58 protein-coding genes, 1 other RNA gene and 1 pseudogene (2 of these 60 cut by a window edge) are annotated in these 57,671 nt (G+C 32.4%); 31 read left to right on the top strand and 29 right to left on the bottom strand.

Annotated elements, in window-relative coordinates; all coding sequences use genetic code 11:
* Together Q0663_RS06730 and Q0663_RS06725 are read right to left on the bottom strand one after the other, a co-directional pair.
* A protein-coding gene (locus tag Q0663_RS06730) for a DUF2200 domain-containing protein (RefSeq protein WP_299008474.1) crosses the window boundary here: on the bottom strand, nucleotides 1-334 show its 5' portion. It extends 29 nt beyond the left edge of the window; only the first 334 of its 363 coding nucleotides appear in the window; it begins with the start codon at nucleotides 332-334; the stop codon falls past the left edge of the window.
* Nucleotides 335-343: 9 nt separating this feature from the next.
* A pseudogene (locus Q0663_RS06725) lies at nucleotides 344-565 on the bottom strand (multidrug efflux SMR transporter); the annotation flags it as partial.
* A gap of 514 nt (nucleotides 566-1,079) precedes the next feature.
* Here Q0663_RS06725 and Q0663_RS06720 point away from each other — a divergent pair.
* A complete protein-coding gene (locus Q0663_RS06720; protein ID WP_367171445.1) occupies nucleotides 1,080-1,742 on the top strand; it encodes a serine protease in 663 nt (220 codons plus the stop codon).
* A 48-nt stretch (nucleotides 1,743-1,790) separates the two neighbouring features.
* Here the strand turns inward: Q0663_RS06720 and Q0663_RS06715 are convergent, their stop codons facing one another.
* The gene (locus Q0663_RS06715) at nucleotides 1,791-3,488 is read right to left on the bottom strand and encodes a M23 family metallopeptidase (RefSeq protein WP_299008471.1); all 1,698 of its coding nucleotides are present in this window, start codon (nucleotides 3,486-3,488) and stop codon (nucleotides 1,791-1,793) included.
* 148 nt (nucleotides 3,489-3,636) lie between these two features.
* Between Q0663_RS06715 and Q0663_RS06710 the strand changes: the two genes are divergently transcribed.
* The 4 genes from Q0663_RS06710 to rny all read left to right on the top strand — a co-directional run bounded on the left by Q0663_RS06710 (nucleotide 3,637) and on the right by rny (nucleotide 6,011).
* A complete protein-coding gene (locus tag Q0663_RS06710; RefSeq protein WP_047789618.1) occupies nucleotides 3,637-3,927 on the top strand; it encodes a hypothetical protein in 291 nt (96 codons plus the stop codon).
* A 14-nt stretch (nucleotides 3,928-3,941) separates the two neighbouring features.
* Entirely contained in the window at nucleotides 3,942-4,232 is a 291-nt protein-coding gene (locus Q0663_RS06705) for a cell division protein ZapA (protein WP_047789619.1), read from the top strand.
* Between the two features lie 56 nt (nucleotides 4,233-4,288).
* Nucleotides 4,289-4,397, top strand: a non-coding RNA gene (gene ssrS / locus Q0663_RS06700) — 6S RNA.
* Between the two features lie 48 nt (nucleotides 4,398-4,445).
* Nucleotides 4,446-6,011 carry a ribonuclease Y gene (rny, locus tag Q0663_RS06695; protein WP_299008454.1) on the top strand — a complete coding sequence of 522 codons (1,566 nt, stop codon included), beginning with the start codon at nucleotides 4,446-4,448 and terminating at the stop codon, nucleotides 6,009-6,011.
* Between the two features lie 56 nt (nucleotides 6,012-6,067).
* Here rny and Q0663_RS06690 read toward each other — a convergent pair whose 3' ends face one another.
* Complete coding sequence (locus tag Q0663_RS06690) at nucleotides 6,068-6,787, bottom strand: hypothetical protein (protein WP_299008451.1); 720 nt, start codon at nucleotides 6,785-6,787, stop codon at nucleotides 6,068-6,070.
* 240 nt (nucleotides 6,788-7,027) lie between these two features.
* On the opposite strand from Q0663_RS06690, the gene Q0663_RS06685 reads away from it, so the two are divergent.
* Nucleotides 7,028-7,522: a DinB family protein gene (locus Q0663_RS06685; protein ID WP_299008445.1), complete on the top strand. Its 495-nt coding sequence runs from the start codon at nucleotides 7,028-7,030 to the stop codon at nucleotides 7,520-7,522.
* Nucleotides 7,523-7,525: 3 nt separating this feature from the next.
* Here the strand turns inward: Q0663_RS06685 and Q0663_RS06680 are convergent, their stop codons facing one another.
* The 14 genes from Q0663_RS06680 to Q0663_RS06620 all read right to left on the bottom strand — a co-directional run bounded on the left by Q0663_RS06680 (nucleotide 7,526) and on the right by Q0663_RS06620 (nucleotide 22,283).
* Nucleotides 7,526-8,692, bottom strand: a complete 1,167-nt coding sequence (locus tag Q0663_RS06680; protein ID WP_299008442.1) for a gliding motility-associated C-terminal domain-containing protein — start codon at nucleotides 8,690-8,692, stop codon at nucleotides 7,526-7,528.
* Nucleotides 8,693-8,694: 2 nt separating this feature from the next.
* Nucleotides 8,695-9,345, bottom strand: coding sequence for a hypothetical protein (locus tag Q0663_RS06675; protein ID WP_299008440.1), 651 nt, complete (start codon nucleotides 9,343-9,345; stop codon nucleotides 8,695-8,697).
* 9 nt (nucleotides 9,346-9,354) lie between these two features.
* Nucleotides 9,355-10,116: a hypothetical protein gene (locus Q0663_RS06670; RefSeq protein ID WP_299008438.1), complete on the bottom strand. Its 762-nt coding sequence runs from the start codon at nucleotides 10,114-10,116 to the stop codon at nucleotides 9,355-9,357.
* Between the two features lie 47 nt (nucleotides 10,117-10,163).
* The gene (locus Q0663_RS06665; protein ID WP_299008436.1) at nucleotides 10,164-11,111 is read right to left on the bottom strand and encodes a hypothetical protein; all 948 of its coding nucleotides are present in this window, start codon (nucleotides 11,109-11,111) and stop codon (nucleotides 10,164-10,166) included.
* A gap of 91 nt (nucleotides 11,112-11,202) precedes the next feature.
* Nucleotides 11,203-12,255 carry a D-alanine--D-alanine ligase gene (locus Q0663_RS06660; RefSeq protein ID WP_299008433.1) on the bottom strand — a complete coding sequence of 351 codons (1,053 nt, stop codon included), beginning with the start codon at nucleotides 12,253-12,255 and terminating at the stop codon, nucleotides 11,203-11,205.
* A complete protein-coding gene (locus Q0663_RS12670; protein WP_367171436.1) occupies nucleotides 12,242-12,484 on the bottom strand; it encodes a DUF6095 family protein in 243 nt (80 codons plus the stop codon). Before Q0663_RS12670 ends, Q0663_RS06660 begins: the two co-directional genes overlap by 14 nt.
* Nucleotides 12,477-13,292: an N-acetylmuramic acid 6-phosphate etherase gene (gene murQ, locus Q0663_RS06655; RefSeq protein WP_299008428.1), complete on the bottom strand. Its 816-nt coding sequence runs from the start codon at nucleotides 13,290-13,292 to the stop codon at nucleotides 12,477-12,479. Before murQ ends, Q0663_RS12670 begins: the two co-directional genes overlap by 8 nt.
* Nucleotides 13,293-13,504: 212 nt before the next feature.
* Nucleotides 13,505-15,730 (bottom strand): NADP-dependent isocitrate dehydrogenase, encoded by a 2,226-nt coding sequence (locus Q0663_RS06650; RefSeq protein WP_299008425.1) that lies wholly within the window; start codon nucleotides 15,728-15,730, stop codon nucleotides 13,505-13,507.
* A 714-nt stretch (nucleotides 15,731-16,444) separates the two neighbouring features.
* The gene (gene rplS / locus Q0663_RS06645; RefSeq protein ID WP_299008422.1) at nucleotides 16,445-16,792 is read right to left on the bottom strand and encodes a 50S ribosomal protein L19; all 348 of its coding nucleotides are present in this window, start codon (nucleotides 16,790-16,792) and stop codon (nucleotides 16,445-16,447) included.
* A gap of 126 nt (nucleotides 16,793-16,918) precedes the next feature.
* Nucleotides 16,919-17,593, bottom strand: coding sequence for a tRNA (guanosine(37)-N1)-methyltransferase TrmD (trmD, locus tag Q0663_RS06640; protein ID WP_299008420.1), 675 nt, complete (start codon nucleotides 17,591-17,593; stop codon nucleotides 16,919-16,921).
* 28 nt (nucleotides 17,594-17,621) lie between these two features.
* The gene (locus Q0663_RS06635; RefSeq protein ID WP_299008417.1) at nucleotides 17,622-18,482 is read right to left on the bottom strand and encodes an RluA family pseudouridine synthase; all 861 of its coding nucleotides are present in this window, start codon (nucleotides 18,480-18,482) and stop codon (nucleotides 17,622-17,624) included.
* Nucleotides 18,482-20,161, bottom strand: coding sequence for a gamma-glutamyltransferase (gene ggt / locus Q0663_RS06630; RefSeq protein WP_299008412.1), 1,680 nt, complete (start codon nucleotides 20,159-20,161; stop codon nucleotides 18,482-18,484). Before ggt ends, Q0663_RS06635 begins: the two co-directional genes overlap by 1 nt.
* Nucleotides 20,162-20,167: 6 nt before the next feature.
* Nucleotides 20,168-20,755 (bottom strand): ACP phosphodiesterase, encoded by a 588-nt coding sequence (locus Q0663_RS06625; RefSeq protein WP_299008407.1) that lies wholly within the window; start codon nucleotides 20,753-20,755, stop codon nucleotides 20,168-20,170.
* A gap of 64 nt (nucleotides 20,756-20,819) precedes the next feature.
* Nucleotides 20,820-22,283, bottom strand: a complete 1,464-nt coding sequence (locus tag Q0663_RS06620) for an aminoacyl-histidine dipeptidase (protein ID WP_299008404.1) — start codon at nucleotides 22,281-22,283, stop codon at nucleotides 20,820-20,822.
* 70 nt (nucleotides 22,284-22,353) lie between these two features.
* Here Q0663_RS06620 and recR point away from each other — a divergent pair, with 70 nt between their 5' ends.
* Entirely contained in the window at nucleotides 22,354-22,971 is a 618-nt protein-coding gene (gene recR / locus Q0663_RS06615; RefSeq protein ID WP_299008401.1) for a recombination mediator RecR, read from the top strand.
* A gap of 30 nt (nucleotides 22,972-23,001) precedes the next feature.
* On the opposite strand, the gene Q0663_RS06610 is transcribed toward recR, so the two are convergent.
* The 4 genes from Q0663_RS06610 to Q0663_RS06595 are packed head-to-tail and all read right to left on the bottom strand — an operon-like array spanning nucleotide 23,002 to nucleotide 26,050.
* A complete protein-coding gene (locus Q0663_RS06610; RefSeq protein WP_299008399.1) occupies nucleotides 23,002-23,592 on the bottom strand; it encodes a CopD family protein in 591 nt (196 codons plus the stop codon).
* A 2-nt stretch (nucleotides 23,593-23,594) separates the two neighbouring features.
* Nucleotides 23,595-24,623: a ferrochelatase gene (hemH, locus tag Q0663_RS06605; RefSeq protein ID WP_299008397.1), complete on the bottom strand. Its 1,029-nt coding sequence runs from the start codon at nucleotides 24,621-24,623 to the stop codon at nucleotides 23,595-23,597.
* 12 nt (nucleotides 24,624-24,635) lie between these two features.
* Nucleotides 24,636-25,151 carry a TrmH family RNA methyltransferase gene (locus Q0663_RS06600; RefSeq protein WP_299008394.1) on the bottom strand — a complete coding sequence of 172 codons (516 nt, stop codon included), beginning with the start codon at nucleotides 25,149-25,151 and terminating at the stop codon, nucleotides 24,636-24,638.
* Between the two features lie 14 nt (nucleotides 25,152-25,165).
* A complete protein-coding gene (locus tag Q0663_RS06595) occupies nucleotides 25,166-26,050 on the bottom strand; it encodes a helix-turn-helix transcriptional regulator (protein ID WP_299008391.1) in 885 nt (294 codons plus the stop codon).
* Nucleotides 26,051-26,261: 211 nt separating this feature from the next.
* Here Q0663_RS06595 and hemA point away from each other — a divergent pair, with 211 nt between their 5' ends.
* The 8 genes from hemA to hemF all read left to right on the top strand — a co-directional run bounded on the left by hemA (nucleotide 26,262) and on the right by hemF (nucleotide 34,918).
* On the top strand, nucleotides 26,262-27,533 hold the full coding sequence (gene hemA, locus Q0663_RS06590; RefSeq protein ID WP_299009617.1) for a glutamyl-tRNA reductase: 1,272 nt from the start codon (nucleotides 26,262-26,264) through the stop codon (nucleotides 27,531-27,533).
* Nucleotides 27,517-29,103, top strand: coding sequence for a hydroxymethylbilane synthase (gene hemC, locus Q0663_RS06585; protein WP_299008387.1), 1,587 nt, complete (start codon nucleotides 27,517-27,519; stop codon nucleotides 29,101-29,103). Before hemA ends, hemC begins: the two co-directional genes overlap by 17 nt.
* Nucleotides 29,104-29,106: 3 nt before the next feature.
* Nucleotides 29,107-30,072 (top strand): porphobilinogen synthase, encoded by a 966-nt coding sequence (hemB, locus tag Q0663_RS06580; protein ID WP_299008384.1) that lies wholly within the window; start codon nucleotides 29,107-29,109, stop codon nucleotides 30,070-30,072.
* A 79-nt stretch (nucleotides 30,073-30,151) separates the two neighbouring features.
* Nucleotides 30,152-31,444 (top strand): glutamate-1-semialdehyde 2,1-aminomutase, encoded by a 1,293-nt coding sequence (hemL, locus tag Q0663_RS06575; RefSeq protein ID WP_299009613.1) that lies wholly within the window; start codon nucleotides 30,152-30,154, stop codon nucleotides 31,442-31,444.
* Between the two features lie 70 nt (nucleotides 31,445-31,514).
* Nucleotides 31,515-32,546 (top strand): uroporphyrinogen decarboxylase, encoded by a 1,032-nt coding sequence (gene hemE / locus Q0663_RS06570; RefSeq protein ID WP_299008381.1) that lies wholly within the window; start codon nucleotides 31,515-31,517, stop codon nucleotides 32,544-32,546.
* Nucleotides 32,547-32,566: 20 nt separating this feature from the next.
* Complete coding sequence (locus tag Q0663_RS06565; protein WP_299008378.1) at nucleotides 32,567-33,169, top strand: thioredoxin family protein; 603 nt, start codon at nucleotides 32,567-32,569, stop codon at nucleotides 33,167-33,169.
* Between the two features lie 71 nt (nucleotides 33,170-33,240).
* A complete protein-coding gene (locus tag Q0663_RS06560; RefSeq protein WP_299008375.1) occupies nucleotides 33,241-33,987 on the top strand; it encodes an EI24 domain-containing protein in 747 nt (248 codons plus the stop codon).
* A gap of 28 nt (nucleotides 33,988-34,015) precedes the next feature.
* The gene (gene hemF / locus Q0663_RS06555) at nucleotides 34,016-34,918 is read left to right on the top strand and encodes an oxygen-dependent coproporphyrinogen oxidase (protein ID WP_299008372.1); all 903 of its coding nucleotides are present in this window, start codon (nucleotides 34,016-34,018) and stop codon (nucleotides 34,916-34,918) included.
* Between the two features lie 8 nt (nucleotides 34,919-34,926).
* Here hemF and Q0663_RS06550 read toward each other — a convergent pair whose 3' ends face one another.
* Nucleotides 34,927-37,563 carry a DEAD/DEAH box helicase family protein gene (locus tag Q0663_RS06550; RefSeq protein ID WP_299008370.1) on the bottom strand — a complete coding sequence of 879 codons (2,637 nt, stop codon included), beginning with the start codon at nucleotides 37,561-37,563 and terminating at the stop codon, nucleotides 34,927-34,929.
* 250 nt (nucleotides 37,564-37,813) lie between these two features.
* Here Q0663_RS06550 and Q0663_RS06545 point away from each other — a divergent pair, with 250 nt between their 5' ends.
* The gene (locus tag Q0663_RS06545; RefSeq protein WP_299008367.1) at nucleotides 37,814-39,124 is read left to right on the top strand and encodes a dihydrolipoamide acetyltransferase family protein; all 1,311 of its coding nucleotides are present in this window, start codon (nucleotides 37,814-37,816) and stop codon (nucleotides 39,122-39,124) included.
* A 64-nt stretch (nucleotides 39,125-39,188) separates the two neighbouring features.
* Here Q0663_RS06545 and Q0663_RS06540 read toward each other — a convergent pair whose 3' ends face one another.
* From Q0663_RS06540 to dapF, 4 genes are all read right to left on the bottom strand, one after another.
* Nucleotides 39,189-39,779, bottom strand: a complete 591-nt coding sequence (locus tag Q0663_RS06540; protein WP_299009607.1) for a peptidoglycan-binding protein LysM — start codon at nucleotides 39,777-39,779, stop codon at nucleotides 39,189-39,191.
* 195 nt (nucleotides 39,780-39,974) lie between these two features.
* Nucleotides 39,975-41,003, bottom strand: coding sequence for an endolytic transglycosylase MltG (gene mltG, locus Q0663_RS06535; protein WP_299008365.1), 1,029 nt, complete (start codon nucleotides 41,001-41,003; stop codon nucleotides 39,975-39,977).
* Complete coding sequence (locus Q0663_RS06530; protein WP_299008361.1) at nucleotides 40,996-41,520, bottom strand: GNAT family N-acetyltransferase; 525 nt, start codon at nucleotides 41,518-41,520, stop codon at nucleotides 40,996-40,998. Before Q0663_RS06530 ends, mltG begins: the two co-directional genes overlap by 8 nt.
* Nucleotides 41,520-42,296: a diaminopimelate epimerase gene (dapF, locus tag Q0663_RS06525; protein ID WP_299008359.1), complete on the bottom strand. Its 777-nt coding sequence runs from the start codon at nucleotides 42,294-42,296 to the stop codon at nucleotides 41,520-41,522. Before dapF ends, Q0663_RS06530 begins: the two co-directional genes overlap by 1 nt.
* Before the next feature lie 137 nt (nucleotides 42,297-42,433).
* Here dapF and Q0663_RS06520 point away from each other — a divergent pair, with 137 nt between their 5' ends.
* The 6 genes from Q0663_RS06520 (at nucleotide 42,434) to Q0663_RS06495 (ending at nucleotide 49,325) form a co-directional block, all read left to right on the top strand.
* A complete protein-coding gene (locus tag Q0663_RS06520; protein WP_299008357.1) occupies nucleotides 42,434-43,801 on the top strand; it encodes a trypsin-like peptidase domain-containing protein in 1,368 nt (455 codons plus the stop codon).
* 111 nt (nucleotides 43,802-43,912) lie between these two features.
* Complete coding sequence (locus Q0663_RS06515; RefSeq protein WP_299008354.1) at nucleotides 43,913-45,355, top strand: glyceraldehyde-3-phosphate dehydrogenase; 1,443 nt, start codon at nucleotides 43,913-43,915, stop codon at nucleotides 45,353-45,355.
* Nucleotides 45,356-45,451: 96 nt separating this feature from the next.
* A complete protein-coding gene (locus Q0663_RS06510) occupies nucleotides 45,452-45,823 on the top strand; it encodes a lipocalin family protein (RefSeq protein WP_299008352.1) in 372 nt (123 codons plus the stop codon).
* 124 nt (nucleotides 45,824-45,947) lie between these two features.
* The gene (locus tag Q0663_RS06505; RefSeq protein ID WP_299008350.1) at nucleotides 45,948-46,511 is read left to right on the top strand and encodes a hypothetical protein; all 564 of its coding nucleotides are present in this window, start codon (nucleotides 45,948-45,950) and stop codon (nucleotides 46,509-46,511) included.
* Nucleotides 46,512-46,515: 4 nt separating this feature from the next.
* A complete protein-coding gene (gene ligA / locus Q0663_RS06500) occupies nucleotides 46,516-48,513 on the top strand; it encodes an NAD-dependent DNA ligase LigA (protein WP_299008347.1) in 1,998 nt (665 codons plus the stop codon).
* A gap of 155 nt (nucleotides 48,514-48,668) precedes the next feature.
* Nucleotides 48,669-49,325, top strand: coding sequence for a lysoplasmalogenase (locus tag Q0663_RS06495; RefSeq protein ID WP_299008344.1), 657 nt, complete (start codon nucleotides 48,669-48,671; stop codon nucleotides 49,323-49,325).
* A 9-nt stretch (nucleotides 49,326-49,334) separates the two neighbouring features.
* Here Q0663_RS06495 and Q0663_RS06490 read toward each other — a convergent pair whose 3' ends face one another.
* Together Q0663_RS06490 and Q0663_RS06485 are read right to left on the bottom strand one after the other, a co-directional pair.
* The gene (locus tag Q0663_RS06490; RefSeq protein ID WP_299008341.1) at nucleotides 49,335-49,478 is read right to left on the bottom strand and encodes a hypothetical protein; all 144 of its coding nucleotides are present in this window, start codon (nucleotides 49,476-49,478) and stop codon (nucleotides 49,335-49,337) included.
* Between the two features lie 37 nt (nucleotides 49,479-49,515).
* The gene (locus Q0663_RS06485; protein ID WP_299008338.1) at nucleotides 49,516-49,668 is read right to left on the bottom strand and encodes a hypothetical protein; all 153 of its coding nucleotides are present in this window, start codon (nucleotides 49,666-49,668) and stop codon (nucleotides 49,516-49,518) included.
* 76 nt (nucleotides 49,669-49,744) lie between these two features.
* On the opposite strand from Q0663_RS06485, the gene Q0663_RS06480 reads away from it, so the two are divergent.
* From Q0663_RS06480 to recN, 9 genes are all read left to right on the top strand, one after another.
* On the top strand, nucleotides 49,745-50,818 hold the full coding sequence (locus Q0663_RS06480) for an esterase-like activity of phytase family protein (protein WP_299008336.1): 1,074 nt from the start codon (nucleotides 49,745-49,747) through the stop codon (nucleotides 50,816-50,818).
* A gap of 28 nt (nucleotides 50,819-50,846) precedes the next feature.
* Complete coding sequence (locus Q0663_RS06475) at nucleotides 50,847-51,359, top strand: hypothetical protein (RefSeq protein ID WP_299008333.1); 513 nt, start codon at nucleotides 50,847-50,849, stop codon at nucleotides 51,357-51,359.
* Nucleotides 51,359-52,234 (top strand): 4-hydroxy-tetrahydrodipicolinate synthase, encoded by an 876-nt coding sequence (dapA, locus tag Q0663_RS06470; protein ID WP_299008330.1) that lies wholly within the window; start codon nucleotides 51,359-51,361, stop codon nucleotides 52,232-52,234. Before Q0663_RS06475 ends, dapA begins: the two co-directional genes overlap by 1 nt.
* A gap of 106 nt (nucleotides 52,235-52,340) precedes the next feature.
* Nucleotides 52,341-52,856, top strand: a complete 516-nt coding sequence (locus Q0663_RS06465) for a ferritin (RefSeq protein ID WP_299008327.1) — start codon at nucleotides 52,341-52,343, stop codon at nucleotides 52,854-52,856.
* Between the two features lie 133 nt (nucleotides 52,857-52,989).
* Nucleotides 52,990-53,802, top strand: a complete 813-nt coding sequence (locus tag Q0663_RS06460; protein WP_299008324.1) for an outer membrane protein assembly factor BamD — start codon at nucleotides 52,990-52,992, stop codon at nucleotides 53,800-53,802.
* 3 nt (nucleotides 53,803-53,805) lie between these two features.
* Nucleotides 53,806-54,126: a DNA-directed RNA polymerase subunit omega gene (locus tag Q0663_RS06455; RefSeq protein WP_028892653.1), complete on the top strand. Its 321-nt coding sequence runs from the start codon at nucleotides 53,806-53,808 to the stop codon at nucleotides 54,124-54,126.
* A 1-nt stretch (nucleotide 54,127) separates the two neighbouring features.
* Complete coding sequence (gene coaBC / locus Q0663_RS06450) at nucleotides 54,128-55,339, top strand: bifunctional phosphopantothenoylcysteine decarboxylase/phosphopantothenate--cysteine ligase CoaBC (RefSeq protein ID WP_299008312.1); 1,212 nt, start codon at nucleotides 54,128-54,130, stop codon at nucleotides 55,337-55,339.
* Nucleotides 55,332-56,222: a DUF4835 family protein gene (locus tag Q0663_RS06445; protein ID WP_299008309.1), complete on the top strand. Its 891-nt coding sequence runs from the start codon at nucleotides 55,332-55,334 to the stop codon at nucleotides 56,220-56,222. The genes coaBC and Q0663_RS06445 overlap by 8 nt, the downstream gene beginning before the upstream one ends.
* A 247-nt stretch (nucleotides 56,223-56,469) precedes the next feature.
* On the top strand, nucleotides 56,470-57,671 hold the 5' portion of the coding sequence (gene recN, locus Q0663_RS06440; protein WP_299008305.1) for a DNA repair protein RecN. The gene runs 451 nt beyond the window's last position; 1,202 of the gene's 1,653 nt are visible here — the first part of the coding sequence; it begins with the start codon at nucleotides 56,470-56,472; its stop codon lies beyond the right edge, outside the window.

Raw genomic sequence — 57,671 nt, 5'->3', positions numbered from 1 at the left:
GTCCTTTAGCTAATTCATCTACTAGTTTATCTAAATAACGAATTTGTTTGGTTAGCGGAGTTTCAATTTCTTCAATTCTGTAACCACAAATAACACCAGTGATTAAATTAGAATTAGGGTTGAGAGTCGCTTTTTCAAAGAAAGTTTTAAAAGTAACTTTTCTATCAATCAGCTCGTTTACTTTTTCAATATTAAAACCAGTTAACCATTCAATTACTTGATGTAACTCTTCTAAAGTTCTATCTTTTTTCTCAACTTTTGTAACATAGTGTGGATAAACAGAAGCAAAAGTCATTTTTGCAATTCTTTCATCATGTTTTGGTGTTGTTTTCATGTTTTATAGTTAGTGAGAAACTACTTTCAGTCCTACAATTGAAATAATTAAGGTAGTGATAAAAAAGAGTCGCCAAAATGTAGCAGGTTCTTTAAAAATCAGAATCCCAATTAAAACTGTTCCTACAGCTCCTATACCTGTCCAAACTGCATAAGCAGTTCCAATAGGTAGCTCTTGTGTTACTTTTATAAGAAGTAACATACTGATGGATAAACAAACTAAAAAGCCCAGCTGTAATTAATAAAATCAAATTCATTTTTGTTCAGAAAGAAAATAAATTCAGTATTCACTATACGAAAATAACTAATTAACAGAAACAAAGTAGGGTAAGTTTATAAACTTCTATAAGATCAGTATATTTTGAATTTAAAAAGTTTAACAATAAAGAATCAATTAGTTTAATTTAAGAGAGATTCTCTTGGTTTTGGCATTAATAATGTACCTTGCATCCTTTTAAACACAACATTTTATAGATACATTATTTCCCAATAATTATGAGACACTTTTTAAAGATATTTTTTTAAAATATCATTAGTTTTTTCTACCGTAACAGTTAACAGTCAAAATTTTAAAAATAATATTAGACAGTACAAAGTAAAATTGGCAGGAAGCTCTGCTAAATTAATAGATTCAGGCGATGTGGTTTCAGCAGATTCACTTGCTTTGTTATTTAAACCTGTGGGGTACGAACCTGTGACTTTGGACCTAAAACGGATGAAAAAGGAGAAACTTAGCCCCCAAAAAAATATATAATCGTGTATCAGAAGCTAGAGTTATTGTATCTTCTGCTGGTAGATGTGGAGAGGTTAATGCAAAAGGAGTAGAGTGTAAGCGTTTTCATACCTATCCAGCATCTGGATATATTATTAATTCAGAAGGTATAAAAGTAACAAATTACCATGTAGTAAACGGGTATGTTACTAAGCATAATAATACTTCGAGAGTAGCTTTGGTTGTGATGTTAAAAGATGGAACAACTTTTTCTGTAAAAGAAGTGTTGATAGCGGATAAAGTTAACGATTTAGCGGTTATTAAAATAGAGCCTAAAGAAGTAAAACTTTCTGCACTACCAGTAGCGACAAAAGATGCTGAAATTGGAGATCCAGTATATATAGTAAGTCATCCTAAGAAATATTTTTATGCATTTTCTTCTGGTATGGTTACCGATAAATTTAGTGAGCCTAAAATAGGAGGATACAGAAATACAATGGCTATTTCAGCTGATTATGCTGCTGGATCTAGTGGTGCTGCTATTATTGACCAATACGGAAATGTGATTGGTACGGTTTCATACACAAAAACTTTACAGCATTCAGATGATGCAAATAAAACTCAAATGGTTTTAAAAGCAAAGATTCCTTCTTCTAGTTTTTTAAAACTGATTAACGAAGGAAACATGAAAAAGTAAAAAAGTGTAGCGAAAGCTACACTTTTTTTATTTTTTTAAAAAAAGGTTTTAGTTTACTTTTTTAAAGAAAGTAGCAGATACAGTTTCAGTATTTCCAACATTGTCAGAAACTACAATTTTAAAGAGGTGTTTACTTCCTTCTAATTTTTTATCGCTAAAATTATAGGTTAAAATCCCTTTTTTATGATTCAACTCCATTAAAATCCATTTACCATTAATGGTAGCACGGTAATTTTTTATGCCTGTTTCGTAATCTTTAATTTTAACCTTAAGAGTTTTGTTTTTAGAAATCCATTGTTTGTCGCTAAAGTTATAAAGCTTAACTATGGGTTTTTTTGTGTCAAAACGTAAAGCAAAACTACCTAAGAGTTTAGTGGTAGTATATACTTTGTCAATTTTTTTTCTTGTAGATGTGTATCTTGGATATTTAGGATTTGTAACATTAGCGATATATACATGTTGTTTTTGGTCTTCGGTTAAAAAAGAAGTTTCAAAAGTAAGTGTATATCGTTTGTCTAACGGAATAGTTGGTTCATGAATTTTAGCAGTACCATTTTCTACTTTGAAATCGATAAAACAATCAGTATAAAAAGTGTTTTTAGGAAAGGCTACAGTAACATTTTTTTGATGAAATTTGTTGAACTCAGCAGCAGTAATTTTGTAATCAGTAGTGTCTTTTTCTTTAAAAACTAAATTGCTTTTTACTCCCTGTACCGGAATTCTTATTTTAGAAGTATTGTTTTCAAAATCTTTAGCTATAATTTCAATGTTATAATTAGCTTCTTCGTCAATATGAATTTTACCATTATTTATAAGATCTTCATATAAGCTAAGCCTATTAGCGTCTACCTTGTGGGTTTTTTGAAGCCTGTTTTTATATTTTTTGTAATGTTTATAGTCTATTAATAAATTAATGTACTTACTTTCAGCAAAAGAAAAGGTTTCTACATCGTGGTAATACACCCTTTTACCATTTACGTTCATTTCTAAACTATAAATTCCGTTTTTATTTAAAGCTCCATTAAGTCGGTCAAAAACACTAATTCCAAAACCAATAGTTCCACTAGCTGTTATCTTTTGAGCAACATAATTACCGTTACCATTATTTCTAAAAGAAATAACGGACTCTAAAGAAGAGTTATTAATTCGAGCATCATCACTTAATGGGTAAGCCATTAATTTTTGAATGGTAGGAGTTTTATCGTCTTCAGCTGTTAAACCAAAATGCATTGGGTTAATAATATGTTCTGTTTTAGTATCTCGAATTTCATAATGTAAGTGCGGACCTCCAGAACTACCAGTATCACCAGTATAACCAATAAGTTGCCCTTTTTTTACAGGGAATTTATCTGATTTAAGAAAAAGGTTTCCAGTACTATAACTTTCTTTCTTATACTGAATGTTTTTCACATATTTTTGAATTTTAGGTTCAAAATACTTTAAGTGAGCATATACCGTAGTATAGCCATTAGGGTGGGTAAGGTATAGTGCTTTTCCAAAACCATACTGTTGTACTTTAATTCGAGAAACATAACCATCTGCAGGGGCATAAATAGGAATTCCTTCTCTACCTTGTGTTTTAATATCTATTCCAGAATGAAAGTGGTTACTTCGTAATTCTCCAAAAGTACCAGACAATACAATAGGAATTTTTAAAGGGTTTGAAAAATAGTTTCGCGGATACTTATTTTGAGCTTGTCCGCTAATAAAAAAGAAAAATAGAATAAAAGAAAAATAAAATTTCAAAATGCAACAGTTTTAAAGCAAAACTAATAAAATTCTATTAAAGCTGTTAAAGATTTAAAATCAGTAATTTAGTAAAAAACACTAAAAGAGTTGCTAATTATAAGTTATATTAATAACTTTGTGAATATAGTTTTATTCTCTAAAATAAATGAGTAACCCTTTAAAAGCAGTTCATTTACTGGAAGATAGATTGAAGGACTTACTTTCGAACTACGAGTTTTTGAAAGAAGAAAATAGAGTTTTACTTCAAAACAACGGAGAGTTACAAGTTTTATTACAGGAAAAAGAGAGGCAATTAGAAGAACAGCAAAAACAATTTAATTTGCTGAAAGTTGCAAAAACTATTGAGGGCAGTAACGAAAGTACAAGAGAAACAAAACTCAAAATAAATACTTTAATTCGAGAGATTGATAAGTGCATCACCCTTTTGAATACATAATATAAGTTTTTTGCATGGCAAAAATAAAAGTTAATGTGGTAATTGCTGGGAGAACATATCCATTAAGTGTAAATAGTACAGATGAAGAAGAAGGATTACGAAAAGCAGCAAAAAGTATTAACGAATTAATAGCCAAGTTTGAACAAAATTATGCGGTAGCAGATAAGCAAGATGTTTTAGCAATGAGTGCTTTACAGTTTGCATCAAAAGCAGAAATAGTATCGTTAAAAAATACTAAAGAAAAAGCCGAAGTATTGCAAAAGATAAATGAATTGACTAACTTGCTAGAAGATCATTTATTATAACGTTCTTTAAAATATATTATTTAATATACTGCCTACATTAGTACATTGTTTGTTAAACTCAACGTTATTCAATTATAAAGGATGAGTCGTGATTAGTAAAGCAAGCCGATTTTACCTCGGATCCTTGATCAATCAGTTAATCCTAAACTTGTTATTTTGGAGTTTTTAAAACCCTATTAATGTGGGCTTTTTTTATACAATCAAATCAAAATTATGGAGGGAATATTATTTCCTGTTTTAGCAGGAATTATAGGTGTAGCAGTAGGTTTTTTTATTGCTAAAATGTTAGAAAAATCTAATGCAAATAAATTAATACAAGAAACCAAAAAAGAGGCTAATAGCATTCTTAAAGAAGCTAAAGTAGAGGCTGAAGCAATAAAAAAAGATAAAATATTACAAGCCAAAGAGAAGTTTATAGAATTAAAATCAGAGCATGAAAAAGTAATTTTATCTAGAGAGAAGAAAGTTTCTGATGTAGAAAAGAGAATTAGAGATAAAGAGAGTCAAGTATCATCAGAACTAGATAAAAACAGAAAACTTAACAAACAATTAGAAAAAAAAGAAGCTGATTTCGATTATAAATTAGAGTTCTTAGAAAAAAAAGAATCTGAGCTAGAAAAAATGCACAAGCGTCATGTAGACATGCTTGAGCAAATTTCAGGTTTATCTGCAGATGAAGCTAAGACAGAATTAGTTGCATCATTAAAAGATGAGGCAAAATCTGATGCAATGTCTTTCATACAAGATACCATTGAAGAAGCTAAAATGACAGCGCAACAAGAAGCTCGTAAGGTAGTTTTAAACACTATACAAAGAGTAGGGGTAGAGCAAGCTGTAGAAAATTGTGTGTCGGTATTTAATTTAGAATCAGATGATGTTAAAGGTAGAATTATTGGTAGAGAAGGCCGTAATATTCGTGCTTTAGAATCTGCAACTGGAGTTGAGATTATTGTAGATGATACGCCAGAGGCAATTATTTTATCGTGTTTCGATCCAGTTCGTCGTGAAATTGCTCGTTTATCAATGCATAAATTAGTTACAGACGGAAGAATTCACCCAGCAAGAATTGAAGAGATTGTAAAGAAAACCGAAAAACAAATCACTCAGGAGATTATTGAAGTTGGTAAACGTACTGTTATTGATTTAGGAATTCATGGTTTACATCCCGAATTGATTAAAACTGTAGGACGTATGAAGTATCGTTCTTCTTATGGTCAAAATTTATTACAACACTCACGTGAAGTAGCAAATCTTTGTGGTATTATGGCAGCTGAAATGGGATTAAATGCTAAAGCAGCTAAACGTGCAGGCTTATTACACGATATAGGTAAAGTACCTGAAACAGAAAGCGAATTACCACACGCATTATTAGGGATGCAATGGGCTGAAAAGTACGGAGAGAAGCCAGATGTATGTAATGCAATTGGAGCTCACCACGATGAAATTGAGATGAAGAGTTTAATAGCTCCTATTGTTCAAGTTTGTGATGCGATTTCAGGAGCAAGACCAGGTGCACGTCGTCAAGTATTAGATTCTTATATTCAACGTTTAAAAGATTTAGAAGATATTGCTTTTGGATTTAATGGAGTACAAAAGGCTTATGCTATTCAAGCAGGACGTGAATTAAGAGTTATGGTAGAGAGTGCTAAAGTAAACGATACTAAAGCATCTGAATTATCATTTAATATTTCTCAAAAAATTCAGAATGATATGACGTATCCAGGACAGGTAAAAGTTACTGTAATTAGAGAGACAAGAGCAGTAAACGTAGCGAAGTAATTATTTAATCATAGAATAAAAAAATCCCTCATCAAATTTGATGAGGGATTTTTTGTTTAATCATGGTTTCTTCTTGATTTACCTTTTTGTTCAGGCTTTCCTTTTCTATATTTATTGTTGTCGTTTTTGTAAATTTTATGTTTACGTCTTTTTATAACTTTACTACGCTTGCCAATTTTTGCATTAGGTAATGCTCCGTAGTAATAAAAGTTTTTATCTTCTCTAAACTGACGATAGTTTCTTCTAAAGTCTTTTCTGTAAAAATATACATCGTCATAATCAAAAATATCTCCTATGTTTATGTCGATATTTACATCAACTCCATCATCGTAATAATAGTGATCATTTCCGTAATAGTGATGTCTTCCTGATTTTACATGTCCTCTAAACCTTGGGTTTCCCCATCTATCATATTGAATATGTAGATTTCCAACCTTAAATAAGTTTCCGAATTTGTATCTCATAAATACACTACCAATTCTTTTTACATTTCCCCTGGCATCGTAATTTATATATACGTTTCCAACACTTCTAACACGTCCTCTTCTATCTCGTTTAATACGAACGCCATAATCTGAGTATCTATCGTAGTGGGTATTGAAGTCGAAATCTCCGTCTAAAAATACGTGAAATTGAATTCCTCTTTCTACAAAGGTAACCGCTTCGTTATAACGGTATGTAACCCCAATTTTGCTAGTTGATTTTGTAATGTTGTCGTCTGCTTTTACTGTGCTTAAAGACATCATTGCTAATAATAATAGTATCCCTGTTCTCATAATTGCTAATTTTAGGGTTATGCTTACTCTATATGCTTTTCGGCTTCCGCAGTTGTTAGAGTAATTCCCAAAGAACGTGCCAAAAAATGAAAAGGATGTTTTTTTAAAGTGTTTTTTAAGGTTGATTTATTTTGTATAATACTGTAATTCAGTGTGTTGTTTATGGTTTAAAAAATAATTTACTTCTTCTGCTGAAAAGTTCTATATTTATACAACTTACTTTAAAACTTATATATACGAATGGTTGAAGCTATCGAGAAAAATTTACAACGAGGAATTAAACTATTAACGGCAATAACAGATGAACAATACAGTGATAAATCAATACCTCCTTACTATTCAAGCATAGGAGCGAATATGAGACATATTTTGGATGTTTTTGCTTGTGTTTTTAACGGACTCGATAAAAAATGTGTAGATTTTTCTGATAGAGAACGAAACCAATTAGCAGAAGAAAAAACAACGTTCGGAATCGCTTATTTTAATGAAGTAATAACTCAATTAAATTGTTTACAATCAGAAGATTTTGATGAGATTATCTCTGTTACAGACGATTTGGGTACAGGAAAAGTAACAGCAAATTATACGTTAGGTAGTGCTTTGATACAAGCACATAGCCATGCGATACATCATTTTGCAAGTATTGGGTTCATTATACATCAATTAGGAATAGAATTGCCTGATGCAGATTTTGGTTACAATCCAACAACTCCAAAGAAAGCACTTGTTGAGTAAGTATTATCGGTTAATATAAACCCAACCTTTTTTAAGCTTTTGATAGGTGTTAGGTTTATCTCCTAATTCTAAATAATAGAAGTAAGTAGCAGCAGGAAGTTTGTCTTCTTTGTTAATGGTAGCTCTTCCGTTAGAAGTACCGTCCCAGTTATTTTTGTAGTCTTCTGTTTGGTAGACAATAGTTCCCCAACGATTGTAAATAACTAATTTATTGTGAGGGTATTCTTCAACTTCATCAAAAACTAAGAAATCGTTCAAATTATCGCCGTTAGGAGAAATTAAAATATTGTTATTGTCTGTTTTAATTTCATCATCAAGTAAAGAACCAATGGTAATAGCTTCATATTCATCTGGAACAAAGGCAGCAGAGGTAATTGTACCTTCTGATAGGTTTCCTGTAACATTCAACACATTTAAGTTAACCCATTGATTTTCGGTTTTACTCCATGCTACAACAATAAGTTGAGAAATAGTATTAGCTAAGGCTGAAATATCACTACGAGAATTCCATGTTAAGGTAATTCGGGTTTCATTTCTACCGTCTAAGTCCCAAAACTCTGTTTGACTAATATTTTCAATGATCGCTTGTTTTTGATCAGTTAAAAAATTAGCAGTAAATGTTGATGGAAAGTTAGGGTCTTCATAAAAATAGGCTCCTTTAAACAAATAGTATTTGTTAAGGTTCGGAATGCTCATTGGGCGTAACATAGTGCCATCTCCTACAGGAAAGGTGAAATCTATCGTGTTTTTATTCCCTTGTTTTAAAGAGGTGTAGCCGTTTACATGTCGCTCATTGTCTTCACCTGCGTAAAAATCATAATCGATAAAATCGAGTGTGATATTGGTGTTGTTTCTAGGTGTAATTACTTGTCCGTTAATAAAGTCTAATTGATTACGTACCCCAAGAGAGTTGTACAACTCTAGATTTTGTAATGCATCAATTTCAACATAAAAAAAAGTAATTCTGTTGGTTCCAGAAATCGTACGTACTTCATCATCAGCATAGAAACCAGCAAATCCAACATAATTATCTAAAACTCCATCATTTACTACATCGGTGTGAAAACCTATTTGGGCACCTTCATGCAATTGCATAAAACCAGTATTGTATAAGGCAGATTGAGAAAACGTACTAAGAGAAATAAACAATATGAACACTAGGATTCTCATATTTATAAGCCTAGGTAAATAAAAGTATTGACTACTAAATAAGGTTGGTAACGTTGTATTGGCTCATTATTACCGCCAGAGTTTACTGTAACTGTATGGTTATGATTACCATTTACGCTTGTATTTCCAACACCAGAAGAGGTAACAACTCTGTAATAAGGAGGGTCTTGGTGTCTTGGAGTGGATAAAATTTGAGTTCCACTCACTGTAAAACCAGTATGACTATGATTTCCATTAGTAGTTGTATTGGCTGTAGGTAAATTATAATTTGGTATATTGTTTCGTGTAAGGGTCGTAGTAGCACTACCACCTATATCACCGATGTTTTGAGAACCATTCTCATGGGGGTGTTTTAAAACCTTATCAGCGGCATTAGGTAAGTTACCGCTAGTGCCAAAAAAGGAGATAGCTACTGTTTGCGCATTAGTAGGTAATCTAACATCATTTACAGATCTTCCATCTAAAAGATACCACCCATGGTGGTCGTCAGTTTGAATACCATATTTAATATCTCCAGGGGTATTTTTACTAACTGTTTGTATAGTTCCTTTATTGTCAATAACCCTAACTTCTTGTGCATTGGTACTTAAAGTAAAAAGTACCAATGCAAAAGTTAGTATAAAAAGTTTTGTATGTTTAGTTTTATTAAACATAAAAAAAAATTAATTTACCCATTGTACTTCAATAAGGTCACCAGCATAGGTTGTCCAGTCATTAGGAGTTGGAGCACTAGTGTCAAGAGTAATAGTGTCATCTGCTGTAAGGGTATAATCTACACCAGCTCTTAGTTTAGCACCATTTCTGTAAACAGATATTTTATTTATAGATGTTCCCATAGCTAAACCAGCTGCAGTTACAACAACATCGCCATCGTTTGTTATTGGAAACTCTGCTCTTCCTGCTGTCACTAAGTCTGAAGCTAATATTTTTTGTATTTCACCAGTTGCTTCATCACGAACTAATACTGTCCATCCAGTATCTGTACTTGCAGTACCAGTTGAACCTAAAGCAATACCATTAGAACCGACAGTTTGATCATTGGCTGCCGTAGCGGCTGCCGTAGCTGGCGGCACTAATTTAAGACCGTCTAAAGAAAAGGTCTTACCAGTGGCATCAATATAAGTGTTGTCTGTTAAAGTACCACCTAATTGCCAAGTAGAAATAACTCCTCCATCAGTACTAGTGTCAGTTAAAAGAGTTAAACCATTCTTAACTTGTAAGAATTTTTTAGTTCCTTTGTTGTCTATGACTCTTATTGTACCATTAAGAGGTGATGATTTGCTTACATCTTCTCTTTTTCCAATTGTAGTTGTACCATCTGCTTCTGTAGCATCACCAGAGATTTGCTGCGCACTTACCGTACCAACAGCTAACAAACCAACGGCAGCTAGCGCGATTTTAAATTTGTTTGTAATTGTTTTCATAATTTTAAAGAATTGATTGCGTTATTAAACTTTTTTTATTGGTTATTTTAATATAATTGAACGATTCGTATTTCATCACCTGCATAGCATGTAGCATCAGGTTCTATTGTTATGGTGGTGGCGTTGTCTACTGTAAAGTCAATACGTAACCCATTTCTATATACATTTATCTTGTCGGTAGTATAAAGCGTTAACCCTGTAAACGTTACTTGTCCGTCAGTAGCAATAATGTCAGTTACTTCTTCTCTCAATAAATTACTAGCAGTTGTTCTTTTAAGGATACCTGTGGTTCTATCAACAGTTACAATATCATCTGTAGTAACATCTCCGTTTTGTAAACCTGTTATGGCTAAACTATTGGTAGCATCGGTTTCAATAACCGTAGGTTGTATTAAAACGCCGCCTAATTGGATGGTGTTGTTAGCGTTTATCAACAAACCGTTATTGGCAGATGGCGTTGTGTTTGAGTTTACCCAAGTAGTGCCATCGTACGCATAAATAATTCCCGTACTGCTATCTACATACACATCACCAGCAGTAGGGTTAGGGGCAGTACTTGCATTCGGACTTCCATTTCCTCTTCTCGGGTTGTTATCGATAGCAATCCAATTGGTGCCATCCCAAATATGTGTTGTGTTATTTTGCGTGTCATTTATCCAAAAATCACCTAAACTGTTATTGTTAGGAGCAGTACTCGATGTCGTTACGTTAATTCCGCCTCCTGTACTTCCTGTACATAAACTAGCCCAAGCGGTTCCGTTGTACATAAACACACAATTACGATCGGTGTTAAACACCAACGCACCTTGTAAAGGTTGAATGGCGTTCATTTGACTGTCAGTCATTTTACTAATAACTAAAACCTTGTCTGAACTTTCTAATTCTAAAATGGAATTTGAGTGTATAGAAGAAGGATTGTTCCCAATTTTTACCTGAGCAAAAATAGGGGTTAACAGAAAAATAAGAATCAAAGAAAAGAGTAGTTTTCTTTCCATTCAGTGAGCTAATTAATTGGTTTCTAAGACTCGGGGGGATTCTTAAAAAATACATGGACTTGTATTCGCTTACAAAGGTAAGAAAGATTTTTTATTTAGAAAGACGTTTAATTTTTTTTGTATATTTTTTTAGTAAAAAAATTTCATAAAGAAAACTTATCGAATTTTTATATGGAGTATTGAAATTTTTATGGTTCGTAATAGCGATATTAAAAAGTGATTTCCAATGTAACCTTATAGCTTTTAAAGCTTTTAAGTAAGTATAGTTTTCAGAATCGTAAATGTGTGTAGGTTCAGCGATAATTCCGTTAATTTCTAAGACTTTAAAATTGGTGCCGTTTTCTAATTCTTCAAAGGTATTGTACTTTAAATCAATTCGTCCATAATACCAACCGGGAATTGATTTACTTAGCTGATCGAAAGTGCTCACTAACTTTTTACTGATAAGGTGATTACCATTAATAAACTGAGTTCCCTTAGAATGATTACCTATAGAAGTAAGTTTAATAACCTCATTTTTAACAGGTATTTCTGTAAGTTTATTTTGATGAATTTTAAAAAATAAATCGACGTATAATTTAGCTCTTTTATCAGCTAAAATTAATTCTTTTAAAGTAGAGGTCCCGTCTCCTGTAACGGATAAAAAATGTTTTAGAGTTAATGAAGAAATTTTTCCAGAATCATCCTTTGGGTTTCTATGATAAAAAACGCCACATTCATTTTTATAATCTAAAAACTCCTGAATAATAATGTTGATAGGATACTTTTCAAGATAGTTTTTTAGTGTTTCTTTTGTAGTTATTTTTTGAACCAGTAACCCCCTGAAACCAACGTCTGGTTTAGCAATTAAAGGAAAATTAATTTTTTGTTCTTTGATATTTTTACAAACAGTTTTAAAATCAGTTTTTGGTTTAATTAAAACTGTTTTAGGTCTATGTTGTTCAGGAACTAATAAAATTGTTTCGTACTTACTTTCAGTTCCATTTCCAGAGCTTTTTATACATGGATTAGTTGCACTAAAAAAAGCTAAATGTTTAGCTCTTAGTGCCAAATAAAAAGCATAGGGTAGGTTAGGGAGGTAAAACATGGCTGAAGGCCAATGCTCCCAATTCGTAAGTTTTTGTATGGTGTTACTTTTTCTCAAAAAGGTAATCTAGCAAGGTTTTAAATGTTTTAAAACCGAAATATACGGTAAAAAGGGTTAGCAAAATACCTATAACCAACAAACCATAGGCAAAGAAAACTTTTGGAGTTTCTTTAAATATACGGATTGCTTTAAAAGCAATGCTTAACACTAGGGGGGAAGCAATAAGCAATCCTAAAAAGATTAGGAGTTTTTTAATGCCTTTTTCTAAAGTAGAAGTGTTACTCATTATTGAAATTTTTAATAGCTTCTCGAACACTTCCGTGTTTTTTTAATAAGTCTGCCGCAGTTTTTTGGTCGATATTTAGTTCAGAAGCTAACATTTTTTCTCCTCTATCTACCAATTTGTTGTTAGACAATTGCATGTCAACCATCTTATTTCCTTTAACTCTTCCTAACTGAATCATACTAGCTGTAGAAAGCATATTCAATACTAATTTTTGTGCTGTTCCAGCTTTCATTCTAGAACTTCCAGTTACAAATTCAGGACCTACAACTACTTCAATAGGAAACTGAGCAGTTAATGCTAAAGGGCTTTCTTGATTACAAGTTATACAGCCTGTTACAATGTTATTTTCATTGCATTTTTCTAGAGCAGAAATAACATAAGGGGTAGTACCTGATGCAGCAATTCCAACGACAACATCTTTGGATGATATGTTGTGTTCTTGTAAATCTTCCCAACCTTGTGTGGTAGAATCTTCAGCAAATTCTACCGCTTTTCTGATAGCATAATCTCCTCCAGCAATTAAGCCAACAACTAATTCGTGAGAGACACCAAAAGTAGGAGGACACTCACTTGCATCAACAATTCCTAATCTACCACTAGTTCCTGCGCCCATATAAAATAATCGACCACCTTCTTGTAGTTTTAGAACAATTTGCTGGGTTAGTTTTTCTATTTGTGGCAGTGCTTTTTCTACAGCTAAAGGAACTGTTTTGTCTTCTTTATTGATGTTAAACAGTAATTCAGAAACACTCATTTTTTCCAAATTATTATAGTTGGAATCTTGTTCGGTTGTTTTTATAAACTTCATGCTTCAAATTTACTAATTAAAAGTTTTAAGAAATTAGATTGTTGTGATTATAATTTTATCGTGTCATAACTATAAGTCAAAACAAATTAATAGGGTTAAATAGTAATTAGGCGGACATTATTGTTTAATAATTTGTTTGGTTTACTTATTTTAAACAAAAAAGCAGGTGAGAAATCACCTGCTTTTGAATTTTATATAATCAATTAGTCTGATTAGATGCTTTGCAAAATGTCGTTCAAAGTTTTACTTGGACGCATTACATCATCAGCCAAAGTATCGTTAGGTTCGTAGTACCCACCAATATTTACTGCTTTTCCTTGTACAGAATTTAATTCTTCAACAATTGTAGCTTCATTATCAGCCATTTTTTCAGCAACTGGAGCAAATTGAGATTTTAAATCAGCATCTTTGTCTTGAGAAGCTAAAGCTTGTGCCCAATACATAGCTAAATAAAAATGAGAACCTCTGTTGTCTAACTCTCCAGTTTTTCTTGAAGGTCCTTTTTTGTTGTCTAATAACTTATCTGTAGCATCATCCAAAGCTTCTGCTAATACTTTTGCTTTACTGTTGTCATTTGTTTCACCTAAGTGCTCTAAAGAAACCGCTAAAGCTAAAAATTCACCTAAAGAATCCCAACGTAAGTGGTTTTCTTCAACTAATTGTTGAACATGTTTTGGAGCAGATCCTCCAGCACCTGTTTCAAATAATCCACCACCATTCATTAAAGGTACGATAGATAGCATTTTAGCTGAAGTTCCTAATTCTAAAATAGGGAATAAGTCAGTTAAGTAATCACGTAATACGTTTCCAGTAACAGAAATTGTATCTTTTCCTTCTTTAACTCTTTCTAAAGTATATTTAGTAGCTTCTACTTGCGATAAGATTTTAATTTCTAAACCAGTAGTATTGTGATCTTGTAAGTATTTTTCTACTTTTTTGATGATTTCTGCATCGTGTGCTCTTTCTTTTCCTAACCAGAAAACAGCAGGAGTGTCAGTAGCTCTTGCACGAGTAACAGCTAGCTTTACCCAATCTTGGATAGGAGCATCTTTAGTTTGACACATTCTCCAGATATCACCAGCTTCAACAGTGTGCTCTAATAAAGTAGTTCCGTTTGTATCAATAACTTCAACTTTTCCATCAGTAGCGATTTCAAAAGTTTTATCATGAGAACCATATTCTTCAGCTTTTTGAGCCATTAACCCTACGTTAGGAACGGTTCCCATAGTAGTTGGATCAAAAGCACCGTTTTGTTTACAGAAATCAATTGTTTCTTGATATAAACCAGCGTATGAACTATCAGGAATTACCGCTTTGGTATCTTGTTGTTTTCCTTCTTTATTCCACATTTGTCCAGAAGTACGGATCATTGCTGGCATAGAAGCATCAATAATTACATCAGAAGGAACGTGTAAGTTGGTAATTCCTTTGTCAGAATTTACCATCGCTACATCAGGATTGTTAGCGTAAATAGTTTCAATATCGGCTAAAATCTCCGCTTTTTTATCCGAAGATAACTCCTCAAGATTGCTTAATAAGTTTCCGAATCCGTTGTTAACATCTACACCAATTTCTTTGAAAGTTTCACTGTGTTTAGCATATAAATCTTTAAAGAAAACACGAACTGCATGTCCGAAAATGATAGGGTCAGAAACCTTCATCATCGTAGCTTTCATGTGTAAAGAGAATAACACTCCTTTGTCTTTAGCATCGTTTACTTGCTCTTCTAAGAATGCTAATAACGCTTTTTTGCTCATTACAGAAGCATCGATAACTTCTTTAGCTAATAAAGATACTTTCTCTTTTAAAACAGTTTTGTTTCCGTTAGCGTCTGTGTGTACAATTTGTACATCAGTTGCATTTGGTACGGTAACAGATTTTTCACTGTGAGCAAAGTCACCTTCAGCCATTGTTGAAACATGAGTTTTAGAGTCAGCACTCCAAGCTCCCATTGAATGAGGATTCTTTTTTGCGTAGTTTTTTACAGCTTTTGGAGCTCTACGGTCAGAGTTACCTTCGCGTAAAACAGGGTTTACTGCAGAACCTTTTACTTTATTATAACGTGCTAAAACAGCTTTTTCTTCATCGGTAGTAGCTTCTTCAGGGTAATCAGGCAATGCGTAACCTAGAGCTTGTAGTTCTTTAATAGCAGCTTTTAACTGAGGTACAGAAGCAGAAATATTAGGAAGTTTAATAATGTTAGCTTCTGGTTTTTTAGCTAAGTCACCTAAAAAAGCTAAGGCGTCTTCTACTTGTTGTTCTTTTGTTAAGTAGTCTGAAAAATTAGCAAGAATACGACCCGCAAGAGAAATGTCTTTGGTTTCTATTTCTATGTTAGATGATTTTGTAAAAGCTTTTACGATAGGTAAAAACGAACGAGTAGCTAATGCTGGAGCTTCATCCGTTTTTGTATACATAATTTTAGCAGTCTTATTCATATTTATATGTAATAATTAAATTATATTTTGAAGTGAGGCAAATTTAAGAATAACGAACGAGTTTTCTAATGCTAAATTGTTATTAATTAAGGTGTTTTATTGTGAAAATGATAATATGATGGGCTAAAATGAAGATTTCGTTATCAAAAAAAAAGCCATATCAAACAATTTCTTGTAATTGACATGGCTTTCCTGAAATAATAAGGGCACTTACTTGTATTACTACATCATCAAATAAAACAGTGTTTATGTTTCTTCCATAGAAAAAACTACATTATTACTTCAGACTTGAAGCTCGTTTTGTAAAAAAAAAACTCTATTTACAAAAGTACCGCTTCGATGTTTTTAAACTGAATAGTAGCTAAATTTAAAATCAATAATACTTATAAACTTATAACTAGAAAATTCTAAATTACTAATAACTTACAATTAATCAAAAATTACGATGGTACTTAGCTCGTTTAGTTTAAAAACGAAAAAACATATAAAGAACGTTACTTTAAATGGTTTACGTTGTGTGATTGGTATAGTAAAGCTATTTTCTGACGTCACTTATTTGTAAATTCTTTCTCAAATATAAGAAGATTTTCTGGAATTTCAATAGTTTTAAGTGTTTAGTTATCAATAGGTTGGAAGGAAAGGGTTATTAACAAAATGTGCATAAAAAAAGCACTGTGAAACACAGTGCTTTTACTTCTTGAATGAAAGAAAATCTTAGTGTCTTCTTTCTTTAATTCTTGCTTTCTTACCAGTAAGACCTCTAAAGTAGAAAATACGAGCTCTACGTACTTTACCTCTTTTGTTAACTTCGATCTTTTGAATAGATGGTAAGTTGATTGGGAAGATACGCTCTACACCTACAGTACCAGACATTTTTCTGATAGTAAATGTTTCAGAAGCTCCATTACCTCTTTTTTGGATAACAACTCCTCTAAAGAACTGAGTACGAACTTTATCACCCTCTCTAATTTCGTAGTACACTGTAATAGTGTCTCCAGCTGCGAATTCTGGTAATTCGTTTTTTGTTACAAATTCGTCTTGAACAAATTTTACTAAATCCATTTCTATAATTATTTATGGTTGTATAAAAGCAACATACACGATTTTTTCGTCAGAGGTTGATTTTAGTGGCTGCAAATTTAAAACTTTTCTTTTGATAAAAAAAATAAATAAATCACTGGTTATTAGTTAATCTAACAAATCTGGACGTATTTCTTTTGTGCGTTTATATGCTTGTTCAGAACGCCACTCTTCAATTTTAGGAAAATTACCCGATAGTAATACTTCTGGTACTTTCATTCCTTCATATTCAGAAGGTCTTGTGTATACGGGGGGTGATAACAAATTATCCTGAAAACTATCGGTTAAAGCAGAAGTTTCATCACCTAAAACACCAGGAATTAATCGAATTACGGCATCACATAAAACTGCTGCAGCAAGTTCGCCTCCCGTTAATACATAATCGCCAATAGATATTTCTTTGGTAACATATTTATCACGTACACGTTGGTCAACACCTTTATAATGTCCCGTTAAAATGATGATATTTTCTTTTAAAGAGAGTGTGTTTGCTGTAGTCTGATTTAGGGTTTTAGCATCTGGAGTCATGTATACGATTTCATCATATGTTCTTTCTGATTGAAGTTTTTCAATACATTTTGCAATGGGCTCAATCATTAAAACCATTCCAGCACCTCCACCAAATTGATAGTCGTCTATTTGCCTATAGTTACCAAATCCATATTCTCGTAGGTTATGAAAATGAACTTCAGCGAGTCCTTTATCTATAGCCCTCTTCATTATTGAGTTTTCAAATGGGCTTTTTATTAAGTCGGGTTCAACCGTAATAATATCTATTCGCATGCGACAAAGATAGATGATTTAAAGAGATTTATTGTGGGAATATTTTTTTGAATTTCTTTGGAAGTTCTTTTGTAATGTTGATTATTTCTTTAGTGAAAGGGTTTGTGAATTCGAGTGTTGAAGCATGAAGAAATAACCCTTTTCCATTTAAGACTAGATTTTCTAAAAAATACTCTTTATCACCCAAAATCGGATTACCAATAGCAAAAAGATGCTTTCGTAATTGATGTTTTCTTCCTGTTTGAGGTTGAAGTTTTACTAGATTAAGAAAATCAAATCTTGGAGAAGCGACTGTTTGAAGAATTTCATAATTAGTAAAAGCATTTTTACCGTCAATAGGTAAATCGATTTCTCCGTTTCGTTTCATTTTACCAACACAAATTGCATAATATGTTTTTTGAATTTCTTTTTGCTCAAAAAGTTTATTCAAAGCAATGATACTTTCGGTTGTTTTTCCAATTAGTAACAATCCACTAGTCGGATAATCTAATCGATGTACTGGTCTGGGACGAGTGGCATTTGCTAAGCTGCTTTTTTGTAGATTTTGAGTAAGTGCGTTGTCAATTGTAGCAAAAGAGTTTCCACTAACTAAAATTCCTGCTGGTTTGTATACAATAGCTAAATAATCATCTTCAAAAAGAACTTCTAAAGAAAAATGGAAGTGTTTTTTATTAGCGTTGTCTTCAGCTTGAAATAATTCAATGGTTTCGTTTCCTTTAATAAATAATGCGGTAGTAGCAGGTTTTCCGTTAACAAATATCAAATTATTTTTAATAGTCTTTTTTAGTCCAGATTTTGTGAGTAATGAAGCAAAAATACCAACTCCATACTCTTGTAATCGAATAGGAGTTTTTAAAAGAGGAACTTTATGAGTTTCAATTAAAACCATTAAAAACCAGCAGCTGTATCATCCCCTCTAGGATCGGCACCACCTTCTAGTTTTCCATTGGGAAGTACTAAAATAGCATCTACTTTTCCTATAACAGGTGAGTTTGTTTCATCTAATTTGTATCCTAATTGTTGTAAGTCTTTTTTTACTTGTTCGTCAAAACCTTTGGGTTCCATTTTAATTACATCAGGCAGCCATTGATGGTGAAAACGTGGTTGATTCACGGCTTCTTGCATTCCCATGTCAAATTCATGTACATTTAAAATGGTTTGTAATACAGAGGTAATTATAGTTGAGCCTCCCGGAGTTCCAACAACCATATACAAGTTTCCGTTTTTCTCTACAATAGTAGGAGTCATAGAGCTCAACATACGCTTTTCAGGTTCTATTTTATTAGCTTCAGCACCTACTAAACCAAACATATTTGGTACACCAGGTTTGCTTGAAAAATCGTCCATTTCATTGTTTAGGAAGAATCCTAAATCTGAACAATATAATTTAGAACCGTAAGCTCCGTTGATTGTTGTAGTGGCAGAAACAGCATTTCCAAATTGATCAACAATAGAGTAGTGGGTGGTTTCATCACTCTCAATCATAGTAATACTTCCATGAGAAACATCGGTTGAAGAAGTAGCTTTTTCAAAAGAAAAATCATCCATTCGATTTTTTGTATACTCTTTACTTATAAGTGTTTTAACTGGAATCTCAACAAAATCAGGATCTCCTAAGTAAAAACTTCTATCAGCATAAGCTCTACGTTCAGATTCGGTGATTACTTGCATCGCTCTTGTTGAATTATGCCCGTATTTGTCTAAATCAAACGGTTCAATTCCATTCATAATTTGTGCTAAACAAATACCTCCACTAGCAGGTGGTGACATGGAAATGATTCGTAAATCGTCATAGGTAAAAGTGATTGGAGTTCTCCATTTGGCTTCATACTTAACTAAATCTTCTTCGGTCATAATTCCGCCATTGTCTTGCATAAAAGAAACTAAACGTTTAGCGGTCTCGCCTTTGTAAAACTCATCACGACCGTTTTTTGAAATGCGCCCTAAGGTTTCTGCTAGAGCAGGGTATTTAATGGTGTCTCCCTTTTTCCAAGGTTTGTCAAAAAGAATAGAGTCTTTATTCGCTTTTAAAAAGTAGTGTTGATATTTTTTTATACGATCTTCTTGTTTTTGAGTAACTATAACCCCTTTTTTAGCTAAAGCTATGATTGGTTTTAAAATCTCTTGAATAGATAATGAACCGAATTTTTCATGTGTAGCAAAAACACCAGCCACTGTTCCTGGGATTCCCACTGCCATAGCACCTAAAGTGCTTTTGTTTTTAATTACATTTCCTAAGCTATCTAAATACATGTCTTTATGAGCAGCAAGTGGTGCTTTTTCACGATAGTCTAGTGCACCAATTTCTCCTGTGTTTTTTCTGTAGACCATAAATCCACCACCACCAAGATTACCAGCATAAGGGTATGCTACTGCTAAGGCTAGTTCTGTGGCTACCATGGCGTCGAAAGCATTTCCTCCTTTTTGTAAGATATCTGAACCAATTTGTGAAGCTTCTTTACGGGCAGAAACTACCATAGCCTTTTCAGTAATTGTACCTACAACTTTTTCTTTTTTACAGCTATATAATACTGTGAGTGTTAAAAAAAATAAGAATGCTTTTTTCATGTGTTGTTAACTTAGTTCTTTTAGTTTTTGATTAGAAAATGCAAGGAGATCTTCAAAAAAAGTAGTGAAATCATTTTCAAAAATTTGATAATTCTCTAACAAATCTCCAGTAGCTAAATTCATTTTTGATTTCCCATTAGTGCGTCTATTCATTCCGTTTAGCACTTCCTGAATCCCTTTAGCAAATTGATAATTATATAACCAGTTATACTGTATCATGTAGGGTAGCATTTCTTGTGTTTTTTCAGGAAGAATATCAATATTGTCTTGAAGTAAATTATAGACAGAATTAACATAGATGCCTAATGGAACTTGCGAATAATTTTTCCAGTTTTTGGCTAAATAATGATCGTAAAAAATATCGATAATTACTCCGTCATAATGACGATATCTTTCGTGAAGGCGACGTTTACTGATTCTAACAATTTTATGCGCATCTGTGTAGGTGTCAATTTCGCGATGTAACAAAATCCCTTTTTGAATGTCTTCATGATAGTGAGAGAAGTTTCTTCCTTTTACATGGTCGGCAATAAAGTTACCAATCATTACATTAGTGTTGTTGTCAGAAAGATATAAATGCGCTAAAAAATTCATTTTATAAATGTAAACAAAAAACCACAACTGAAAAGCTGTGGTTTTAAAGTTTATGTGTGAGTCTTTAACTCTTAACTGGAGTGTTCTTTAAAATCTCTAATAAAAATTTCCAGAATTTTTGTGTTGATGATATTTGTGCACGTTCATCAGGTGAGTGAGCTCCTTTGATGTTAGGGCCGAAAGAAACCATGTCCATTTCTGGATAGTTCTGACCTAAAATACCACATTCTAATCCTGCATGACATGCAGCTACAATAGGTTTATCGTCGTGTAATTCTTCGTATAAATTAGTTACAGTTTTTAATATTTCAGAATTTACGTTTGGTAACCATCCAGGATACGAACCAGAAAACTCTACATCAAAACCTGCTAATTCAAAAGATGAACGTAATGAGTTAGCTAAGTCCCACTTATTTGTTTCAGAAGAAGAACGTGTTAAACATCCAATTTTAATAGCTCCATCTTTTACAATAATACGAGCAATGTTGTTTGAAGTTTCTACTAAACCTTCAATATCAGGACTCATTCTGTATACACCATTCAACGCAGCATAAACCGCTTTAATTAATCCTTCTTGAACACCTAAATCCATTACAGTTTCAGGAGTGTCAACCTCTTTTAATTCAATAGTTAGGTTAGGTTCTAGTGTTGAAAACTCAGCTTTGATGTTGTTGATAAGTTCATGGATTTCAAATAAGAAAGGTTCTTTGGAAACAGCATCAATAACTACAGTTGAAAAGCTTTCACGAGGAATAGCATTACGTAAACTACCTCCGTTAATTTCAGCAACACGTAAACCAAAGTTGGTAAACCCATCAAATAATAAACGGTTCATAATTTTGTTAGCGTTTCCTAAACCTTTGATGATATCCATTCCTGAGTGACCTCCATTTAACCCAGTAACAGAAATTTCATAGGCGATTGTGTTTTCAGGAGTAGCTTCTTCACTATAATTTCTAGTAGCGGTAACATCTACACCACCAGCACATCCCATTCCTATTTCATCATCCTCTTCAGTATCTAGGTTTAATAAAATTTCACCTTGTAATAAACCACCTTCAAGTCCCATAGCACCTGTCATACCTGTTTCTTCATCAATTGTGAATAAAGCTTCGATAGCAGGGTGAGGAATATCAGTAGATTCTAAAACTCCCATGATAGCGGCAACACCTAAACCGTTGTCGGCTCCTAATGTAGTTCCGTCAGCTTTAACCCAATCACCATCTACAAACATTTTAATTCCTTCGGTGTCAAAATCAAAAACAGTGTCTGCATTTTTTTGGTGTACCATATCTAAATGGCTTTGCATAACGACTGTTTTTCTGTCTTCCATTCCAGTTGAAGCAGGCTTGCGAATAATTACATTCCCAACTTTATCAACCATGGTTTCAAGATTTAATTTCTTACCGAAATCTACCATAAATTGAATGACTCTTTCTTCTTTTTTAGAAGGGCGAGGTACAGCGTTTAAGTCGGCAAAATTTTTCCAAACAGCTTTTGGTTCTAGGTTTCTTATCTCTGAATTCATGTGAATTGAAGTTTTAATTTTAAAGCTACGAAGATACTTAATCCTTATCGAAAAATTGTAAATTCGCAACATGGATTTTTCGTCGAAATTATTAGAAAATGCAGTAAATGAAGTAAGCCGATTACCAGGAATTGGTAAGCGTACAGCACTTCGCTTGGTGTTACATTTATTAAAACAACCGAAAGAAAATACAAAGTATTTGTCAGAGGCTTTAACGCATTTACGAAATGATGTAAAATCGTGTAAAAAGTGTCATAATATTTCAGATACGGTATTGTGCGATATTTGTAGTAATCCGAAGCGAAATGCTGAGATTGTATGTGTAGTGGAGGATATTCGTGATGTAATGGCGATTGAAAATACAGCGCAATACAGAGGTTTGTACCATGTGTTAGGGGGAAAGATATCCCCTATTGAAGGAGTTGGTCCTCAGAATCTACAAATTGAATCTTTAGTTGAAAAAGTAAAAGAAGGAGAGGTTAAAGAACTGATTTTTGCATTAAGTTCTACCATGGAAGGAGATACAACGAACTTTTATATTTACAAACAGATAGAAAAATACGGAGTAACAACTTCAACGATTGCTAGAGGAATTTCGGTAGGAGATGAGTTGGAATATGCAGATGAGGTTACTTTAGGAAGAAGTATTGTGAACAGGATACCGTTTGAACAATCGATAAAGGGATAAAAAAAGCGAAGTTTAAAACTTCGCTTTTTTCTAATTATCTAATTTTTCATCTTCATCAATCAATTCTTGTTCGAATTTATCCCACGATTTTTTAGCTCTTACTTTTTTATAATAACGGATACCAATCATCAATAACACTCCAAATAGAATAATTCCTACCACACCCCAAATCCAGTTAATAGCACTTTTTAAAACGACTAAAAATACAACAGCGAATAAAATTACAGTTGGAATTTCATTAAATATGCGGAGTTTATTAGGTGTGTATTTAATCTCATTACGTTGTAGTTCTTTGTAGATTTTGTGGCAAAATCCGTGGTAAAAATACAGCGCTAATACAAAGGCTAATTTTACATGCATCCAAGGCATTTTTAAATAATAAGGATTTTTATATAGCATCCAAAAAGCAAAAAAACTTGCTAAAAATAAAGAAGGCCAAGTAATAATGTACCATAAACGTTTAGACATTAACTTGTATTGAGTTTGTAATATAGATTTGGCAGGTTCGTCTTTTTTTTCTGCCTCTACATGGTAAATAAATAAGCGACCTATGTAAAATAACCCGGCAAACCAAGTAACTACAAATATAATGTGTAATGCTTTTACGTATAAAAAGTCCATAATTAATTCTTATTGAAATCGTTAATCCATCCTGCTAAAACATTTACCCATTCATCATTATCATTAATACAAGGAACTGTATGAAACTCTTCACCACCAGCTTCCAAAAATTCATGTTTGCCCTCCATGGCTATTTCTTCTAAAGTTTCTAAACAATCAGAAACAAAAGCAGGGGTTACGATAGCTAACTTTTTAATTCCGTCTTTTTCAGCTTTATTTACAATTGTTCTGTCAGTATACGGTTGTAACCAAGGATCTACTCCTAAGCGTGATTGAAATGAAGTGGATACTTTATTTTCGTCTAAACCTAATTCAGAAATTACATTTTTTGTAGTTTGATAACATTGGTGACGGTAACAATACTTATGAGCTTCTGAAGGAGTGTTACAACAACTTAAATTTCCTGCCTCAGGGTTACAGTGCGATTTAGTGATGTCAGATTTTCTGATATGGCGCTCTGGTACTCCGTGATAAGAAAATAAGATGTGGTCGTAATCTTTATCAGATAAATACTCTTTTATACTGTTAGATAACGCTTTGATATATTCTGGTTTGTTGTAAAAAGCAGGAACATCCGTAATTTTCATGTTAGGGAAGAATTCTTTTCGTAATTCTTCAGCCAATACTAAAATAGTCTCAGTAGTCGCCATAGCAAACTGAGGATATAAAGGAACTAATAGTACTTCAGTAACACCTTTGTCGTGTAGTTCTTGCAGTCCATTTTTAATAGATGGATTTCCGTAGCGCATTGCTAAAGCAACAGGTAGTTCTGTTTTAGCCTGTACTTTGTTTTGTAAACGTTCTGACAATACGATTAGGGGAGAACCTTCTTTCCACCAAATTTTTTGATAGGCTTCTGCCGATTTTTTAGGACGAGTATTTAAAATAATACCTCTAACAATAAATGTACGTAACCAAAAGGGAACGTCAATTACACGTTCGTCCATTAAAAATTCATCTAAGTACTTCTTTACATCTTTAGGGTCTGTACTTTTTGGTGAGCCAAGGTTTACTAATAAAACTCCTTTCATATTTTTCTGAATTTATTTCAGTTTTTTTTCTTTTAACTGATTTGTTGTTTCGTATAATGCGATAGCTAAACTATGAATTACATTCATGCTAGAATTACGCCCGTACATTGGTATAGCTACTGTTGCGTCTACCAAATTAACATTTTCTATACCGTTTCTTTCGCTACCCAAAAGTAACACAATTTTCGAATGCGGACTGAAATTGTAATCGCTAATATCTATGCTTTCATCGGTAATTTCAATTCCAATAATCGTGTTTCCTTCTTCTTTTAATTGATGGATAAGTTGTTCAAAATCGTTATACGTTCTATGGGGAATTTGTTGAATCGTATTTCGAGCAGTTTTCTTAACAATTCTGTTCTCTATAGAGGGAGAACTTTCGTGTAAATAGATTTTAGATACCCCAAAACTTTCTGAAATGCGAAAACACATTCCAATGTTTTCAGGAGTTCGGATAGCGTCACAAACAATAGTTATAGGAAAACATTGTTGGTTATTTTCTATATCGTAATGAGTTAGTTGTTTCATTTTTTTGTTTTCTTTTATTGTTGTAAACTCATTACATATTGTTTAGGTGTAGTGCCAAATTTCTTTTTAAAAGCAGCAATAAAGTGACTAGAAGTGCTGTAACCAACATGCAATCCAACCTCATTTACATTGTATTGATTGCTTTCTAGAAGTTTACGAGCATGATCCATTTTGTAATCAAACAAGAAGCTATATACTGTATCTCCATAAATTTGTTTGAAACCTTCTTTTAATTTTTTAAGATTTAATCCTACTTCATTAGCTAGGTCTTGTAAACTTGGTGGTTCACTCATTCTAGAGATAATAATGTCTTTTGCTTTTCTAATTTTTAAAACTTCTCTGTCATCAATTAGGAAAGGGCAATACTCTTCGCTGGTATTTTCTCCGCTATCAAAATGTAAACTCAGTAGTTCGTATGTTTTTCCTTTAATATAAAGGTCTCGCATAGAACTTTGGTTTTGAGCTGTTAATATTTGCTGAAGCACAAATAATACATTTGGATTTATTTCAGCGTTGTCATAATACTTTTTGTTCTTATTGTTTTCACTTAAAAAAGGAATGTAGCTTGCTTCCTTAGAAAAAAACGTGTGGAACTTTTCAATAGAAATCAACACAGAAACTAGTGAGGTTTTTGGTAAAATCTCTAAGTTAATAGGAAGGTTTTGTTGGGGGTTGTATAAGAAAATAGAATGCTTATCTAATACGTTAAAAGTATAGCTGTTGTTGTTAAAATGAAACTTACAATTACCTTTAACACAGTAGTGTAGTTGTATGTAAGAGTTGTCGATATCTCTTTTGTAAAACTCAGTCTCATCAGAGTTGTTTTGAAATTTTAGCACAAAAAAACCCTTTTCTAGCGAAACTTCTCTGAATGTACTTTCTGCGATATTTTTTGACATAGATTCTATGTTTTTTTAAAAACTTGTTATTTAGAATGATTCTAAAATAATATATCTCTACAAGCCTAATTTACTGCAAAAATACACTTTTGAATAGGTTTTTGGTGTGTTTTTAGGTGAAAAAGCAAATAGCGACATTAAAAGTTCTTTTAGCGATACTTTTTTTTATTCAATATTTATATTTTTGACCGACTTTTTTGAAGAAGACTCAATGACAGTAGAAAACAAACAACAAGGCAACTTATACAACATAGGCGTTAGTTATAAAAAAGCTGATGCTGCAATTAGGGGGAAGTTTAGCATTTCTAAAGAAAATCAGAAAGCACTTTTAAAAGAAGCGAAGCAAAACGGTGTGGACGGTATTTTTGTATTGTCAACTTGTAACAGAACAGAAATCTGTGGTTTTGCCGAACATCCTTTTCAGCTAATTAGTATGTTGTGTAAATATTCAAACGGAACTGTTGAAGAATTTGCAGACGTATCTAACGTATACAAAAACAACGAAGCTATTAACCATTTATTTAGAATGGGAACTGGTTTAGATAGTCAAATTTTAGGAGACTATGAAATTGTAGGTCAGTTGCGTCAAGCTTTTAAACAAGCAAAAAAGTTAGGAACTACCAATGCGTATTTTGAGCGTTTGTTAAATCACGTTATGCAAGCGAGCAAGCGTGTTAAGAACGAAACAAAATTAAGTTCAGGTACCACTTCAGTATCGTATGCTGCGGTACAATATATCATCAATAATTTGCCAGATTACAATTCGAAAAATATTTTAGTTTTCGGATTAGGTAAAATGGGAAAACACACCTGTAAAAACTTAGCAGAATACACGCAAAACAAATCGGTAAGTTTAATTAATAGAACTGAGGAAAAAGTTTCGGAATTTGTAAAAGAACATCCGTTAATCAGAGATGCTAAGTACGCTGATTTAACAGCTGAGGTACATAATACAGATGTGTTAATTGTCTCTACAGGGGCTAGCTTTCCTACAATCACTAAAGAACACATTCCTACAGATAAAGAATTATTGATTTTAGATTTATCGATGCCTGCGAATGTTTCTAAAGAAGTAGCTGAGTTAGAAAATGTAACTATTGTTAATGTTGATGACTTATCTAAAGTTACTGATGAAACTTTAACAATTCGCCAACAAGAAGTTCCAGTTGCTGAAGCAATTATCGATACTCATAATCAAGAGTTTCAAGAGTGGTTAAATCACAGAAGATTTACACCAGCTATTACAGCGTTAAAAGAATCATTACAAACGATTCAACAAGGCGAAATAGCATTTCATAAAAAGAAAATTAAAAATTTTGATGAAGAACAAGCCGAAATATTAACATCAAGATTTATTCAAAAAATAACTACACAATTTGTAAAGCACTTAAAAGACGAAGAAACTTCGGTAAATACAAGTATTGAAGTAATGGCTAAAGTGTTTGGCGCAAATTTACAAGCGATTCATGCAGAAGACAATTAGAATAGGTACACGTGATAGCCAATTGGCTATGTGGCAAGCAACAAAAGTTCAAAAACTTTTAGAAGAATTAGGACATGAAACTAAAATAATACCCGTTAAATCAGCGGGTGATTTAATTTTAGATAAACCCCTTTATGAATTAGGAATCACAGGGATTTTTACTAGAATTTTAGATATCGCTATGTTAAATGGAGAAATTGACATTGCGGTGCACTCCATGAAAGATGTTCCTACAATATTGCCAGAAGGTATCATACAAGCTGCAGTTTTAAAACGTGCTAATTACAACGATATTTTGTTGTTAAAAGACAATGAAGAATTCATGTCGCAACCAAATGGAGTGATTGCAACGGGTAGTTTACGTAGAAAAGCACAGTGGTTAAATCGTTATCCAACGCATACAGTAGAAGGGTTACGAGGAAACATCAATACACGTTTACAAAAGTTAGAAGATAATAATTGGAACGGAGCTGTTTTTGCAGCAGCAGGATTAGAACGTGTAGGATTACGACCAAAAGGAGCAGTGAACTTAACATGGATGATTCCAGCTCCAGCCCAAGGAGCAATTATGGTAACTGCTTTAGATGAAAATAAAGAGATAAAAGAAATTTGTGCAGAGATAAACGATAAGGATACAGAGACTTGTACAGGTATAGAGCGTGAGTTTTTGAATCGTTTAGAAGGTGGGTGTACAGCACCTATTGGAGCTTTGGCTTTTATCAACGAAAAAGAAAATGAAATAAACTTCAAAGGAATTTTACTAAGTAGAGACGGTAAAAAGAAGATTGAAGTTAGTAAAAAAGTAAAAGTTGGTAAGCATAAATATGTAGCAAAAGATTGCGCAAATTATGTGATAGATAAAGGTGGAAAGCTAATTATGATGGAAGATGAAGGGATTGAAAAGCAATTTTCAGTTTATTCAACCAAAAAATTATCAGAAGCACAAAAAAAACTATTACCAACAAGCATGAATGTTCAGGATAGTGATTTTATTAAAATCCGTTTTAATAGAATTGCTCCTAAGGTGATTAAGAACGAAATAGAGAACGTAATTATCACAAGTAAAAATGGAGTTGAAGCAATTTTAAACTCATTTATTTCAGATGAATTACAATTTAAAAACATTTATTGTGTTGGTAGAAGAACCAAAAAGTTAATTGAACAACGCATAGGAAAAGTAACACATTCAGAAAGAAATGCAAAAAAACTATCTGAATACTTATCAAAAGAACTAAAAGGACAAGAGGTAACTTATTTCTGTAGTAATTTACGTTTAGATACCCTTCCTATGCTTTTAAAAGCAAACGGAGTTACGGTAAATGAAGTAGAAGCTTATAAAACCATGTACAGTCCAACTAAGGTTGATGAGAAGGTAAACGGAGTATTGTTCTATAGCCCATCAACAGTAGAAAGTTATATGGAGGAAAACGCTGCTGATAAAATTGCATTTTGTATTGGTGAAAGTACAGCAAATGAAGCTAAAAAGCATTTTAAAGAAGTACAAGTAGCGAAAATGCCAACGGTAGAAAGTGTTATAGAGTTAGTAAACCTTCACTTTGTTAAAAAATAAACTATGTTTAGAACTCGTAGACTAAGAAAAACAGAAAACATCCGTCGTTTAGTTAGAGAAAACAAACTATCGGTAGATGATTTTATATATCCATTATTTATTGAAGAAGGAACAGGTATTGAAACTGAAATTCCTTCAATGCCAGGAATCAATCGCTATTCGTTAGATACCATTTCTAAAGAATTAGATGAAGTTGTAGCATTAAAAATTCCAGCAGTATTGTTATTCGGTATTCCATCTAAAAAAGATGATGAAGGGACTGAAACTTGGAACGATAACGGAATTATGCAACAAGCTATCCGATTCATTAAAAAGAACTACCCAAGTTTATATGTAATTACTGATGTATGTTTTTGTGAGTATACCTCACATGGTCACTGTGGTGTAATACACGATAATGATGTAGATAACGATGCTACTCTAGTAAATTTAGCGAAGCAAACAGTATCGCATGCCAAAGCAGGAGCAGATATGGTAGCCCCATCAGGAATGATGGACGGTGCTATAGCTATGATGCGTGAATCGTTAGATAATACAGGTTTTGCGAACTTACCAATCATGGGATATTCTGTAAAATACGCTTCAGGATTCTATGGGCCTTTCAGAGAAGCAGTAGATTCAGCACCATCGTTTGGAGATAGAAGAACCTACCAAATGGATCCTTCTAACAGAGATGAAGGATTGCGTGAAGCAACTTTTGATGACGAAGAAGGAGCAGATATTTTAATGGTAAAACCAGCTTTATCGTATTTAGATATCATCAGAGATTTAAAAAATAATTTTGATAGACCTATTGCTTGTTACAATGTAAGTGGAGAATACTCAATGATAAAAGCAGCTGCTGAAAAAGGTTGGATTGATGGTGAAAAAGTAATGATGGAGAGCTTACTTTCTATGAAAAGAGCAGGAGCAGATATTATCATTACGTACTTTGCTAAAGAAGCAGCGAGATTATTATTGAAAAGTTAAACTGTTTAATTGTAAAACTGTTACTTTGAGCGCAGTCGAAAAGTTTCTATTACACGATTAAACAAATACACAAATACACATTATGTTCAAAAAATCACAAGAATTATATAACAAAGGATTAGTGAACCTAGTAGGAGCGGTAAATTCACCAGTACGTGCATTTGCATCCGTAGGAGGGAATCCTTTATTCATAAAAAAAGCGAAAGGAAGTAAAATTATTGATGTTGATGATAATTCGTATATCGATTTAGTATTGTCTTATGGTCCAATGATTTTAGGACACCGTCATAAAAAAGTAGAAAAAGCTATTAGAAAAGCTTTGAAAAATGGGTATTCTTTTGGAGCATCAACAAAAGGTGAAATTAAATTAGCAAAAATTGTTTGTGATGCTTTCCCTGGAATGGACAAAGTTCGTTTTGTAAACTCTGGTACAGAGGCGGTATTAAGCGGAATTCGTTTAGCGAGAGCGTTTACAGGAAAAGATAAAATTATAAAGTTTGCAGGTTGTTATCACGGGCATCAAGATGCTTTATTAGTAGCTGCAGGTTCTGGTTTAGCTACGTTGAGTTTACCAGGTAGTAAAGGAGTACCAGAAGGGGCTGTAAAAAATACCTTGATTGCAAATTACAACGATTTAGAAAGTGTAAAAGCACATTTTGAAGCGCACGATGATATTGCAGGAGTTATTTTAGAACCTATTGCAGGAAATATGGGGGTAGTAACTCCACAAAATGATTTCTTAAAAGAATTAAAAGAGTATGTAAACTCAAAAGGAGCCTTGTTGATTATTGATGAGGTAATGACAGGTTTCCGTTCTAAGTTTGGAGGAGCACAAGAAGTATTAGGTGTTGAAGCTGACATTACTTGTTTAGGAAAAGTAATTGGAGGAGGTTTTCCAGTAGGAGCCTATGGAGCACGTAATGAAATTATGGAAACAGTAGCTCCATTAGGAGGAATGTACCAAGCAGGAACTTTATCAGGAAATCCAATTGCCATGGCAGCAGGAATTTCGACTTTAACAGAATTAAAGAAACAAAATCCGTACGAAAAGTTTAACGAGATTGCTCAAATTATTGAGGTATTCTTATTGGAATCAGCTAAAAAGCATGGGGTAGAAATCACAGTTAACCGATTTGGTTCGATGATTAATCCGTTCTTTACCAATAAAAAAGTAACTAACTTTGAAGAAGCACAAACTTCAGATACGAAGAAATATGCTACTTTCTTCTGGGAAATGACTAGAAATGGTGTGTTTTTACCTCCAAGCCAGTTTGAAGCTTGGTTCTTATCATCAGCATTAACAGAAAAAGATATTCAAGAGATAGCTAATGCCATTGATAAGTCGATGGAAGCAGTAGGGAAAGTTAGTTAAAAGTTAAAAGTAATAAAGTTGTAAAGTAAACTTTTAAACCTTTAACTTTTCAACTTTTCAACAATGAATTATGATAAAAAACGATTTATTTTTAAGAGCTTTAAAAGGAGAAACAGTTGATCGTCCACCAGTATGGATGATGCGTCAAGCAGGAAGGTATTTGCCAGAGTTTATGGAAATTCGTGAAAAGTACGATTTCTTCACACGTTGTAGAACCCCAGAATTAGCTTCAGAAATTACAGTACAACCAATTCGTAGATACGGAATGGATGCTGCGATATTATTCTCAGATATTTTAGTAATTCCACAAGCAATGAATATTGAAGTGGAAATGAAACCTAACTTTGGACCTTATTTACCAAATCCTGTAAGAGATAAAAAAGGGTTAGATAACGTAATTATACCTGATATTCATGAAGAATTAGGGTATGTAATGGATGCTATTAAAGCAACCAAAGAAAAGCTGAATGAAGAGATACCATTAATAGGTTTTGCGGGCTCTCCATGGACAATTTTATGTTATGTTGTGCAAGGGCAAGGGTCTAAAAACTTCGACAAAGCAAAAGAATTTTGTTTCACCCAACCGGTTTTGGCACACGAATTGCTTCAGAAGATAACCGATACCACTATTGCGTATTTAAAAGAAAAAGTAAAGGCCGGTGTGAATGCTGTACAAGTTTTTGATTCTTGGGGAGGAATGTTATCTCCAACCGACTATCAGGAGTTTTCATGGCAATACATTAATCAAATAATAGAAGCATTAAAAGATGATGCTCCAGTTATCGCTTTTGGTAAAGGATGTTGGTTTGCCCTAGGTGAAATGGCACAATCAAACGCCTCAGCTTTAGGAGTAGATTGGACGTGTTCTGCAAAAAATGCTCGTTATTTAACAGGAGGAAATATTACTTTACAAGGTAACTTTGACCCTTCAAGATTGTTGTCTCCACCAGCTGAAATAAAAAAGATGGTACACCAAATGATAAATGAGTTTGGTAAAGACAAATATATTGTTAACTTGGGGCACGGAATTTTACCGAATATCCCGCTAGAGAATGCAAAAGCATTTATTGACGCGGTTAAAGAGTATAAAGCCGATAGATAATCCCCTTTAAATAATTAAAAATGAAGAAATTATATTTTGTTTTGATGTGTTTTTTAACAACAGTTATTTTCGCACAAAATAAAACGTATTACAATTTTGCAGTAAACAATTGTGTAGAAGAAAGTACCGAAGGTTTGATTGATAAGTGCATTAAAGGTTCTTATTTGTTAAATTATAACTTTACTACAATGGATAGTAAAACGGTAAGCACAGACAAAATAAACAAGCCAATTGTACTTATAGCCAATGCAACTTGGTCAGCTCCTTGTTGGGGAGATGTACCAGCTTTAAATAAGATGGTTGAAAAATATAATGATCAATTAGAGTTTATTATGATTTTTTGGGATAAAGAAGCTAAGGTTAAAAGAATGGCTGAAAAGTTAGATAAGAGAATTAAGTTAGTTCCTGCAAGAGATATTGATAAAGTTCAAAAAGGATATTTAGACATCAGCGGGTTTGTTCATAAGCTAGATTACCCAACAGCTTATCTAATTAACAAAGACAAACAATTTGTAAACGTTAAAAGAGGTGCTGCTACGCCAACAAAAGAAGTTGGTTGGGATGAAGTAAACGAAATTAATACTAAGAATTTCGAAGACTTTTTAGCACCAATTTTAAAGTAGTTGAAATAACAATATTTTTTAAACCTCTTTCCTAATCGAAAGAGGTTTTTTATTTTCACACAAAAAAAGAAATGATACAAAATATTGTAAAAGGAATTCAAGCATACTTCGGAGCATTCGGACTAATATCTAAATTAAAGCTATGGAAATATTTTATCGTTCCAATGCTGATAAGCTTATTAACAGCAACATTTGTTGGCTTTATGGCATATACATTTTCAGATAATATAGGTCATTATGTAGCAAATTTTTGGAAATGGGAATTTGGTAAAGAAACCTTTGAAGTAATTAGCACTTTTATAAGTGGATTGATAATAGTCGTAATAGGATTGGTATTGTATAAACACATTGTAATGGCATTATCTGCACCTTTTATGAGTCCAGTTTCTGAAAAAATTGAAGATCACCTTAGAGGAGAAGACCATACACACAGAATAACATCTTTTCAAGAGCAATTAATTAGGGGAGTTAGAATAAACCTAAGAAATTTAACCAGAGAATTGTTGTTGACCATTCCCATTATATTATTAGGATTTATTCCTGTTATAGGTATTATTTCAACGGTATTATTGTTTTTAATGCAAGCCTATTATGCAGGTTTTGGTAATATGGATTATACTTTAGAACGTCATTTTAAGTATCGAGAAAGTATTAATTTTGTAAAAGAGCACAAAGGGTTAGCGATAGGAAATGGAATCGTTTTTATGCTGTTTTTGTTGATTCCGATAATCGGAGTAATCCTTGTATTACCATTGTCAGTTACTGCAGCTACTACAGAAACTATTAAGAAAATACAGCTTAAAAAATTACCAGAATAAGTACTTTTGCACTTCAATAGAAATTAAGATGAAAGAACAGTTTTACGCCTATATTCAACAATTACAAGATACAATAACTTCAAAATTAGAAGAAGTTGATGGTAAAGCCAAGTTTCAAGAAGATTTATGGGAGCGTGCAGAAGGTGGTGGAGGTAGAACTCGTGTGATTGAAAATGGAGACATTTTTGAAAAAGGAGGCGTAAATATTTCAGCAGTACACGGTGAATTACCAGAGGTGTTAAGAAATCAATTTGGAGTAGAAAGCGGAGATTTCTTTGCTTGCGGATTGAGTTTGGTGATTCATCCTAAGAATCCGTTTGTACCAACAGTGCATGCTAATTGGCGCTATTTTGAAATGTATGATGGAGAAGGAAATATTGTTAATCAGTGGTTTGGAGGTGGACAAGATTTAACTCCGTATTATTTATTTGAAGAAGATGCAGTGCATTTTCATTCGGTTTGTAAAGAAGCCTGCGACCGTCATAATGACGGTTTTTATAAAAAATATAAAGAAACTTGTGATAACTATTTTTGGAATGCGCACAGAAATGAAGCACGTGGTTTAGGAGGTTTGTTCTTTGATTATTTAAAAGAAACAGAGGGGTTCTCTATGCAAGATCGATATGATTTTGTTAAAGAAGTAGGAAATAGCTTTTTAAACTCATATGTACCAATTGTTGAGAGAAGAAAAGATATAGCGTACACTCAAGAGCACAAAGATTGGCAAGAAGTTCGTCGTGGTCGTTATGTAGAATTTAATTTAGTACATGATAGAGGAACCTTATTTGGTTTAAAAACGAACGGACGTATTGAAAGTATTTTAATGAGTTTACCACCTACGGTACAATGGAAATACAATCACCATCCAGAAGAAGGTTCAGAAGAAGCAAAATTATTAGAGGTATTGGCTAAACCTAAAAACTGGGTATAATTTAAAACCTATTTCCAAACAACATTTTTCTTAGTGAGTTCATTATTCATATTATGAATATGGAAAAGACGTGCTTTTAATAACAGTTTTCTTCCATTCATAGTTCGAGTATATATCAACTTAGATTTACCAAAATGTTTGTTCCAGTGAGATTGAAAAATTTGACATTCTTTTTTACGAACACCAAAAATTTCTGGAACAGGAAAGAAGTTATGTAACTTTAATTTTCTGCGGAACCAACTGGTTTTTATCAGTAAATATTTAGGGTTATCGATAGGTTGTAACAACTCATCTAAAGCCTTTATGAATAGTGTACTTTCATACCTGTTTGTTCCGTGAATAGTACAAGAAACATTTCCTTTAGCTAATAATTGAGTTTGAATTTGTATTTCGTTTAAGGGTGTTGTTAAATGGTTTAATTCATAAAGAGATTCCAAAATTGCTGCTGCAATTTTATCTATTTTTTTATGAATCAATCCGAAGTATATATACAATTGAACAGACTTATAAATTTTATAACCAAAAGTTAGTCCTAAGGCAGAAGACAAAGCAAATAAGAAATAAAAAATTCCCTTTTGTAATAAAATATTAAAGTTTTTAATGATAAACTCAGGGAAAAAAAATGATAAACCAACAATAATTTCACCCACAGTATACTTTACAATATCTTGATAATACAACTTTTTCTGTTTAGGATATTGTTTATTCTTTTCATTATAAAATGTAAGCTCTTTAACGATTCCTTTTCCATCGCTAATAGCATTTCTCCATTGTTGAGCAATCAGATTTCTATTTTCGGAAAGCTGTAAAGTTTTTTCATTTAATTGTTGAATATCTTCATTGATAAAATTTGATGGAAGCTGTAAACGTCCAATTCCGCTAGTTATAACAGATTTTTTATTGTTGGAAATACCTAAGAAAGCATTAAAACGACGAGAAAGAATTTCAAAATCTCGTCCTCCAAACTCATCCGAAGTATCAATACAAGCCAAATGCCAAATTAAGCCAACTTTATTAGGGTTTTTGCTATCTACTCGAATAGCACGACCACGCATTTGATTTGAAGTAACAAATGAGCCTACAACAGACGCTAAAATTAAACTGTTAATCGAGGGAGCATCCCAACCTTCACCTAATAACGATTTTGTACCCACTAAAACTTTGATATGACCAAGTTCAAAAAGTTGAGTAATGACTTCAACAATACTATGTTTAGATGAATTTTTAGTGGTAAGAATTACAAACTCAGTATCCGATTTTAAAGGAGTGTAATTGTAGTTATCAATAGTATCAATTAAACCAAGCTTTGCAATATTACTACTATGAATAATTACCAAACTACCTGTAAGAACAGCTAAACTATTTTTGTTTTTAGTAGTTGTTCTAACATGATGAAAAATAGGAATTACTCCTAGTTTTTTTATTTCTTTTATTTCAGGTAAAGAACAGTTTAGATATTCTTTTCTAATATAATCTGATAAAATAACACAACGTAAGTCGTCTTGTAAATTTTGTTGTTCTTGTTGAACAATCGTGGTAATACTTTTTAACTTACTTGGGCTATTACTGAGTGATTTATACAAAAGTTCATTTCCTACTAAATTGACTTTGTTTTTACTGAAAACTGCCAATTTCCGAAGTTTTTTTTCTAAAATATTAATATAAGCTTCGTGTTCAATAAGGTTATCGCGATCAGTTACCAATAAGTGTTGAAACAAAATTTGAATCCATTCATTTGTAACTGAAGGAAAATCAATCTCTTCATCTTTATCAAAACCTAATACACGTAGTTTTTCAAAAGGAATAGTTTCTTCTGCTTCGCGTAGGAAGATTAACATAGAAGAAAAGAAATCAGAATACTTGTAGAGTTCTTCTAAGTTTTCCTCTGTTTTAGCATAAAATCTATGCTGCTTTAGAAAAGAAATAAATTCTTTATCTTTTAAAATGTCAGTAACAAACTGAGCAATTTTCAGCCTAAAATCAGTAATAAAATTAATTTCTTGATCTTCAGGTTTAGATAGAAAAACTAAATCTTGATGTGGACAAAGGTTTTGCTCTTTAACTAAATCAGGAACTACAATTTCATCGTCAATTTCACCACACAGTTTAAAATATTTTTGAATTTCAGTATTTTCACTATCGTAGGGTGGAGTGGCAGTTAAAGCAACAACAGTTTGCATGTGTTGCTCTTTTAATTCATACAAACATTTCCACCAAGCATTTTTTAAATGGTGAGCTTCATCTAATAACAAAACTTCTATTTGATGTTTTTTGAAGAAGTTATAATAGTCTTCTTTTGTTTCAAAAGACTTATAAAAACTGTGTAAACCCTGATATGTAGAAAAGGTAATATCAGAAGGTTGTTTAATATCAAATGAAACCTGAGTAAAATTACAATCGGTAGTAAAAAAGTTTTGCAAACGATCTTCCCATTGATTTCTAATTGTCAAAGTAGGAGCAAGAACCAAGGTGTTTTTACCTATTCTTTTAATAATTTCTATTCCTAAAATTGTTTTCCCAGAACCAGGCGGCGCAACTATATGAAAGTGATTATCATCTATATGTGAAGAGAAATTTTCTAATACATTCGCTTGATAGGGTCTCCAATTGAATAAGAAATTAAGATTGGCAATAGAAGTGCTCAATAATTTTGATTTAGGTTAAAGACTTCAAAAATAGAATTTTGTATGGATAAACAAAACCTTGAGTATTGATTAGGTAATTCGTAAGAATGTGTTGCTTTTAAGAAGATAAATGTAATTAGATTATCATTTTTAAGTGTTGTGTTGTGAATAATTTAAAAGAAGAAGAAAAAAGTGAAAATAATTAATCGATAAAAAGATGAAAAAATCGTTGCTTTTTAGTAACTTCGCAAGCGTTAAAAATATACATACTATGGCTAGATACGAATTGAAGTTGCCTAAAATGGGCGAAAGTGTTGCAGAAGCAACAATAACTTCTTGGGTAAAAGAAGTTGGAGAAACTATTGATATAGATGATACCGTTGTTGAAGTAGCTACTGATAAAGTAGATAGCGAAGTACCTAGTGAAGTTGAAGGAACCTTAGTTGAAATCTTATTTGAAAAAGACGCTGTTGTGCAAGTAGGGCAAACAATTGCTATTATCGAAACTGAAGGTGGAGAAGGAGTAACTACAGAAGCTCCGAAGAAAGAAGAAGCACAACCAGCAGCTGTTGAAGCAGTAGAAAAAACAGTTGAAGTAGCAAAAGAAACTGTTGCTACAGCAATTGATACTTCTTCTAGCGATCGTTTTTACTCACCATTAGTTAAGAGTATTGCGCAAACAGAAGGAATATCTATTGAAGAGTTAGAAACTATAAATGGAACAGGTAAAGAAGGAAGAGTTACTAAAAATGATATTTTATCATATTTAGAAAATAGAGGAAGTCAACCAAAAGTAGCTGAAAAGCCTGCTGCAACTGCAGTAAAAGCAGCTCCAGCTGAAAAAGTAGTATCTACACCAATTACCTTAGGAGGACAAGATCAAGTAATTGAAATGAGTCGTATGGGTAAATTGATTGCGAAGCATATGGTTGATTCGATACAGACATCTGCTCATGTTCAGTCTTTTATAGAAATTGATGTTACCAATATTGTAAACTGGAGAAACAAAGTTAAAGATGCATATTTGAAAAGAGAAGGAGAGAAGTTAACCTTTACTCCAATCTTTATGCAAGCGGTAGCACAAACAATAAAGAAACATCCATTAATTAACATATCTGTTGATGGAGATAAAATCATCCAAAGAGGAAACATTAATTTAGGAATGGCAGCTGCTTTACCTGATGGAAATTTAATTGTTCCTGTAATTAAAAATGCAGATCAATTAAGTTTAGTAGGAATGACTAAGCAAGTAAATGATTTAGCAAACAGATCGAGAGCTAATAAATTAAAGCCAGACGAAATTCAAGGTGGTACTTACACAGTAACAAATGTGGGAAGTTTTGGAAGTATTACAGGAACACCAATAATCAACCAACCTCAAGTAGCAATTTTAGCTTTAGGAGCTATTGTTAAAAAGCCAGCTGTTATTGAAACTCCAGAAGGAGATTTCATCGGAATCCGTCATAAAATGATTGTATCACATTCTTACGATCACAGAGTAGTGAACGGAGCTTTAGGAGGTATGTTTATCAAAACATTTAAAGAAATTTTAGAGTCTTGGAATGTAAATCAAGATTTTTAATAAAAAATAAAGAAACAAAAAAGCTCACTTTTCAGTGAGCTTTTTTATTTTTCTAATTAACTTGTTAAACAACGGGCTTTCTAGTTGCTTCTATATTAGAAACATCATAATCAGCAAATTTCTTCAAATACGATTCTATTGATGTTCCAAAAGCATCGTTAAATTGAATAGCCCCGTTTGATCGTAAAAATTTTTTTACATTTCCTGCACCACTCAAGTGGGCTGCAGCTAAAATACCCGATTCGGTTATTTTTATTCCGTTAATGGTTTTACCAACGCTTCTTTTAATATCCTTACGTAAAATCCATTTATTTAACTTACAGTAAGCTACAAATGCACGTTCTTGTAATTCAGGAGTTTTTAAGAAATAATCGGTGTTGTAAATTCGGAATCTTTTTAAAGTTTCTTTACCAAATTGGTATTTCCCTAAGTAGCCAAGCTCATTAATAACTCTGTATCTCCCTTGAGATTCTTTAAAAGCTAGAGCTTCTTTAAATCCAACAAAATCATTTGATAAAAAAGGAACATTCACTTTTTCGATTTTGTTCGCTGGAACTGGGGTGGTAACAGCTTTTTCGTGTTTAGTTGTAACCTCTGTGAAACTAGTTAAGAATCCAAATGTTACAATGACTAATACTAAATGTCTGATAATTATATACTTTCTGTTTAGCCAGGCAAAGATACGGTAATTTTTTACAACAGACTATAAATCAATAAATTACCGTTATTTAACTGTTAAGAATAAGGGGCTTTTCTGGTGTTTTATTTAGTTAGAATATAAAAAAAAGAGGGTTTTATTGTCTTTTTGATAATCTTTTATTAAAATTAGTAAAAATAAATTTTTGTTAATTTATCTTCTTATTCCTTGTTTATTTATCCATTGTTGGTATTTCGCAGCATTTCTGTTGTGCTGTGCTAAAGAATTCGCAAACTCATGAAAACCAATCTTATCTACACTTGCACACATATAATAATAGTTATGTTTTTGATGGTTTAAAACAGCATCAATAGAGGAAATATCAGGCATTGCAATTAAAGTAGGAGGAAGTCCTGTGTTCTTGTAGGTATTGTAAGGAGAGTCTATTACTAAATCTTTATTCAAAACTCTTTTTACTACAAAATCTTGTCCTTTAATTTCTCTGATAGCATAAATAACTGTAGGATCAGCTTGTAAAGGCCAGTTGTCTTTTAATCTATTCAAGTATAAACCAGCAACAATAGGACGCTCAATTTTTTGAGCTGTTTCTTTTTGAACAATAGAAGCTAATGTGATAACTTCTTCTTTTGAAAGATTTAGTTTTTTAGCTTTTTCTAATCTAGCAGGAGTCCAAAAACGATTGTATTCGCGTAGCATTTTATCACGGAAGTTTTCTGCAGAAGTATTCCAGTAAAACTCATAGCTATTCGGAATGTACATTCCTAAAGCTGATTTTTCTGTGAAATTATTAGTTGATAAAAAGTTCGTATCAGCCATTGCTTGTAGCAAGGCTGTAGAGTCTGCCTCAATTTGTTCGGAAATTCTTCCTGCTAGTTTTTCTAAAGTATCTTGATTGTTGAAAGATAAGGTAATTGGAGTTTGATTTCCGCTACGTAAAAGGTTTACCACATCATTCATACTCATACCTTTTTTTAATAAGTATTTACCCCCTTTAGGTTGAGTAAACTTTTTCTTTTCTGCAACCCAAGCAAAATTTTCTGGATGTTTTACAAATTCAGTAAGTTGTTTTTGAACATCTATAAAAGAAGCGTTTGAACCAATAAAAACAGCACCATCTTTGGTAACTGCTTTTCCAAATATTTTTTGATAATAGTTAAAGCCAATAATTCCGCCAATTAAAAAAATAACAGCAATGCTTCCTAAAATAATTTTCTTATTCATTGATTAATTGAAATAGTAGTTCGTTTTTATATGTTCCTTTGTGGTATGTCCAATCTTTTTTTATACCAATTTGTGTAAAGTTGTGTTTTTGAAAAAGATGTAAACTGTTATGGTTATCATCTGTAATATTTGCATACAATTGATGTAATTGTAAATGCGTAAAACAATACTTTATTAATAATTGTAAAGCTTCTGAAGCAAGCCCTTTGTGTTGAGAGTTTGGGTGGACTAAAATTCCAACTCCAGCTCTTTTGTGTTGAGGGTTAAAATCAAACAAATCAATCATTCCAACAGGTTTACTGGTAGCTTTCTCTTCAATAACTAAACGTAATTGCTTTGCTTCGTATATATCTAAATATGAATTTTCTAAATATTGTTTCAATAAAAATTTAGAAAAAGGAGCTTGTGTATGGCTAACTTCCCAGAAGAGTTCGTTGTTTTCCATCTGAAATAAAAACTCCAAATCTTCAGGTTCTAAAGCTCTTAAGTTGATATATGTTCCTGTTAACGTATGCACTAAATGTTTATTTTACCTTCAAATACAAATGTAGCAGGTCCTGTTAAAAATACATTAGTATAAGTGCTGTTTTTTTCTTCAAAAGAAACTTTTAATTCTCCTCCTTCTACAGGTAGAGTAATTGAAGTGTTAGTAGTTTTTTTAGTAGCATGCATAGCAATAGCAACAGCGGTAACACCTGTTCCGCAAGCTAAAGTTTCGTCTTCAACACCACGCTCGTAGGTGCGAACTCTGAAAGTATTAGAGTTAACTTGCTCTACAAAATTCACATTACTTCCTTCAGTACCGTAAATTTCATTTCTGATTCTTCTTCCGTTTGAAAAAACATCATATTCAGAGAGGTCATTTACTAATTGTACATGATGAGGAGAACCTGTGTTGGTAAAAACATAATTGTCAAATATTTTTACATGATCAATATCTATCATTTGAAGAGATACGATGTCATTAGCAATAGATGCATGATGAAGTCCATCAATAGCGATAAAAGTTGTGTTGGTTTCAAAAAGTCCTAGTTTATGGGCAAAAGCAACAATACATCGTCCACCATTACCACACATGGTACTTTCGTTGCCGTCAGAATTATAGTATACCATTTTAAAATCGGTATCAGTATCTTCTTCGAGTAAGATTAAACCATCAGCACCAACTCCAAAGTTTCTATTACACAATTTTGCAATAATGTCAGTTTTATTTTTTGGAAAGGTTTTTGAACGATTATCTACCATAATAAAATCGTTCCCTGTTCCTTGATATTTGTAAAATTCTAAATCCATAATAGTAAACAAAGATACATATTTTATCAAGGAGAGCAGACTGTTAAATAGCGGTTAAAGTCCGTTAAATAGAAGTTAAACACATTTACTTAAAATGTTAAAATTGATATATTTGAAATATAAAATTTTGTAAGCACATGAAGAAAATATTTGGAACTTTAGGAATTGCAATCTTAGGAGGAGCAATAGCACTTGCAGGATATAAAACATTGATTGAAGAACCGCAAGTAGTTGTTGAGAAAGTAGTAGAACCAACAATGCAAACTGTTAAAGCAAGTTATACGCCAACAGTGATAAACTCATCATCAACCCCGACTGATTTTACCGAGGCAGCCGATAAAACGGTACACGCAGTAGTACATGTTAAGAATACATCGATACGAACACAACAAAATCCGTTAGCAGAATTGTTTTATGGTAGAGGAAGTGGAACCAGAAAGTACGAGCAAGTAGGCACAGGAAGTGGAGTAATTATTTCTCCTGACGGATATATTGTAACCAATAACCATGTTATTGAAGGAGCAAACGATATAGAAATTACATTAAACAATCAGAAAAAGTTAAAAGCTACGTTAATTGGGGCCGATAAAGCAAACGATATAGCTTTGTTGAAAGTAGAAGCTGATATTGAGTTGCCAAATTTACCTTTCGGAAATTCAGATAACATGAAGGTTGGAGAATGGGTACTGGCAGTTGGAAATCCGTATAATTTAACATCCACAGTTACAGCCGGTATTGTGAGTGCAAAAGGGCGTGATTTAGACGGGAATACGAATATAGATTCGTTTATTCAAACAGACGCAGCGGTAAATCCAGGAAATAGTGGAGGAGCATTGGTGAATACGCGTGGAGAGCTGGTTGGTATTAATACAGCTATATCATCGAGAACAGGTTCTTTTATAGGATATTCATTTGCAGTGCCATCTAATATTGCTAAAAAAATTGTAGATGATTTATTAGAGTTCGGAACTGTACAAGAAGCCCTAATAGGTATAAGCTACGATAATACCGAAGATGGAGTTGAAGTTACATCGGTAACCGAGAATGGAGGAGCGGAAAAAGCAGGCCTCAAAGAAGGAGATATTATTACTAAGATTAACAATGTGAAAATTTCAAAATTTTCAGATCTAAAGGGGCAGTTAACAGCAAGGAGACCAGGAGATAAAGTGGTAGTGACTATTGATAGAGGAGGAGAAGAATTAGAGAAGTTAGTAGTTTTAAGTAAGAAAGACTTTGTTTCAGTAAGAAGTTTAGGGATAATAATTAAAGATTTGTCAAAGGCTGATTTGAAAAAGAATAAATTAAATTCAGGAGCTAAAATTGCTGAAAATGTAAATCCTTTTTTAAAACGATTGGGTGTTGATAAAGGTTTTATTATAACAAAAATAAATGAATCAGAAGTTAGGGATGCTTTAGATGCTAAAAATAAACTCTTAGAAAATGGTTCTTTAATTTTAGAAGGAATAAACTCAAAAGGGGAAAAAGTTAGGTATGGTTTAAAATAAAAACATAAAAAAGGCAGCTTTTAAGTTGCTTTTTTTATGTTTTTATTTTAAGATTAATAGAAGGAAATACCTATTTTTGCACAAATTTTTAATTTTAGTTAACACACAACTATGTCAACAATAACAAATTACGAAAAAGAAGTAGTAAATCAAGCGCAAGTTCGAAGAGCTACGGTTGAGTTTATTAACATCGTTAACGATTTATGGTACGATAAATCTATCGAGTTAGTATTATTTAGAAATCCATTAGTAGATAAAAGAGCTAGTGAGGTTTTAAACTTAATCGATTACGCTAAAGAGTTTGTAGCGAAACCAATAACAATAGAAGATGCTTTAGAAATAGCTAAAGCAATCCAATCAATTGATTTACCACCATCAAAATTAGATATTGGTAAATTAGCATACGAATATCATTTACAAGATGATGCATCGGCAGATAAAATAGCTTTTGTAAAAGAGCAGTTAAAAGACGCTACTGAAGCAGAAAATATTCAACCAAAAGACGTAGTATTATACGGTTTTGGACGTATTGGTCGTTTATTAGCTCGTGAGTTGAGCAGCAAAATGGGTAAAGGTTCTCAATTACGATTAAGAGCTGTAGTAACTCGTGGTAAAATAGACCAAACAGTATTAGAAAAAAGAGCTTCTCTATTAAGTGTAGACTCTGTACACGGAGACTTCTTAGGAACAGTTCAGGTAGATGCTGATAATAACGCTTTAATCATTAACGGGACTACTGTTTATATGATTTCAGCAGCACAACCAGAAGATATCGATTATACTGAATACGGAATTAATGACGCATTAATTATAGATAATACAGGTGCTTTTAGAGACGAAGAAGCGCTAAGCCGTCACTTAAAAGCTAAAGGAGCTAGCAAAGTATTATTAACTGCTCCAGGAGGTGGTGTGCCAAACATCGTTCACGGTGTTAATCATGAAGAGAACAATCCTGATAATATTGATATTTTCTCTGCAGCTTCTTGTACTACGAACGCTATAACTCCAGTATTAAAAGTATTAGAGGATAATTTCGGAATTAAAAAAGGGCACTTAGAAACTATACATGCATATACAAACGACCAAAACTTGGTTGATAACATGCACAAGAAATACCGTAGAGGTAGAGCAGCTGCTTTAAACATGGTAATTACCGAAACTGGTGCAGGTAAAGCAGTAGCAAAAGCGTTACCAGCATTAGCAGGTAAATTAACGTCAAGTGCTATTCGTGTACCAGTACCAAACGGATCGTTAGCAATCTTAAACTTACAATTAAACTCTCCAGCTACAGTTGAATCTGTAAACGCTATTATGAAGAAATATGCGTTAGAAGGAGATTTAGTAGAGCAAATTCAATACTCATTAAGCAACGAATTAGTTTCTTCTGATATTGTAGGAACAACAGCTCCATCTATCTTCGATAGTAAAGCAACTATTGCAGATGGTGATACAATTGTAATTTATGTATGGTACGATAACGAGTACGGATACTCTCACCAAGTAATGCGTTTAGCTAAGCACATTGCTAAAGTACGTCGTTATACTTACTATTAATATATAAAAATAACATAGATATAAAAACCGAAACATTTGTTTGTTTCGGTTTTTTTGTTAAATTTGGAACGTAAATAACCCCTAAATCCCCCAAAAATGAAAAAAGTAATTGCATTACTAGTGTTTTTACTTGGTAGTACTTCACTATGTTTCTCTCAAGAAAATCAAGAAATTAATAGTTTGCTTTCAGGAAAGTGGAAGGTTCAATCTATGGAAATTGGAAATGAAAAAATGGAATTTTCTGATGGAAATAACTGGTTAGAGTTTAACACTAACGGAAAGTATCAAGTAGTAATGAACGACCAAGGAAAAGAAGGTACTTGGAAGTTAAACGAAGAAAAAAATGAACTTGAGTTTGACGATGAAAGTTTTGAAAGTAACTTAAAAATCGAAAAACTTAATGACAAAGAACTTTTAGTCTCTGCGGTAGAAGATGAAACAGTTTACACCATGGTGTTAAAAAGATAAATTATCAATCGTTTATATAGATAGCCGAAGCATTTGCTTCGGCTTTTTTGTTTTAAATATAATGAAGAAAAATCTGACAAACTCCTAAAAACTTTTCCTTAAATTAGCGTCAAAATATCCTAAAATGAAAATCTTTTTTTCTTCAATTTTATTGTTGCTTATGTCGATTACAACAAATTCACAAAACAAATTACCTTATTACGAAATACCTAAAGAGGCAGAGGAGTTTACAGTAGGAACTGTTGTGAGTAGAATGATAGATGGATTAGGGTTTCGTTATTATTGGGCTACAGATGGTTTAACTGAAGAAGATTTAGAATACAAGCCAAGTACTGAGGCAAAAACAGCAGGAGAAACAATAGATCATGTGTTAAGCTTGTCGATAGTAATTAAAAATGCTGCGTTAAAGGTTCCGCATAAAGAAGTAAAATCAGAAATGACATTTGCTGAAAAGAGAAAAGCAACCTTAGAAAATTTAAAGTTAGCGAGCGATATTTTTAGAAAAAGTACAGATGTATCACAACACAAAATAATTTTTGGAGAAAAAGAACATCCGTTATGGAATGCTATTAACGGACCTATTGCCGATGCTACATGGCATGCGGGTCAATTGGCTTCTTTTAGACGTGCATCAGGAAATCCAATCAACTCAAAAATCAATCATTTTACAGGTACCGTTAGACAATAATTTAATGACAGTTAAAGAAAAGATACAACAGTTAAGAGAAGAGCTACATCAACATAATCATAGTTATTATGTGTTGGATAAACCAACTATTTCAGATTATGAATTTGATATCAAATTAAAAGAACTTCAACAGTTAGAAGACGAAAATCCAGAGTTTTTTGATCCAAATTCACCAACACAACGAGTAGGAGGAGAAATAACTAAAAACTTTGAAACAGTTACTCATAAACATAGAATGTATTCGTTAGATAATTCGTATTCTAAGGAGGATTTGTTAGATTGGGAAAAGCGCGTTCAAAAGATTTTAGGAACTGATGAGATTGAGTATACGTGTGAGTTAAAATATGATGGAGCCTCTATTAATCTTACTTATGAGAATGGTAAGTTTGTACAAGCGGTAACACGAGGAGATGGTTTTCAAGGAGATAATGTAACTACGAATATTCGCACGATAAAATCTATACCGTTGTTACCGAATAGCGATTTTGTAACTGATTTTGAAATGCGAGGAGAAATCATTTTACCGTTAAATGGATTTAATAAAATGAACGAAGAACGTATTGCGAACGACGAAGAACCGTATAGAAATCCTCGTAATACTGCTAGTGGAAGTTTAAAACTGCAAGATAGTGCAGAAGTAGCAAAACGTCCGTTAGATTGTTTGTTGTACCAGTTGGTAACCAGAGAGCGTAAATATGCTTCACATTTTGAAAGTTTAGAAGCTGCTAGAAAAGTTGGATTTAAAGTTCCAGACACCATTGTTTTAGCAAAGTCGATAGAAGAAGTGTTAGACTTTGTAAACGAATGGGATGTAAAACGCCATAGCTTACCTTATGAAACTGATGGAGTAGTGGTAAAAGTAAATTCGTTTCAGCAGCAAGATGAGTTAGGGTATACGTCAAAAGCACCTCGTTGGGCAATAGCCTATAAGTTTAAAGCGGAACAAGTTTCTACGATATTAAATGAAATCACCTATCAAGTAGGTAGAACAGGAGCAATAACACCTGTAGCAAACTTAGAACCTGTACAATTAGCTGGAACGATTGTAAAAAGAGCTTCATTACATAACGCTGATCAAATAGCGAAGCTAGATGTACGAATAGGAGATACGGTTTTCGTAGAAAAAGGCGGAGAAATTATTCCGAAGATTGTTGGGGTTGATTTAACAAAGCGACCAGCAGATTCTGTACCTACACAATATGCAACACATTGTCCTGAATGTCATACTGAATTGGTGAGAACAGAGGGTGATGCAAAACATTATTGTCCGAATGAATTTGGATGTGCACCGCAAATTACAGGTAGAATCAAGCATTTTATCAGTAGGAAAGCTATGGATATTGATGGTTTAGGTGGTGAAACGGTTGATTTATTGCGTAAAGAAGGATTGATAAAAAATTACGCGGATTTATATGATTTAACAGTGGAGCAGGTTATTCCGTTAGAGCGAATGGCTGAAAAATCTGCGCAAAATATGATTGAAGGAATTGAAAAGTCAAAAGAAATTCCGTTTGAAAAAGTATTGTTTGCATTAGGAATCCGTTTTGTAGGAGAAACTGTAGCTAAAAAGTTAGTAAAACACTTTAAGTCAATCGATAATTTAATGAATGCCGATTTGGAAACCTTAATTGCTGTTGATGAAATTGGTGATAGAATAGCACAAAGTATTATTGAATTTTCGAACAATTTAGGAAACATAGACTTAATAAACCGATTAAAATCACACGGGGTTCAACTAGAAGTTTCAGCAGAAAGTTTAGAAGGACAAACAGATAAGTTAGCTGGGAAAGTATTTGTCGTTTCAGGAGTTTTTCATCAAATGAGTAGAAATGAACTTAAAAAAGCAATTGAAGATAATGGAGGAAAAGTGTCGAGTTCAATTTCTAAAAAAACAACTTATATTGTAGCAGGTGATAATATGGGACCAAGTAAACTTACAAAAGCTGAAAGTTTAGGGGTTCCAATTATATCCGAACAAGATTTTATCGATATGATTGGTTAGTTTTAGACAGTAGACAGTAAAGTTTATTTGTTTATGGGTTTAACTGTTTATAAAGTTCAAAAGTGAAAAGTGAAAAATTTTATGAGATTATTTGTGATGTAAGTTTAGAAAGAACAAATTTAAACATCTAACATCTAACATCTAACATCTGAAAAATGACTAAACAAACTAAAATTACCATAGCTTCCATAGTGTTTTTATTAGTTGCTATTGCTGATGTATATGGAGTAATAACTCAAAATAAAACCATCGAAATTATTTTTAAACCGTTGTTAATGACAACACTTGCAGTAGTGTATTTAGTATCGGTAAAAAAGCCAAGTTTTTGGTTGTTATCAGCTTTGTTTTTCTCTTTTTTGGGAGATGTATTTCTATTAGATAAAGAGAAATTGTTTGTGTTTGGTTTAGGGTCTTTTTTAGTTGCTCATCTTGTTTATATTAAAATAACCACTGATTTGTTATTTAAAGATTTAACAGCAAAAATGATAACCTCTGCTATTCCATTTGTCTTGTTGTTTGTAGGGTTACTAGGTTTAATTTATGACAATTTAGGTGATATGTTATTGCCAGTAATCGTATACGGAATTACAATTTCAACTTTTGGTACTGCGGCATTGTTACATTATCGTCAGCAAAAAACAACTTCGAGTTCATGGTTATTACTGGGAGCTATTTTGTTTATAGCATCTGATAGTTTAATTGCGTTGAACAACTTTTATACGCCAAAACACTTATTTAATATTGCTATTATAGTATTGTATATCGTTTCTCAATACTTAATTGTTAAGGCAATGATAGCTAAAGAGAGTTAATCTAAATTTTTAAAAAAGGAATGCTTTTCGATAGGAAAACAATAAAATCAATCCTGAAATTAAAGCAACAATGGCACTAATAAACAAAATGTCACCATTGCCATCGTGTTCAATACCTAAAATAGTTAAGTGACTCATAATTGCTCCACCCATTAAACCAATAGTTAATAAGGCTCCTAACCAAGTTTTTTTAGGGGATAAATAAAAGTACGGAAGCAATTAATTCAAAAACACCTGTACTTATTCTCGTGTAAGCTTCGTTATTTCCTACTGTTTTGGTAAATAAATCAATGCTTTCTTGTGCTCCAGTCAATTTTAAAAATAAAAGAATATATTTTTTCATACATAATAAAAATCTATTTACTTAGACGTTATAATTCTTAATGCCTACATAAACTAAAAACAATACTTTTGTAAGTATGAAAAAAATAGTACTTGCCTTATCAGTTTTTGGTTTACTAGCGTGTAAACAACAAAAAACCTCACTTAAATTTTTAAATGAATACGTAGTAAAAGATTCTTTACAGATTGATAATACCGTAATAGGAGGAATTTCAGGAATCGACTATTACAATAATCAATATTATATGGTTGTTGATGACGCGGCAAATCCGAGGATTCTGATAGGTGATATTGTTGTTAAAAATGATTCGATTCAATCGGTAAGTTTTAAAAAAGTTATTGTAGTTGATACTGTTAGTCAGTTTACTAAAAACCATGTGTTAGATTTAGAATCTATTTTTATTCAAGACGGTGTTCTTAATCTAACAAGTGAAGGTTCAATTCAGTATAAAAAAGATCCGAGTATTTTTCATATAAATACAAAAGGGAATTTTATAAATGAGGTAGTTATACCAAATTACTTCAAAGCTACTTCAGAAGCAAAACCTAAACACAATGGAGTTTTTGAAGGTTCATCAAAAAGTATTGATGATAAAGGTTTTTGGGTAGCAATGGAGGCTCCGTTAGAAGCAGATGGAGAAGAACCAACATTTCATGAAACTCTATCACCAGTTAGAATCACTTATTACGATAAGAACACAAAAAAAGCAACTAAACAGTATGCCTACCAATTAGAAAAGATTGATAAGCCTGCTAAGGGAAATGTGAATTTAAATGGAGTAACGGCTATTTTAGAATATAAAAAAGATCATTTTTTTATCATTGAAAGAATTTATCAAAGTGGTTATGGAAGTAACGGAAATGTAGTTAGAATTTTTAAAGCTACGATTGATGATGCTTCAACAAATACGTTAGCCATAGAATCATTGAAAAATGAAAAATATACACCATTAAAAAAAGAGTTATTGCTAGATTTTAGCACTGTTGAAAGTCAACTAACAGACGGAATTATAGATAATATAGAAGCAATTACTTTTGGTCCAACCTTAGCTAATGGAAATAAATCGTTAATTCTAGCTTCAGATGATAACTTTCAAGTGTATGGCAAACAATTGAATCAGTTTTTATTGATAGAAATTGAAGAGAAATAAATAAATTAGCTACCCCTAATTTTCATACATGATAAATACATTAAAAAGTAAATCTATTCAAAAAGAATACGATAAGTTAATAGCTAAACAAGGCAAGAAATCACACAAGAGTTCACAGGTTAAAAAAGTAGCTATTTTGTTAGATAATGAGGCTTTAGTTAATGTTGTGTTAGCAAATTTAGCAAACAACTTTACGTTTAAAAAAGAAGATGTTGCTGTATTGGTATTTAGAGAATATTCTAAGAAAGATGAGCCTTCATCACAGTTTTTTACTGAAAAAGATTTAGGATTTAAAGCGAGTTTAAAATCCGACAATTTGAAAGATTTCGTTAAAAATGATTACGACTTACTTATAAACTATACAAAAACCTCCAACTTATTAACGAATGTAATAACTTTGTTGTCGCAAGCAGATTTAAAAGCTGGTTTTGCTGAAATTGATGACAGGTTATACGATATTGTTGTGTCTGACGAAGGTTTTAATGAAGCAGTTTTAAATCAAGAGTTAAAAAAATATCTAACGATTTTAAATAAAATATAATGCAAAAGTTTGTAGGAACAGGAGTGGCTTTGGTAACTCCTTTTAACGAAGATTTAAGTGTAGATTTTGATGCACTTAGAAAGTTAGTAAACTATAATATTGAAAACGGTACAAACTATTTAGTAATAAATGGAACCACTGGAGAGAGTGCAACCATTACTAAGGAAGAAAAATTAGAAATAATAAAGGTTGTAATAGAAGAAAACAATGGTCGTTTACCTTTAGTTTTAGGAGTTGGAGGAAACAACACGCAAACAGTTGTTGAAGAATTACAAACGTTAGATTTAACTGGTATCGATGGAATTTTATCAGTAGCTCCATATTATAGCAAGCCAACTCAAGAAGGTTTTTATCAGCATTATAAAGCAATTTCTTTAGCAAGTCCTAAACCAATTATTTTATATAATGTTCCTGGAAGAACTGCAAAAAATATGGAGCCAGCGACTACCTTACGATTGGCAAGAGACTTCGAAAATATCGTTGCTGTAAAAGAGGCAGGAAACAACCAACAACAGTATTATGAGTTGTTAAAAGATAAGCCAGAAGATTTCTTAGTAATTTCTGGGGATGATGATTTAGCTTTAGGTGTAGCTTTAGCTGGAGGATCAGGAGTTATTTCTGTAATCGGACAAGCATTACCAAAAGAATTTTCAAAAATGATTCAATTAGGATTAGAAGGAAAAGCTAAAGAAGGGTATGAAATACATTATAAATTAATGGATATTGTAAACTTAATCTTTGCAGAAAACAATCCAGCAGGAATCAAAGCAGTATTACAAAAATTAGGAATTTGTTTAGATGAAGTGCGTTTGCCATTGGTAAAAGCTTCAGAAGAATTACAAACTGAAATCTCAGATTTTATCGATAAGATGTAATTTTTCTAAATAAAATTTAAAAATACAAAAGACTACAATTTCGTTATTGTGGTCTTTTTTTAGCATCTTTGTATAAAGATTACAGTTTACAATTAAAACAGAAAATATGTTATCAAAAGTAATAGAGAAAGCATTAAACGATCAGATAAGAGTAGAAGCAGAGTCTTCACAAATATATTTAGCAATGGCATGTTGGGCAGAAATTCAAGGTTTTGAAGGTGTTGCACAGTTTATGTATGCACATTCTGATGAAGAGCGCATGCACATGTTAAAGTTAGTAAAGTTTGTAAATGAACGTGGAGGACATGCACATGTTTCAGAATTAAAAGAGCCACCAGCAAAATTTGGATCTTTTAAAGATATGTTTCAAACATTATTTGATCATGAAGTAATGGTGTCGAAATCAATTAACGATTTAGTGCATATAACCTTACAAGAAAAAGACTATGCTACACATAATTTCTTACAGTGGTATGTGTCTGAACAAATTGAAGAAGAGGCTTTAGCACGTAATATTTTAGATAAAATTAATTTAATTGGAGACGATAAAGGAGGTTTGTATTTGTTTGATAATGATGTGAAGCAAATAGTAGCACAAACGGCAGCAGCAGCACAGCAATAAGATTAATAAATATTTAGTAACTTTTTTGAAAAATTATAACAGATTTTATAGTTTCTTGTAAAACTCTATTTTAGAGTGAAAAAAATCGTTTTAATAATCCATAATTAATCACTAATTTTGCCAGATGCAAAAAATGAAAAATCTAGCGTATATTGTTGTGATGCTTTTAGCACTAACTTCGTGTGGAGAGTACCAAAAAGTATTAAACAAAGGAACTGTTGAAGATCAATACAAAATGGCTGTGAAAATGTACGAAGCACAAAAGTACGGAAAAGCATTACGTTTGTTTGAGAAAATTGTCCCTTCATATAGAGGAAAACCACAAATGGAGCGTATCCAATTTATGATAGCGCAATCTAATTTTAATGAGAAAAACTACAGTTTAGCTGGTTATTATTTTAATAGATTCACAGGGAATTACCCAAAGAGTTCTAAGAAAGAAGAAGCGGCTTTTTTATCAGCATTAAGTTATTATAAAGCAGCTCCTAGTTTTAGTTTAGATCCAACAGATACAAACAAAGCGTTAGAGTCTTTTCAAAAGTTTATAGATGCTTATCCAGATTCAGACAAGCAAGAAGAGGCAAATAAATATTATACAGAGTTACGCTCTAAATTAGAAAAGAAATATTTCGAAATAGCAAAAACATATTATAGAACTGCAGATTATGATTCGAGAAATTACAAGGCGGCAATCGTTGCTTTTGATAATTTATTAGAAGATTATTTAGGAACCAAGTATAAAGAAGAAGCTTTGTACTATCGTTTAAAAGCAGCGCATGATTTTGCAATGAAGAGTACGCAACGTAGAAAAGCAGAAAGAATAAAAGAAGCAGTAAAAGCGTACGATAAGCTTAAAAGAAACTTCCCAGAATCAAAATTCATGGAAGAATCAAACGAAATGTTAGCAACATTAAACAAAGAACAAGAACAATTAGTTAAAGGTTAAAAAATGGATTATAAAGAAACGAAAGCGCCGTTAAGTACAATAACTTATGACAAAGAAGCTATCGAGGCTCCAACGCATAATATTTATGAAGCTATTTCTATTATAGCAAAGAGAGCTACACAAATTAATTCTGATTTAAAAAAGGAATTAGTTGATAAGTTAGATGAGTTTGCTACTTATAACGATAGTTTAGAAGAAGTTTTTGAAAACAAAGAGCAAATCGAAGTTTCTAAATTTTATGAGCGTTTACCTAAGCCACATGCTATAGCAGTAGAAGAGTGGTTGAATGGTAAAGTTTATTATAGAACTCCAGAGACAAAATAATATGTCGGTACTAAGCGGTAAAAAAGTTTTACTTGGTGTTACCGCCGGTATAGCGGCATACAAAACAGCGAACTTAGTTCGTTTATTTATAAAATCGGGCGCAGAAGTCAAAGTAATTATGACTCCTGCGTCTAAAGATTTTATAACACCTCTTACACTTTCCACCTTATCAAAAAATCCAGTTCATTCTACTTTTTATGATAAAGAAGATGAAAATGAATTGTGGAATAATCATGTAGATTTAGGTTTGTGGGCAGATTTAATGTTAATTGCTCCAGCTACAGCAAATACCTTATCTAAAATGGCAAATGGTACTTGCGATAATTTATTATTAGCAACCTATTTGTCGGCAAAATGCCCAGTGTATTTTGCACCTGCGATGGATTTAGATATGTACCAACATCCATCAACAAAAACTAGTTTAGAAAGCTTACAAAGTTTTGGAAATATATTAATTCCTGCTACTTCTGGTGAATTAGCAAGTGGATTGGTAGGTGAAGGTCGTATGGCTGAACCTGAAGATATTGTTGATTTTATTGAGAAAGATATAGTATCTAAGTTACCACTTCGTGGAAAAAAAATATTAATTACCGCAGGACCAACTTATGAAGCGATAGATCCTGTTCGTTTTATTGGAAATCATTCTTCTGGTAAAATGGGGTTTGAAATTGCAAAAACAGCAGCTAACCTAGGAGCTGAGGTGTTTTTAATTGCGGGTCCATCACATCAACAAGTAAACCATTCATTTATTCATAGAATTGATGTAAAGTCAGCAGAAGACATGTATGACGCTTGTCATCAATATTATACTGATGTAGATGTAGCAGTGTTATCTGCTGCAGTTGCCGATTACAGACCAAAAAATGTGGCAAATCAAAAAATAAAAAAGAAGGAAGCAGCGTTAAGTATTGAGTTAGAACCAACTAAAGATATCCTAAAATCATTAGGAGAAATTAAGAAAAATCAGTTGTTAGTTGGGTTCGCCTTAGAAACGAACGATGAGGTACAAAACGCAAAAAGTAAGCTTACACGCAAAAATTTAGATTTTATTGTATTAAATTCGTTACGTGATGAAGGTGCTGGTTTTGCAACCGACACCAATAAAATTACAATTATTGATGCTGATTTGAACGAAAAATCATTTGATTTAAAGTCAAAAAAAGAAGTATCAAAAGATATCGTTAACGAAATAATACAAAAATTAGATGCGTAAGTTTTTCTTTATAGTTTTTCTTCTTTTAGTTGCTTTTTCTTCTTATTCGCAAGAGTTGAATGCTAACGTAATTATCAATTCAGATAAAGTACAAAGTAGTAACAAGCAAGTTTATCAAACGTTACAAAAAGCATTAACAGAGTTTATTAATGATAAACAATGGACGAACCGAAACTTTAAACAACAAGAACGAATTAACTGCGCATTCAATATCATTATAAACGAACAAAATGGGAGTAATTTCTCAGGGACTTTACAAGTGCAGTCAACACGACCTGTATATAACTCAACCTATGCTACCCCCGTTTTAAATATTAATGATACAAACTTTAACTTTCGTTATAATGAGTTTGATCCGTTAATTTACAATCCAACAGTTTACGAATCTAATTTAATTTCTATAATAGCTTTTTATGCGTATACGATTATAGGAGTAGATGCAGATACCTTTGCTTTGAAAGGAGGAGAGACTTATTTAAAACAAGCGGAAAACATTATGTTGTTAGCGCAATCTAATGGAGAGTCTGGTTGGCAAAATCAAGTAGGAAAACAAAATCGCTTTGCTTTAATAGATAATTTATTGTCTTCTAAGTTTAGTGCCTTACGAAGTATCTACTACAATTATCATCGTAATGGTTTCGATAATTTTGCAGACAATAAAAATTCAGCTAAAGAAGCAATTGAAAAAAGCGTTTTAGATTTAGACAAACTACACAATATTACTATTGGTAATTATATGATTCGCGTTTTCTTAGATGCTAAAGGAGATGAAATAGTAAATGTTTTTTCTGATGGAATTCCGTCTAAAAATCAATCACAAATGCTTACTGTCTTAAATAGAATTGCTCCAACCTATAAAAATAGGTGGAAAAATATTAAGTAAAATGAAGTTTAGAAAAATAGTTTTATTTTCAGTTCTAATCTTACTTATAATATTTGTTACGGTAAAAGGAATAGTACTTGATGGAGACTTAACAAAGTTTGACCACGTATTACTATTAATTATTTTCTTGTTTTTAATGTTTAAAGAGAAAGTTTATAAACTGTTGAAAATTCAATAGACTTCCTTAGTTTTTGGTCGATATAATTCAATCAAAATCCTTACTTTTATTCCTTTTAAAGAATAAAATTTGTTAACACATTTATCCATACAAAACTACGCGTTAATCAATCAGTTATCGATTGATTTTACAAAAGGATTATCTATTATTACAGGTGAAACTGGAGCAGGGAAATCCATTTTATTAGGAGCTTTAGGGCTTGTAATGGGAAATCGTGCCGACTTAGCTGCTTTAAAAGACACAGAAAAAAAATGTGTTATTGAGGCTCAATTTTCTGTTGAAGGATATGCTTTACAAGAGTTATTTAAAGAGTTAGATCTCGATTATGAACAAGAAACCATAATTCGAAGAGAAATTTTGCCTTCGGGCAAATCGAGAGCTTTTGTTAATGATACACCAGTTACTTTATCGATATTAAATGCTTTAAAAACAAAGCTAATTGATATTCATTCGCAACATCAAACCATGCAGTTGTCAGATGTATCTTTTCAATTCTCTGTTATTGATGCCTTAGCAAAAAATCAAGCTAAAATAGCATCGTATAAAAGAGGCTTGCGTACGTATAACAAATTACGAAAAGAGCTGAAAGTACTTCAAGAAGAAACTGAGAAATCGAAAGAGCAGTACGAGTACAATTTACATTTGTTTAATGAGTTTGAAGAGGCTAATTTAAAAGAAGGAGAACAAGAAGTTTTAGAAGAAAAGTTAGATAAATTAAACAATATTGAAGAAATAAAGTTGAACTTATCTGAAGCTTTAGGTGTTTCGATTAATGAAGAAATAGGAATTCAAACATTGCTAAATTCTTTAGAGAGTAAACTGCAAAAAATTAGTTCTTTTTCCAAGCAATATGAAGAGTTAGCGAATCGCGTAACAAGCGTGAAAATTGAGTTAGATGATGTAGTTACTGAGTTAGAAAGTGCGAATGAAGAAGTTGAATTTAATCCGAATGAAATAGAAGAGTTGAATGATAGGTTACAATTAATCTACAATCTTCAAAAGAAACATTCAGTATCAACTATAAGTGAATTACAAGAAATTCATGCATCATTATCTGAAAAAGTAGCGCAGGTTGAAGATGCAGGAGGAATAGTGGCTCAAAAAGAAGCAGAAATTAAAGAGGTAGCTAAGAAGTTAGATGACGTAGCAAAAATGATTACGACATCTAGAAATAAAGTAATTCCGAAGTTGAAAAAAGAGTTAGAATATCTTTTGTCGGAATTAGGAATGCCAAATGCTCGTTTTGCTATTGAATTATTAACATCTGAAGA

This window comes from uncultured Tenacibaculum sp. (assembly GCF_947504135.1).
GTDB lineage: Bacteria > Bacteroidota > Bacteroidia > Flavobacteriales > Flavobacteriaceae > Polaribacter.
Note: the sequence above shows the minus strand (reverse complement) of the source record. Positions and strands in the feature narration are given on the sequence as shown.

Coding starts and splice junctions, on each gene's coding strand:
- Q0663_RS06710 (WP_047789618.1), top strand. CDS start 3,637: ATGAGTAACCCTTTAAAAGCAGTTCATTTACTGGAAGATAGATTGAAG.
- Q0663_RS06705 (WP_047789619.1), top strand. CDS start 3,942: ATGGCAAAAATAAAAGTTAATGTGGTAATTGCTGGGAGAACATATCCA.
- rny (WP_299008454.1), top strand. CDS start 4,446: ATGGAGGGAATATTATTTCCTGTTTTAGCAGGAATTATAGGTGTAGCA.
- Q0663_RS06690 (WP_299008451.1), bottom strand. CDS start 6,787: ATGAGAACAGGGATACTATTATTATTAGCAATGATGTCTTTAAGCACA.
- Q0663_RS06685 (WP_299008445.1), top strand. CDS start 7,028: ATGGTTGAAGCTATCGAGAAAAATTTACAACGAGGAATTAAACTATTA.
- Q0663_RS06680 (WP_299008442.1), bottom strand. CDS start 8,692: ATGAGAATCCTAGTGTTCATATTGTTTATTTCTCTTAGTACGTTTTCT.
- Q0663_RS06675 (WP_299008440.1), bottom strand. CDS start 9,345: ATGTTTAATAAAACTAAACATACAAAACTTTTTATACTAACTTTTGCA.
- Q0663_RS06670 (WP_299008438.1), bottom strand. CDS start 10,116: ATGAAAACAATTACAAACAAATTTAAAATCGCGCTAGCTGCCGTTGGT.
- Q0663_RS06665 (WP_299008436.1), bottom strand. CDS start 11,111: ATGGAAAGAAAACTACTCTTTTCTTTGATTCTTATTTTTCTGTTAACC.
- Q0663_RS12670 (WP_367171436.1), bottom strand. CDS start 12,484: ATGAGTAACACTTCTACTTTAGAAAAAGGCATTAAAAAACTCCTAATC.
- murQ (WP_299008428.1), bottom strand. CDS start 13,292: ATGAAGTTTATAAAAACAACCGAACAAGATTCCAACTATAATAATTTG.
- Q0663_RS06650 (WP_299008425.1), bottom strand. CDS start 15,730: ATGAATAAGACTGCTAAAATTATGTATACAAAAACGGATGAAGCTCCA.
- rplS (WP_299008422.1), bottom strand. CDS start 16,792: ATGGATTTAGTAAAATTTGTTCAAGACGAATTTGTAACAAAAAACGAA.
- trmD (WP_299008420.1), bottom strand. CDS start 17,593: ATGCGAATAGATATTATTACGGTTGAACCCGACTTAATAAAAAGCCCA.
- Q0663_RS06635 (WP_299008417.1), bottom strand. CDS start 18,482: ATGGTTTTAATTGAAACTCATAAAGTTCCTCTTTTAAAAACTCCTATT.
- ggt (WP_299008412.1), bottom strand. CDS start 20,161: ATGAAAAAAGCATTCTTATTTTTTTTAACACTCACAGTATTATATAGC.
- Q0663_RS06625 (WP_299008407.1), bottom strand. CDS start 20,755: ATGAATTTTTTAGCGCATTTATATCTTTCTGACAACAACACTAATGTA.
- Q0663_RS06620 (WP_299008404.1), bottom strand. CDS start 22,283: ATGAATTCAGAGATAAGAAACCTAGAACCAAAAGCTGTTTGGAAAAAT.
- recR (WP_299008401.1), top strand. CDS start 22,354: ATGGATTTTTCGTCGAAATTATTAGAAAATGCAGTAAATGAAGTAAGC.
- Q0663_RS06610 (WP_299008399.1), bottom strand. CDS start 23,592: ATGGACTTTTTATACGTAAAAGCATTACACATTATATTTGTAGTTACT.
- hemH (WP_299008397.1), bottom strand. CDS start 24,623: ATGAAAGGAGTTTTATTAGTAAACCTTGGCTCACCAAAAAGTACAGAC.
- Q0663_RS06600 (WP_299008394.1), bottom strand. CDS start 25,151: ATGAAACAACTAACTCATTACGATATAGAAAATAACCAACAATGTTTT.
- Q0663_RS06595 (WP_299008391.1), bottom strand. CDS start 26,050: ATGTCAAAAAATATCGCAGAAAGTACATTCAGAGAAGTTTCGCTAGAA.
- hemA (WP_299009617.1), top strand. CDS start 26,262: ATGACAGTAGAAAACAAACAACAAGGCAACTTATACAACATAGGCGTT.
- hemC (WP_299008387.1), top strand. CDS start 27,517: ATGCAGAAGACAATTAGAATAGGTACACGTGATAGCCAATTGGCTATG.
- hemB (WP_299008384.1), top strand. CDS start 29,107: ATGTTTAGAACTCGTAGACTAAGAAAAACAGAAAACATCCGTCGTTTA.
- hemE (WP_299008381.1), top strand. CDS start 31,515: ATGATAAAAAACGATTTATTTTTAAGAGCTTTAAAAGGAGAAACAGTT.
- Q0663_RS06565 (WP_299008378.1), top strand. CDS start 32,567: ATGAAGAAATTATATTTTGTTTTGATGTGTTTTTTAACAACAGTTATT.
- Q0663_RS06560 (WP_299008375.1), top strand. CDS start 33,241: ATGATACAAAATATTGTAAAAGGAATTCAAGCATACTTCGGAGCATTC.
- hemF (WP_299008372.1), top strand. CDS start 34,016: ATGAAAGAACAGTTTTACGCCTATATTCAACAATTACAAGATACAATA.
- Q0663_RS06545 (WP_299008367.1), top strand. CDS start 37,814: ATGGCTAGATACGAATTGAAGTTGCCTAAAATGGGCGAAAGTGTTGCA.
- mltG (WP_299008365.1), bottom strand. CDS start 41,003: ATGAATAAGAAAATTATTTTAGGAAGCATTGCTGTTATTTTTTTAATT.
- dapF (WP_299008359.1), bottom strand. CDS start 42,296: ATGGATTTAGAATTTTACAAATATCAAGGAACAGGGAACGATTTTATT.
- Q0663_RS06520 (WP_299008357.1), top strand. CDS start 42,434: ATGAAGAAAATATTTGGAACTTTAGGAATTGCAATCTTAGGAGGAGCA.
- Q0663_RS06515 (WP_299008354.1), top strand. CDS start 43,913: ATGTCAACAATAACAAATTACGAAAAAGAAGTAGTAAATCAAGCGCAA.
- Q0663_RS06510 (WP_299008352.1), top strand. CDS start 45,452: ATGAAAAAAGTAATTGCATTACTAGTGTTTTTACTTGGTAGTACTTCA.
- Q0663_RS06505 (WP_299008350.1), top strand. CDS start 45,948: ATGAAAATCTTTTTTTCTTCAATTTTATTGTTGCTTATGTCGATTACA.
- ligA (WP_299008347.1), top strand. CDS start 46,516: ATGACAGTTAAAGAAAAGATACAACAGTTAAGAGAAGAGCTACATCAA.
- Q0663_RS06495 (WP_299008344.1), top strand. CDS start 48,669: ATGACTAAACAAACTAAAATTACCATAGCTTCCATAGTGTTTTTATTA.
- Q0663_RS06490 (WP_299008341.1), bottom strand. CDS start 49,478: ATGGGTGGAGCAATTATGAGTCACTTAACTATTTTAGGTATTGAACAC.
- Q0663_RS06485 (WP_299008338.1), bottom strand. CDS start 49,668: ATGAAAAAATATATTCTTTTATTTTTAAAATTGACTGGAGCACAAGAA.
- Q0663_RS06480 (WP_299008336.1), top strand. CDS start 49,745: ATGAAAAAAATAGTACTTGCCTTATCAGTTTTTGGTTTACTAGCGTGT.
- Q0663_RS06475 (WP_299008333.1), top strand. CDS start 50,847: ATGATAAATACATTAAAAAGTAAATCTATTCAAAAAGAATACGATAAG.
- dapA (WP_299008330.1), top strand. CDS start 51,359: ATGCAAAAGTTTGTAGGAACAGGAGTGGCTTTGGTAACTCCTTTTAAC.
- Q0663_RS06465 (WP_299008327.1), top strand. CDS start 52,341: ATGTTATCAAAAGTAATAGAGAAAGCATTAAACGATCAGATAAGAGTA.
- Q0663_RS06460 (WP_299008324.1), top strand. CDS start 52,990: ATGAAAAATCTAGCGTATATTGTTGTGATGCTTTTAGCACTAACTTCG.
- Q0663_RS06455 (WP_028892653.1), top strand. CDS start 53,806: ATGGATTATAAAGAAACGAAAGCGCCGTTAAGTACAATAACTTATGAC.
- coaBC (WP_299008312.1), top strand. CDS start 54,128: ATGTCGGTACTAAGCGGTAAAAAAGTTTTACTTGGTGTTACCGCCGGT.
- Q0663_RS06445 (WP_299008309.1), top strand. CDS start 55,332: ATGCGTAAGTTTTTCTTTATAGTTTTTCTTCTTTTAGTTGCTTTTTCT.